A 51287-nucleotide genomic window follows, 5' to 3' on the forward strand; every position below is an offset into this window, starting at 1 on the left:
GGTGGCCCTGGCGGTGGTGGCCCTGGCGGTGGTGGCCCTGGCGGTGGTGGCCCTGGCGGTGGTGGCCCTGGCGGTGGTGGCCCTGGCGGTGGTGGCCCTGGCGGTGGTGGCCCTGGCGGTGGTGGCCCTGGCGGTGGTGGCCCTGGCGGTGGCGGCGGTGGCCCCGGTGGTGGCGGCCCCGGTGGCGGTGGCGGTGGCGGCGGTGGGCCCGGTGGCGGTGGCCCCGGTGGCGGTGGCGGGGGCGGCGGTGGGCCCGGTGGCGGTGGCGGCCCCGGTGGCGGCGGCGGCCCTGGAAGGTGACGTTCTTCACCGGGCCGGGCCACCTACCCTGGCTAGACTTCGCCGATGCGCGGCCGGATCGCCTTGGGTGGGCAGCGAGCCAGCACAGAGAGGACATCATGAAATTGCACATGGCGCTTGGCGCTGCCAGCATTGCCGCTCTTTTTCTCGGCGCAACGTCGGTTCAAGCGGACCCGCACAAGGACGAGTCCAGAGGCAAGGAAAGAGCCGAGGGTCGAGGCTTCGAATCTCGTGGCGAGCACAAATACGAACACAAGGAGGGTGGCCGCAAGTTCGAATACAAGGAAGACAAGCACGAGTACAAGGACCGCAGGGGCAAGTACGAATACAAGGAAGACAAGGACAGGCGCTCGCGCCATGAAGGCCGCGGCAACTGGTTCCATGAGCACGGCTACTCCAGTCTGCGCATCCCGGATGGACATCTGCCGCCTCCCGGCGAATGCCGGATCTGGTATCCGGGGCGCCCTCCAGGCCACCAGCCGCCACCCGGTCGCTGCGGCTCTCTCAGCCGCAAAGTACCTACGGGCGCGTGGCTCGTGCGTCGACCCGATGCGCAGCCCGAGTATGTCGACGTCTCGGTTTACGACCAGCGCCGTCCCGGCGTCGTCCTGGACGTCGGCATATTCGATGCGCACACGGGGGCCTTTATCCGCATCGACGGCTCGAGGTAGTTGCTGCGCTCATTCCTCGAGCATCACGACCCCGCGTATTCAGAACATTGTCGAACGGTGCGCGGCGACTCCGGCCATGGCGCCGTCCGCGACAGCCATTGCCACATTGCCGGCCGCCCTCGCGGCATCGCCACAGGCGAAGACATTGGGCACCGAGGTCTGCTGCATCGCATCCACTTGAATGAGAGTCCCCATCGGACCCTCGACCAGCGCACAACCCAGCTGGGCCGCGACGGGGCTGCCGAGGTGCGTGCGCGGCTGGGTCAAAAGGCCGTTCATCGAAAGCGTCCGGCCGTCGGCCAGCACCACATCGGCCTCGCCTTCGATCCGCACTATGCGTGCCGCCTCCACCCGCGTGCCGCGCCGCGCGAAAGCGGCGAGGTCCTCATCGGACGGACGGTAGGCATCGTTGAGGAACAGGGTAGTCGTTCCCCAGTCGGGCAGCATGATCGCGTGGTGTTGTGCCATCTCCGAGGCCGCAACGATGCCGATGGGGCCCGCCTCCAACTCGTAGCCATGGCAGTAGGGGCAGTGGAAGACGCTGCGGCCCCAGCGCTCGGCCAGGCCCTGGACTGCCGGCAGCTCGTCCCGCACACCGGTGGCCAACACCAGCCGTGCCGCCTCCACCGTGCGTTCGCCGACGCGGAAGGCGAAGCGTCCGCCGTCGATCTGCCGGGCGTCCTCCGCCGTGCCTTCCAGCCATCGCACGGTGGGATAGCGCAGCAGCTGCCGCCGGGCTTCCGCCGCGATGGCACCGGGTGCCACTCCGTCGCGAGACAGGAAGCCGTGCGATGTGCCGCCGGCCTCGTCGACGAAGCGGTTGCGGCGCAGCCCGGCGTCTACCACCGTGACGTCCCGGCGCGCCCGGGCCAGTTGCAAGGCGGCGGACAGGCCTGCATAGCTGCCCCCGATGACGGCGAATTCAGTTTTGATCATGGTGATCCTCCAGGCGATGGGTAAAGGACGCAGCCGCGGAGCGGTGCGTCTTGAGGCGGCGATCGAAACCCTTCAGCAGCTCGGCCAGGGTGATGCCTTCCAGGCGCGTCAGCAGCAAGGCCTCGGCCTGCTGCATGGCGGCCTGCAGCGACTCGTTGACCACCTGCGCAACCAGGCACTCCGGCCGGTCCTCCCGGAACCCGAGCGACACCAGCGCGGGTGCGCCAAGCGCCATGTGCACATCGCGCAACGTGACGCTTTGCACCGGCGCGGACATCACCCAGCCGCCGCCATGCCCTTTCCCGGAAGAGACAAGACCCGCCTCACGCAGCCCGACCATCAGCCGGCGAAGCACGACAGGGTTGGTGCTCATCGCGGAGGCGAGCACTTCGGAGGTGACTGGAGCGTCAGCCTGCGCCAGGTGCAGGAGGACGTGCAGGACGTCGGAGAGCTGGCTGCTTGATTTCATGAAACTATTCTAGTTGCATGAAATCATCCCGGTGTGATTGAAGGGTCAATATGCCGGGTCGCCGCGTTCAAGGTCGCACAGCGGGAGCGGCTTGGGCGCAACTATTGGTGACTGGTCATTCTTGCTTTAGGCTCCGGACGTCCTTCGTTGAAATGCAAACGTCAACCATCCGGTGGCTCGACTGGGGAGCATGCAACGTGATCGCTGATCGTGTTCGGCAGGCAGCTGCAGCCGCTGCACTGATGGGCTGCCTGCCCGTTACCCACGGCACGGCAGCCGCCGATGCTGCAGCCGGCGCGCGGCTCTCCGCGGCACGCTGCGTCTCCTGCCACTCGTCCACCGAAACGATCCACTCGACGGTACCGCTGCTCGAAGGCCAGCCGAAGGCCTACTTCATTGCGCAGTGGCGTGCCTTTCGCGAGCGCAAACGTACTGCCCCGGTGATGGTGAACCTCGCCGCGGAGTTGAGCGAGCGGGAGGTCGCCGACCTCGCCGAACACTTCGCGGCACTGGCGCCCCCACCATCGGCGCAAGCGCCCGGCAGCGATGCCGGCCGCGCATTGGCCGATCGCTTGCGGTGCGCCAGCTGCCACGGTCCGGCGTTGAAGGGCACGGACGCCGGCGCGGCACGGCTCGCCGGGCAAAAGGAGCGTTACACCACCTGGTCGTTGCAGTTGATGCGCACCGGCACGCGGTCGCACGGAAGCTCCGCGAAGCCTGATCCGCTGCTTGCCGAGCTCAGCAACGCCGACATCGAGTCGCTGGCAGCGCATTTCGCTTCGCTGCGGTAGCCGCTCGCATCCCGAGCGCCGCTCGGGCCGAGGTGACTAGAATCGTCCGTTGGGTGGCATGCCAGATCGGGCGTTCCAGGTCGTTGCGAAGGTCGGGCCGCCTCGCAGCTTCGTCACGACCGCAAACCCATGCCTCCTAGTTCGATCCAATGGATCGCTGCAGCGATCTTTGCCGCTGCGCTGCTGCACACCTTCACCGCCAAGCAGTTCGAGCGTCTTTCCCACCGCTACCCTCGCCACGCCGGCTTGTTCCATCTGTTGGGTGAAGTCGAGGTGGTCTTCGGCTTCTGGGCCATCGTGCTCGTGCTGGTGATGGCATTTTTGTCGGGAGGGACGAACGCCCTGGAATACGCGGAGTCGCGCAACTACACCGAGCCGCTCTTCGTGTTCGTCGTGATGGTGATTGCCGCGTCCAGGCCCGTCTTGCATACGGTGATCGCGTCCGTGAACGCCGGCGCACGCCTTGCCCCCTTTCCGACGCCGCTCGCCACCGCCTGGCTCGGCCTGGCCGTCGTGCCGCTGGCGGGCTCGCTCCTCACGGAGCCGGCTGCCATGACCATCGCGGCGCTGATGCTTGCACCGCAGATCTTTCGGCCGGAGATGCCCGAGCGCATCAAGTATCTCGCGCTGGGCGTGCTGTTCGTGAATATCTCGATCGGCGGCACGCTCACTTCCTACGCCGCGCCTCCGGTGCTCATGGTCGCGGCTACCTGGCAGTGGGACAGCGCCTTCATGTTCGCCCACTTCGGCTGGAAGGCGGCACTCGCGGTTCTATTGAACGCCACCATTGCCGCGTTCCTGCTTCGCAAGCATCTTCTGCCTGCGTCGTCCGCCGAGGCCGACACGCCGCCCGAAGACCCAGTCCCGTTGATCGTCGTGGCCGTCCACCTGGGCCTGCTCGCCGGTGTCGTGCTGTTCGCGCACCATCCGGTCGTCTTTCTCGGCCTGTTCCTCATGTTCCTCGGGTTCACGCAGGCGTACGAACGCCACCAGAGCCCGTTGATCCTCAAGGAGGCACTGCTGGTCGGCTTCTTTCTGGCCGGCCTGGTGGTGCTGGGGGGAATGCAGCAATGGTGGCTTCAGCCCATCGTCTCGAGCCTGGCGCCCGTTGCATTGTTCCTGGGCGCGCTCGGCCTCACGGCCATCACGGACAACGCGGCGCTGACATACCTCGGCTCGCTGATCGTCGGCATCTCCGACGAGTCGAAGTACATGCTGGTCGCCGGCGCGGTGGCGGGCGGCGGCCTGACGGTGATCGCCAATGCCCCCAACCCCGCCGGCGTCGCGTTGCTGAAGCGCGGCTTCGCGGACGAAACGATCGGGGCGGGCGGCCTGTTGCTCGGAGCGCTGGGGCCTACGGCAATTGCCGCAACGGCGTTGCTGTTCCTGTGACGAGCTGACGATGGGTCCGCACCTTCGCTCAGGCCTTGCCGAGCTGGCTCAACCTGTTGTCAGCCATGAGGTGCGCTTGCGGCGCCCCTTCAAAGGTAGTTGAACAACGAAATCCCATGCAGCCGGGCAAAGGTCTGCTGCGTCGCCTGCAGCGAGGTCTGCCGCTGCAGGAACTCCGAGATGGCTGCCGCCGGGTCCAGGTCCTGGAGATCGGACAGATAGCTCTTGTCGATCAGGTCGCGCGAGCCGCCCGCGCTGTCCAGGGCGTCGATCTCGTTCAGGCGCGAGCCGACCGAGGAGCGGATGGTCAGCACGTTGTCGTGCGCGTTGGTGATCTTCACGTTGGCGGTGGAGAGCGCATTCTGCAGATGGGCCTGCGCCGCGGGGCCGCCGGTGGCCAGCGGCTGGCGCAGCGCGCTGATCATGTCGCCGATGGCCGCGAAGACATCCGTGCCCGCGTTCTTCGCGGTGGCGACCTGGAAGCTGTCGCCATCCGCCGGCGTGCCGCTCATGCTCACTTGAACGCCACCGAAGGCGATCGGCGTGCCGGACGTGTAGACGCCGGTGGCCGCCACCACGGGAGGCGTGTCGGTGGTCGTCACCGTGTAGTTGCCGCCGGCGAAGCTGATGTTGAAGTCCTTGCCGTAGAGCGCAGCCGTGCCTTCGGTCACGCCGACGCCGCCGAACACGCCCGAGCCGGTGTTGGCCGCGCTCGCGCTGGCGACGTAGCCCGCGCTGCCCTGCACCGACTGGAACACGCTGCGGCCATCGTCGGCGGCCGACATCTGCCGCGCAACGTCGACCTGGATCAGGCGCTGCCCCTGGTCGCCCATGTACTGCACGCCGCCGCCGGCCTGCGCCACGAAGGGCGGGTTGGCGCTCTTGTAGCCTGCGAACAGGAACTGCCCGTTGCCGTCGTCGGCATTCGCCACGTTCACCAGCTGGTCGAGGTTGCTCTGCATCGCGGTGGCCAGCGAGGCGCGGTCGGCATCGGACAGGGTGCCGTTGCCGGCCTGCACCACCAGGGTCTTGACGTTCTGCAGGATCTCGGTGGCGGACTTGAGCGCGTCCTCCTCCCGCGACAGCGACAGGGTCGCGCGGTCGCGGCTGGTCGCGTACTGCGAAGACTGCGCGAGCGTGTCGGAGACGCCGAGCGCACGCGCCGACGCCACCGGATCGTCGGCCGGCGTCAGGAACTTGCTCCCGGAGGCGAGCTGCTGCTGGATCCGGAACAGCTGCTGCTGCTGCGAACCGATGTCGTTCATGCTCCGTGCGTAGAAGGATTGGGTGCTGATGCGCATCGCGACTCCTGGAAGATGGTTTGGGGCCCGCGCCGCTATCAGCTGCGGATGCCGAGGATGGCGTCGAACATGGTCGAGGCGGTCTGGATCACCTTGGCGTTCGCCTGGTACATCTGCTGGTACATCAGCAGGTTGGCAGTTTCCTCGTCCTGGTTCACGCCCGAGATCGAATCGCGGCTGGCGCGGATCTGCTCCGTCACGCTGGTCTGCGTCTTCTCGGCCGTGCGGATCTCCATGGTCCGGTTGCCCACCGCGCTCACCAGCTGCGCGAAGGCGCTGCCGAAGGTCGAGGTGCCGCCATCCATGACGGCCTTCTTCTGCAGCGCGCCGAGCAGCAGCGCATTGCTGCCGTCGGAGACGCCGCCGCTGTTGTTCTTGATGGTGAAGGTGTCGCCGTCGGCGGGCGCGCCCGTCATCTTGACGGTGATGCCGCCGAAGCTCATCGACGCGCCGGCCGTGTAGGGCACGGGGTCGCCTGCGGCGTAGACGGTCGAAGTGCCGTCGGCCAGGGTCACCGTCACCGCGGAAGCCGCCGGGAAGCCCGACAGCTCTCCCGTGGCGGCGTCGAAGCTCAAGGTCACCGGCGCCGTCAGCGGCGCGGCCAGATAGCCGGCATCGACCCTGGGCGCGCCCAGCGCGCCGGTGCCCTGGTTGCCGGCAGTGTTGCCCGCGATCAGCGGCGAGGCCGCGGCCACCTTGGCGGTGTCGAGCACCAGCACGTCCACGTCGCGCGCGCCGGTGCGCGTGGGCTGCACCAGGAAGCGGTCGCCGGCCTGGGCCGTGCCGCTGGCCACGCTCAGGCTGACTCCGTCGAAGCTGATCGGGAAGGCGGTGAAGGTGCCGATCACCTGCTTGTCGGTCAGGCGCGTCACCGAGTAGTTGAGCACGCCCGCGACGTCCTTCACCTCCACCGAGTAGTCGCTGATGCTGAGCTGCGCGGTGTCGGTGATGCTGGCGCCGAGCACCATGTCGCCGTTGTTGTGGGCGTTGGTGAACACGCCGGGCGCGGCCTGCGAGAAGAAGTCGGTGCCCAGCACGCCGTTGAGGTCGACCCCGAGCTTGTGCTGGTCGTTGAAGGTGTCGGTGAGCGACATGGCCAGGCGGCCGATGGCGTTCTGCGAGGTGCTGAGCGTCTCGTTGCGGAAGGCCATCAGCCCGCCGATGGAGCCGCCGCCGAACACGCTGTCGGCGAGCTCCGTGGCCGTGCCGTTGATGCCCACCAGCGACAGCGCCGTGCGCGTCGGGTCGGCCGCCGAGGGGCCGGCCTTGAGCGACATCGCCTGGTCGCCCAGCACCAGCGACTGGCCGTTGCCGATGAAGACGTTGTACTTGCCGCCGTCCTGTTCCAGCACCTTCACGTTCACCAGCTTGCCAAGCTGGTTGACCAGCTGGTCGCGCTGGTCCAGCAGGTCGTTGGGCGGCTGGCCGCCGGCCACGGCGCTCATCTGGCCGATCCGGTGGTTGAGCGAGGCGATCTGCTTGGCGTAGGTGTTGATCTCGCCCACGCTGCCCTGGATCTGTTCGTTGACCGAGGTGTTGAGATCGCTCAGGTACTGGTCGGTGGCGCGGAACTTGTTCGCGAGCGCGTGCGCGGCGCTGATGAGCTGCTGGCGCGCCGCCGGGTCGGCCGGCGTGTTGGCCACGCCCTGCACGCCGGCGAAGAAGCTTTGCATCAGCGGCGAGAGGCCGGAGGTCTTGTCGGCCAGCAGCGAGTCGATGCGGCTGATCTGCGCGTTGTAGCTGGCGAGCGCGGCGCCCGAGGCCTCGGCGCCGTTGAGCTGCGAGGTGAGGTAGGCGTCGTAGCTGCGTGCCACGGTGGTGACGCGGGCGCCCGTGCCGACGAAGCCCGAGGCCAGGCCGATGGCGCCGTTGGTGGCGATCATCGAGGTCTGGCGGCTGTAGCCCGCGGTGTAGACGTTGGCCGTGTTGTGGGCCGTGGTCATGAGCGCGCTGCGGGCCACGCTCAGGCCCGTCAGGCCGGTATAGAACATCGACATTTGGCTTACCTGTAGGGATATCTGTTCTGGAGGTGGGCGCGGCGCGGCGGCCGGCCCGTTTCCTGTTTATCGGCAGCGGCGGCCGAAGCTGAAGGCGCAGCCGGGCAGCCTCATGTCAGGCAGCGAGCCTGAACACGCTGACGGTCTGCACCAGGCTGCCGGCCTGCTCCTGCATCGATTGCGCGGCGGCAGCGGCCTCTTCCACCAGCGCCGCGTTCTGCTGCGTCACCTGGTCCATCTGGGTGATCGCCTGGTTGATCTGCTCGATGCCCTGGGTCTGCTCGTGGCTCGCCGCGCTGATCTCGCCCACGATGTCGGTCACGCGGCGGATGCTGCCCACGATCTCTTCCATCGTCTTGCCCGCTTCGCCCACCAGCGCCGTGCCGGCGTCGACCTTGCCCACCGAGTCGTCGATCAGGCCCTTGATTTCTTTCGCTGCGGCAGCGGAGCGCTGCGCGAGGTTGCGCACTTCGGAGGCCACCACCGCGAAGCCGCGGCCCTGCTCGCCGGCGCGTGCCGCTTCCACCGCGGCATTGAGCGCGAGAATGTTGGTCTGGAAGGCGATGCCGTCGATGACGCCGATGATGTCGACGATCTTCTTCGACGAGGCGTGGATCGAGGCCATGGTGTCCACCACCTGGTTGACCACGCTGCCGCCCTTGACCGCCACCTCGGAAGCAGACAGCGCGAGCTGATTCGCCTGCCGCGCGTTGTCCGCGTTCTGCTTGACGGTGGAGGTCAGCTCTTCCATCGATGCCGCGGTCTGCTGCAGCGAACTCGCCTGTTCCTCGGTACGCGATGAAAGATCCTGGTTGCCCGAAGCGATCTCGCCGGATGCCGTGGCGATGGCGTCGCTCGAATGCTTGATCCTGACCACCACGTCGGTCAGCTGGTCCTGCATCTGCTTGATCGAGTGCAGCACGCTGCCCTGGCCGGCCGTGTCCGCCTCCACGCCCACCGTGAGATCGCCATCCGCGATGCGGCCCACCACGTCGGCCGCATAGGCCGGCTCGCCGCCGAGCTGGCGCGACAGCAGGCGGGCCACCACCACGCCCAGCCCCACGCTCGCAACCAGGCCCACCAGCGCCATGGCCAGCATCAGCAGGCGCGAGGTCTTGAAGGTGCCCTCGGCACTCTCCATGCTCGCCTTGGCCATGCCGTCGGCATGCTTCACCATCTGGTCGAGCACTTCCTCGACCGCGCGCGAATCCTTCAGCAGCTGCGTGCTCTCCTCGGCCACGCGGCCGTCGAACTGCGAGCTGTCCAGCGACTGCTTGGAGATCAGCTCGATGAACTCGCCCATGCGCTTGCGCAGCGGCTGCACCAGTGCCTCGTAGCGCTCGTGGAGCTTGGTGCCCGCCTCGCTCTCGAGCAGCACCGGCTTGATCTGGGCCATGCGCTCGCCCAGGTCGGCGGCGGCCTTCTTGAGCTCGGCGATGGCTGCATTGCGCTCGCCCTTGGTGGAGGCCGACAGCAGGCTCATCTGCGCGCGGCTGGCATACAGCAGGTGGATGTTGGCCGCCTGCGCCGCCTCGAGCGTGCGCATCTCATGGTTGTAGAGCGTTCCGGTCGATGCGTTGATCCGGCTCATGTGAAAGATGCCGAGCACGCTGACCACGGCGCCCAGCGCCGCGACCACCAGGAAGGCGAGGATCAGCTTGACGCTGACACGAAGCTCTTGGAACCACTGCATTTTCTTTTCCTTCGTGGGCCCATGAATGCGGGCCGGACCCAGGGTTTATCGGCGGGCCGGGCCCGAAATTGAGTGCCGCCGACTCGTCACGCTAGAACTCCGTCCAGTCGCCGGCCGGTGCCGCGCTCGCGGGCTGCGGGAGCGCCTTGGCTGGGGCGGCTGCCGGGCCCTTGATGGCCGGCGCGGCGCGCTTCGCCAGGACCGTGCGGCTCACCGGCGTACCTTCGCCTGCGGCTACGGTGCTGTTCGCCTTGGGAGCGGCCGTGCGGCTCCTGGCCTGGACCTGGGCCAGCACCACGGCCGCCGTCTCGTCGTGGCCGAGCTTGAACACGCGCACTGCCTCGACCAGGCTGGAGGCCTGCTCCTGCATGGACTGCGCCGCGGCCGAGGCTTCCTCCACCAGCGCCGCGTTCTGCTGCGTCACCTGGTCCATCTGGCTGATGGCCTGGTTGACCTGCTCGATGCCCTGGGTCTGCTCCTGGCTGGCGGAGGTGATCTCGCCCATGATGTCGGTCACGCGCTTGACGCTGTCGACGATCTCTTCCATGGTGCGGCCCGCTTCGGCCACCTGCCTGCTGCCCTCCTCGACCTTGTCCACCGAGTCGTCGATCAGGGCCTTGATCTCCTTCGCCGCAGCCGCCGAGCGCTGCGCCAGGTTGCGCACCTCCGAGGCCACCACCGCGAAGCCGCGGCCCTGCTCGCCGGCGCGCGCGGCTTCCACCGCCGCATTGAGCGCGAGGATGTTGGTCTGGAACGCGATGCCGTCGATCACGCCGATGATGTCGACGATCTTCCTGGACGAGGCATTGATCGACCCCATGGTGCCCACCACCTGCGAGACCACGCTGCCGCCCTTGACCGCCACTTCCGAGGCCGAGAGCGCGAGCTGATTGGCCTGCCGCGCGTTGTCGGCGTTCTGCTTGACGGTGGAAGTCAGCTCCTCCATCGACGCCGCGGTCTCTTCAAGCGAGCTGGCCTGCTCTTCCGTGCGCGAGGACAGATCGTGGTTGCCCGCAGCGATCTGGCCCGAGGCGGTCGCGATGGTGTCGGTGCCGGCGCGCACCTGGCCCACCACGCGCGCCAGGCTTTCGTTCATGTTCTTGAGCGCATGCATGAGCTGCCCGGTCTCGTCGCGCGACTGCACTTCGATGCGGGCGCTGAGGTCACCGCCGGCCACGGTCTCCGCCACCTGGATGGCGTGGCCCAGCGGCCTGGTGATGCTGCGCGCGATCAGGAAGGAACAGGCGCCCCCGACCAGCAGCGTGAGCGCGGCCATGATGAATCGCAGGTTGAAGCCGCTCGCGTTCGCCGCGTCGATGGCGCGGCTCATGTCGTCGATGGCCTGGCGCTCCAACGCCAGCAGCGACAGCACCCGGCTCTCGTAGGCCTTGGCGGCGGGCTGGAAGACGTCCCTGAACACCGTCTCGGTCTCTTCCGCGTTGCCGCTGGCCTTGGCCTTCTGAACCGCGTCCTTGGCCGCCTGGTACTTGGCGCGCAGCTCGACGATGGACTTGAAGGTGGCCTTCTCCTCGTCGGTCACCAGCAGGGCCTCGACCTTGGCCATGGTCTCGCCGCCCTTCTTCACGCTGTCGGAGATGACATCGGCGAAGGTGACGGGTAGCGAGGCGTCCGTCGTCTTGGCGATCATCGCGGTGCGCGCGATGGCCGAGTAGGTCAGCACGTACCAGTCGGAGATCAGCCGCTCCTTGGCCAGAGGACTCTCCATCATCTGGCGGGTGGCCTCGGCGTTCTTCTTGGCGCTGACCAGCGCGACCGTGGAGGCGATCACCGTCAGCGCCAGCACCAGGCCGAAGCCCAGCGCCAGCCGCGTACCGATGCGGAGGTTGGAAAGAAACTTCATCATGCTAATCCGGTAATGAAAAAAGTCAGGCAAGGCTGGGCTCTGCGGCCTTCAGCCTGAACACGCTCACGGCCTGCACCAGGCTGCCGGCCTGTTCCTGCATCGACTGCGCCGCGGCGGCGGCCTCTTCCACCAGCGCCGCGTTCTGCTGCGTCACCTGGTCCATCTGCGTGATCGCCTGGTTGATCTGCTCGATGCCCTGGGTCTGCTCGTGGCTCGCCGCGCTGATCTCGCCCACGATGTCGGTCACGCGGCGGATGCTGCCCACGATCTCTTCCATCGTCTTGCCCGCTTCGCCCACCAGCGCCGTGCCGGCGTCGACCTTGCCCACCGAGTCGTCGATCAGGCCCTTGATTTCTTTCGCTGCGGCAGCGGAGCGCTGCGCGAGGTTGCGCACTTCGGAGGCCACCACCGCGAAGCCGCGGCCCTGCTCGCCGGCGCGTGCCGCTTCCACCGCGGCATTCAAGGCCAGGATGTTGGTCTGGAAGGCGATGCCGTCGATGACGCCGATGATGTCGACGATCTTCTTCGACGAGGCGTGGATCGAGGCCATGGTGCTCACCACCTGGCCGACCACATCGCCACCCTTGACCGCCACTTCGGAAGCAGACAGCGCGAGTTGATTGGCCTGCCGCGCGTTGTCGGCGTTCTGCTTGACGGTGGAGGTCAGCTCTTCCATCGACGCCGCGGTCTGCTGCAGCGAGCTCGCCTGTTCCTCGGTGCGCGAGGACAGGTCGTGGTTGCCCGAAGCGATCTGCCCCGACGCGGTGGCAATGGTGTCGGTTCCATTGCGCACTTCCCCCACCACCCGCGCCAGGCTCGCGTTCATGTTGCGCAATGCGTTCATGAGCTGGCCGGTCTCGTCGCGCGATTCCACCTTGATGCGGGCGCTGAGGTCGCCGCTTGCCACGGTCTCGGCAACCTTGACGGCTTCGCCGAGCGGGCGCGTGATGCTGCGCGCGGTCAGCCATGCGCACAGGACGCCGAGCGCCAGGGCCGCCGCCGACAGCACCACCATCAGCACCCGGCCGCTCTGGTTGTCCTTCGCGATACCTGCAGCGACCGCATCGATCTGCTCGCGCTCGTGCGCCGCGATCCTGTCCACGGCCTCCTCGTAGACCTTGAGCGCGGCGGCGAAACGGGTGTCGGCCAGCTGGTTCGCGCCCGCGGCATCGCCGGCAGTCTTGAGCTTGACGATCTCGGCCAGCGTGTCGAGCACGACCTTGCGCGCATCGGCCACCTGGGCATAGAGCTTCTTCTCCTGCGGCATGCTCAGCAGCGCCTCGAGCTGCTTCTGCACCGGGTTGATGCGCTGCGAGGTCTCGAGCCGCGCCTTGGCGAAATACGCCTCGGTCGCGGGCTCGGTGGCCTTCACCATCGCGAAGGTCTGCACGATCGCGGGCCCGAGCAGCTTGGCCCATTCGCTCGCCAACCGCTCCTTGACCAGCGCGCCGCGCACCATGTCGTCGGCAGCATTGCCCACGCTCTGCAGGCGCAGGGTGCCGATGGCCGAGATGACGGCCAGCAACAGCAGCATCGCCGCGAAGCCGAAGCCCAGGCGGGTACCAATCTTCCAGTTCTTCATCTCAATTCTTCCCTTTCCACCAGGCCCATCTCTTCGCTGGACATCAGGCGGTCGATGTCCACCAGGATCAGCATCCGCTCTTCCAGCGTGCCCAGCCCGATCAGGTAGTCCGTGTCCAGCGCCGAACCCATCTCCGGCGCTGGCTTGATCTGCTCCGCGCTCAGCGTGATCACATCCGACACGCTGTCCACCACCATCCCCACCACGCGCCCGCCGATGTTCAGCACGATCACCACCGTGAACTGGTCGTACGTCGGCGTGCCCAGCGCGAACTTGATGCGCATGTCGATGATCGGAACGATGATCCCGCGCAGATTCACCACCCCCTTGATGAATTCCGGCGCGTTGGCGATGCGCGTCACCGCGTCGTAGCCGCGCAGCTCCTGCACCTTCTGGATGTCGATGCCGTATTCCTCTTCGCCCAGCGTGAAGGCCAGGAACTCCAGCGGGCGGGTGCCGGCTGCGGCGGAGGAGGATGCGCCGTGGGCGGCGTGCCTGGGGGATTCGATGCTTGTGCTCGACATGTCTGGGTCTCTCTCTTGGAAATTTCGTTTCGTCAATGGGAAGGCCGGGCCAGCGGGGCGCCGCTGTCGAGCTTGAAGACGCGCACCGCCTCGACAAGGCTGCCGGCCTGCTCCTGCATGGACTGCGCCGCGGCCGACGCCTGTTCCACCAGTGCCGCGTTCTGCTGCGTCACCTGGTCCATCTGCGCGATGGCCTGGTTGACCTGCTCGATGCCGGAGGCCTGCTCACGGCTGGCGGCGGTGATCTCGCCGACGATGTCGGTCACGCGACGGATGCTCTCGACGATCTCCTCCATGGTTCGGCCGGCCTCGCCGACCAGCGCCGTGCCCGCATCCACCTTGGACACCGAGTCGTCGATCAGGCCCTTGATCTCCTTGGCCGCCGCGGCCGAGCGCTGTGCCAGGCTGCGCACTTCGGCAGCCACCACCGCGAAGCCACGGCCCTGCTCGCCGGCCCGCGCTGCTTCCACCGCGGCATTGAGCGCCAGGATGTTGGTCTGGAACGCGATGCCGTCGATCACGCCGATGATGTCCACGATCTTCCTGGACGAGGCATTGATCGAGCCCATGGTGCCCACCACCTGCCCGACCACGCCGCCGCCCTTCTTCGCGACTTCCGAGGCGGCCAGCGCGAGCTGGTTGGCCTGGTTGGCGTTGTCTGCGTTCTGCTTGACGGTGGAGGTCAGCTCCTCCATCGAGGCCGCGGTCTCTTCCAGCGAGCTGGCCTGCTCTTCGGTGCGCGCCGACAGGTCGTGGTTGCCGGCGGCGATCTGGCCCGAGGCGGTGGCGATGGTGTCGGTGCCGCTGCGCACCTGGCCGACGATGGTCGCGATGCTGTTGCGCATGCCGGCGATCGCATGCAGCAGGCTGGCCTCGTCGCCCCGCTTCAGCTCGATGGCCACGGCCAGGTCGCCCTCGGCGATGCGGCGGGTGATGCCCGCCGCATGCGCCGGCTCGCCGCCCAGTTGCCGCAGCAGCCCGCGCGACAGCATCCAGCCGAAGGCGAACAGCAGCGCGGCCAGGCCCAGCGCATAGACCGAGAACTCCGCCAGGCGGCCGAGGATCGCGGCCTCGACCTGGTCCATGTACACGCCCGAGCCGATGATCCAGCCCCAGGGCGCGAAGCCCTTGACGTAGGAGACCTTCGCCACCGGGTCCTTGCTGCCCGGCTTGGGCCACATGTAGGGGACGAAGCCCGCCTCATGCGCCTTCACCATGTTCACGAACTCGACGAACAGGCGCTTGCCATTGGGGTCCTTGTTGTCCGAGAGGTCCTTGTTCTCCAGCGCGGGGTTGATCGGATGCATCAGCATCCGGGGCGTCATGTCGTTGAGCCAGAGATATTCGTTGCCGCTGTAGCGCAGGCCGCGGATCGCCTGCATCGCCTGCTGCTGGGCCTGCGCCTCGCTCAGCTCGCCCTTAGCCGCCAGCGCGTGGTAGTGGACCAGCAGGCCATGCGCGGCCTCGACGACCTGGCGCACGCCGGCCTGGCGGTCCTCGAGGATCAGCTTGCGCTCGGACACCAGAAAGAGCGCGGTCAACAGCAGGATGCCGGCGACGGCGCTGCAGGTGAAAAGACCGAGCTTCTTCGCAATGCTCATCGAGCGCAGGTTCGGCAGGTAGGACATGTTGGCTGTCTTTCGGAACGGGTGTTGGTGCGGTGCTCGATCAGTTATCGGCAGTTGCGCGCCAGTCTTGAGTCCCGCGTTCGAGAAGAAGGGTGGGCTCGGGGGCTTCCAGCTTGAACACGCTCACTGCCTCGACCAGCCTGCCGGCCTGTTCCTGCATCGACTGCGCCGCGGCAGCGGCTTCTTCCACCAGCGCCGCGTTCTGCTGCGTCACTTGGTCCATCTGGGTGATCGCCTGGTTGATCTGCTCGATGCCCTGGGTCTGCTCGTGGCTCGCCGCGCTGATCTCGCCCACGATGTCGGTCACGCGGCGGATGCTGCCCACGATCTCTTCCATCGTCTTGCCCGCTTCGCCCACCAGCGCCGTGCCGGCGTCGACCTTGCCCACCGAGTCGTCGATCAGGCCCTTGATTTCTTTCGCTGCGGCAGCGGAGCGCTGCGCGAGGTTGCGCACTTCGGAGGCCACCACCGCGAAGCCGCGGCCCTGCTCGCCGGCGCGTGCCGCTTCCACCGCGGCATTGAGCGCGAGGATGTTGGTCTGGAAGGCGATGCCGTCGATGACGCCGATGATGTCGACGATCTTCTTCGACGAGGCGTGGATCGAGGCCATGGTGCTCACCACCTGGTTGACCACGCTGCCGCCCTTCACCGCCACCTCGGAAGCCGAGAGCGCGAGCAGATTCGCCTGCCGCGCGTTGTCGGCGTTCTGCTTGACGGTGGAGGTCAGCTCTTCCATCGAAGCCGCGGTCTGCTGCAGCGAACTCGCCTGTTCCTCGGTGCGCGAGGACAGGTTCTGATTGCCGGCCGAGATCTGGCCGGAGGCGGTGGCAATGGCATCGGTGCCCTGCCGCACGCCGCCCACCACGCCGGCCAGGCCCTGGCGCATGGCCTCCACGGCGCGGGTGATCACGCCCATCTCGTCGCGCCGATCGGACTCCAGCTGCCGCGACAGGTCGCCCCGCCCGAGCGCCTGCACATGCACGCTCAGAAGCCCCAGTGGCCGCACGGTACGGCGGATGAAGACGATCAGCGCCGCCCCCAGCAGCACGGTGGCCAGCGTGATGCAGCCGCCCAGCCACGCCATCTGGTGGTAGAGCGCCGCCAGCACTTCGGAGGTGGGCACTTCCGCCACCACCAGCCAGCCCGTCGTCTCGCTCCTCGCCACGGAGGCCTGGCGCTGCCGCCCGTCCGCCGGTGCGAGCACGGCCCGAGCGTCGTCGATCCACAGGGCCTCCTTGGCCGAGATCCGCTCCAGCCATGCGGCCGATTCGTCGCCCGGCAGGAGCTCGGCCAGCTTCTTGCCGGCCGCCGTCGGATGAAAGACCAGCGTCGCCGCGGCGGCTCCGCCCGCAGGATTCACGATGTAGAGCCCGCCGGTGTCGAAGATCCGCGTCTTCTTCACGGCTTCGCCGAGGGCAGCCTGCTGCTGCGAGATGTCCAGGCCGATGTAGAGCACGGCGATCACGCGGCCCGCCGCGTCGCGCACCGGCTCGTAGACCGTCATGAAGGGGCGCCCGAACAGCATGACGCGACCCACGAAGCGCTTGCCCTCGCGCAGAACGGGATACGCGCCGCTCTTGCGGTCGAGCAGCGTGCCGACGGCCCGGTCTCCGTTCTCCTTCTTGACCGAGGTGGTGATGCGGCGGAAGTCCTCGCCCTGCGCCACGAACACGGTGGCGTTGGCACCGGGAAAGTCGCGCGCGAAGGCATCCACCTCGGCGATGCGCGCGGCGTCGATCGGCGTGCCGCCGATGTTCAGCCCGCCCCCTGCGCCCGCATCGAGCGCAAAGCTGCCCGAGAACTGGCGCTGGAAGATGCCGAAGGCGTTCTCCGCGCCGAGGCGCATGGTCTGGTCGAAGATGTCCAGCGAGCGGGCGACGGCCTCGGCCTTGGCATTGGCGTACTGCGCGGCGCTGCGTTGCTGCTGCGAGGAGGCCAGCGCGTAGAAGACAGCCAGCACGAGCGCCGCCACCAGGAGCATGCCCGCGGCGGCGCCGAGGGTCATGGTGCGGGTCAGGGAGACGAAGGAAGGGTCGCGCTTGGAGGGGTTCACGGTGTTCATCACGGCCTTCTCCAGCTCAGAACTCGGTCCAGTCGCCGCCGGCGGCAACGCGCCCGCTCGTGGGCGGGGGCCCGGAAAGCAGGCGTTCCTTCTTCTCCGGCGGACTCGAAGGCGAAGGCGAAGCCTCGATGCGAATGGCCTGCGCGCCGGCATCGAGCCTGAACACGCTCACCGCCCGCACCAGGCTGCCGGCCTGCTCCTGCATCGATTGCGCCGCGGCAGCGGCCTCTTCCACCAGCGCCGCGTTCTGCTGCGTCACCTGGTCCATCTGCGTGATCGCCTGGTTGATCTGCTCGATGCCCTGGGTCTGCTCGTGGCTCGCCGCGCTGATCTCGCCCACGATGTCGGTCACGCGGCGGATGCTGCCCACGATCTCTTCCATCGTCTTGCCCGCTTCGCCCACCAGCGCCGTGCCGGCGTCGACCTTGCCCACCGAGTCGTCGATCAGGCCCTTGATTTCTTTCGCTGCGGCAGCGGAGCGCTGCGCGAGGTTGCGCACTTCGGAGGCCACCACCGCGAAACCGCGGCCCTGCTCACCGGCGCGCGCGGCTTCCACCGCGGCGTTGAGCGCCAGGATGTTGGTCTGGAAGGCGATGCCGTCGATGACGCCGATGATGTCGACGACCTTCCTCGAGGAGGCGTGGATGGACGCCATCGTGTCCACCACCTGGTTGACCATGTGGCCGCCCTTGACCGCCACCTCGGAGGCCGAGAGCGCGAGTTGATTCGCCTGCCGCGCGTTGTCGGCGTTCTGCTTGACGGTGGAGGTCAGCTCTTCCATCGAGGCGGCCGTCTCTTGCAGCGAGCTGGCCTGCTCCTCGGTACGCGACGAGAGATCCTGGTTGCCTGACGCGATCTCGCCGGATGCCGTGGCGATGGCGTCGGTGCCGTTGCGCACCTGGCCCACCACGCGCGCCAGGTTGGCATTCATGCCCTGGAGCGCCTGCATGAGCAGGCCGGTCTCGTCGCGCGTCTTCACCAGCACCTCGCTACGCAGGTCGCCGGCGGCCACGGTCTGCGCGACCTGCACCGCCTCGTTGAGCGGGCGGGTGATGCTGCGCGTCAGCAGCCAGGCCAGCACCGCGCCCAGCGCCAGCGCGACCAGGGCCAGTGCGATCACGTTCATGCGGCCGGAGCGGTAGAGCGCGTCGACGGAACCTGCGGCGTGATCGATGCGCGCGGCCTGGTGCGTCAGCATGCTGCGGATGCTGGCGTCGTAGGCGTCGAGCATCGGGATCAGCTTCTCGTTGGTGAGCCGCGCCGCTTCATCCGGGCGGCCTTCGGCCTTGAGCTTGAGGATGGAGTTGCGCAGGCCGATGTATTCGCCGCGCCGGGTCTTGATGTCGGCGCTGATCGCCTGCTCCTCGGGCGTGTCCAGCAGCTCCTCGAGCTTCTTCTGCGTCTCGGAGATGAGCGCGCTGGTCTTGGTGATGTTCTTCTGCAGGTAGTCCTGCACCTCGGCGTCGTTGCTCTTGAGCAGCGCGAAGGTGCGCACGCTGTTGTTGCTGGTGTTCTGCAGCCAGGTCGCGGCCAGGCGCTCCTTCACCAGCGAGCGCTTCACCATCTCCTCCGTGGCCTCGCCCACGTTCTGCAGGCGGAACACGCCGATGCCCGCGACGATGGCCAGCAATGCCAGCACCAGCGCGAATCCGACGCCCAGGCGGGTGCCGATCTTCCAGTTCTTCATTTCAATATCCTCCTTGTCTTGCAAAAAACCCGGCCGGCGAAGCCAGGCCCGTTGGTGGAACACCGCGGAACCGGCTTTGCCGGGCCGCTGGTGTTGCCCCCGGTGAGGGGGTGGGCGGCTACACGAAGTGAGCCAACCTGGGGGAGAGCCATGTCAGGCTGCGATCTTTTCGATCAAGCCCATCTCTTCGCTGGACATCAGGCGGTCGATGTCCACCAGGATCAGCATCCGCTCTTCCAGCGTGCCCAGCCCGATCAGGTAGTCCGTGTCCAGCGCCGAACCCATCTCCGGCGCTGGCTTGATCTGCTCCGCGCTCAGCGTGATCACATCCGACACGCTGTCCACCACCATCCCCACCACGCGCCCGCCGATGTTCAGCACGATCACCACCGTGAACTGGTCGTACGTCGGCGTGCCCAGCGCGAACTTGATGCGCATGTCGATGATCGGAACGATGATCCCGCGCAGATTCACCACCCCCTTGATGAATTCCGGCGCGTTGGCGATGCGCGTCACCGCGTCGTAGCCGCGCAGCTCCTGCACCTTCTGGATGTCGATGCCGTATTCCTCCTCGCCCAGCGTGAAGGTGACCACCTCCAGCCGGTTGCCGTGGGATACCGGGACGTCGGCCTGCGGGCGCAGGCTTGCGATTTCAGCCATGGAGGTCTTCCTTTGTGGATGGCGTTCAGGTGAACTTCTGCATGATGCGAACGAGCTTGTGCCCGTACTGCGGATCGGTGGCGTAGCCCGCCTTCTGCAGGCCGTGCGCGGCAGCGGCAGGGTCGTCGGTGGCCAGCACGTTGGCGTAGCGCGGGTTGCGCGTGATGAACTTCGCGTAGTCGGTGAAGGCCTCCTCGTAGGAGCCGTAGGCGCGGAACTTCGCGCGCACCTTCTGCGGCTCGCCGTCCACGTACTCGGTGGTGGTGGTCTCGACCGTCGGGCCCTTCCAGCTGCGATCGGCCTTGATGCCGAACAGGTTGTGGCTCTGGGTGCCGTCGTCGGCGCGGATCTCGCGCTTGCCCCAGCCCGATTCGAGCGCGGCCTGCGCCAGGATCAGCGGCGCGGGCACGCCGCTGGCTTCGCTCGCCGCCTGTGCCGACGCGCCCATCCGGTCGACGAAGGCGTCGACCTTGCCCTGCAGCGAATCCACGGTGGCGGGCGCGCGCTCGACGTTGCTCTGGTAGATGCTCAGGTCCGCGGAACGCCGCGCCGCAGGCACCGCCGCCGGCATCGGCGAAGAGCCCAGCGGAACGCCTGCCTGCGGCTTGAGCGCGAAGCCAGCCGGCGGCGCCAGCGACATGCCCTCGGCATCGCCATCGCCCTCCGGCACGGCCGATGGAAGGCCGCGGCTCAGCTGCGCGAGCATCGCTTCGGCCAGCCCCACGCCGCGCCCCGAGAGGTTCTGCGTGAGCTGCTGATCGAACATCGACAGGTACAGCTTCTCGTTCTGGCTGTCGAGCAGCCCGCTCTGGGGCACCGCCTGGCGCATGCTCTTGAGCACCATGTTCATGAACAGCGCCTCGAACTGCCGCGACACCTGCTTCAGCCCTTCTTCGGGCGAGCTGCGCACGGTGCGCCGCAGCGCGTCGACGCCCTGCACGTCGAGCGCGAAGCGCTGGTCGAGCGCGGCGCTGCGGTTGTCGGTGGTCATCGCCATGCCGCGGCCTCAGATGATCTCGAGTTCGGCGCGCAGCGCGCCCGCGCTCTTCATCGCCTGCAGGATGGAGACCAGGTCCTGTGGATTGGCGCCCAGGCTGTTCAGGCCCTTGATCACGTCCGAGAGCGAGGCTCCGCCACGCACCATCTGCAGCGCGCCGCCGCCCTGCGAGACCGAGATCTGCGAGGTCTGCGCGACCACCGTCGAGCCGCCCGAGAAGGGTCCGGGCTGGCTGATCACCGGCTCGGTGTTGATGACCACCGACAGGTTGCCGTGGGCCACTGCGCAGTCGTTGACGCGCACCGCCTGGTTCATCACCACCGAGCCGGTGCGCGCGTTGATCACCACGCGCGCGACCGCCTGCATCGGCGTCACCTCGATGTTCTCCAGCCGGGCGAGGAAGCTGACGCGCTCCTGCGCTTCCGGCGCGCGCACGCGGATCATGCGGGCGTCGGCCGCATCGGCGGTGCCGGGGCCGAGCTGGCGGTTGATGGCTTCCACCACGCGCTGCGCGGTGCCGAAGTCGGAGCGGTTGAGCTCCAGCGAGAAGGTGCCCTCGCCGCCCACCGGTGCTTCCACCGTGCGCTCCACCAGCGCACCGCCGGGGATGCGGCCCGAGCTCAGCTGGTTGATCTGCACCTTGCTGCCGCTGGCCGAGGCGCCGGCGCCGCCGACCACCATGTTGCCCTGCGCGATCGCGTAGGTCGCGCCGTCCACGCCCTTGAGCGGCGTCATCAGCAGCGTGCCGCCGCGCAGGCTCTTGGCGTTGCCCATGGAGGAGACCGTGACGTCGATGTTCTGGCCCGGCCGCGCGAAGGACGGCAGCGTGGCCGTGACCATCACCGCCGCCACGTTCTTGAGCTGCATGTTCACGCCGGCCGGGATGCTGATGCCCAGCTGCTGCAGCATGTTGTTGAGGCTCTGCGTGGTGAAGGGCGTCTGCATGGTCTGGTCGCCCGTGCCGTCGAGGCCCACCATCAGGCCGTAGCCGATCAGCGGGTTGTCGCGCACGCCCTGGATGCTGGCCAGTTCCTTGATGCGCTCGGCATGGACGGGCATGCAGAGGGCGGCCATGCACAGGGCCGCAAGAGCGAAGGTCGATCGAATGGATTTCATGTGGATCAGAACGGCATGACGTTCAAGAAGAAGCGTTGCATCCAGCCCATGTGCTGCGCCTCGTCGATGTAGCCCTTGGCCGTGTATTCGATGCGCGCATCGGCCACCAGCGTGGAAGGCACGGTGTTGCTGCCCGAGACGGTGCGCGGGTTCACCACGCCCGAGAAGCGGATGAACTCGGTGCCCTGGTTGATGCCCATCTGCTTCTCGCCGGATACCAGCAGGTTGCCGTTGGGCATCACGTCCACCACGGTGACCGTGATCACGCCGTTGAAGGTGTTGTTGGCGTTGGCGCCGCCCTTGGCGGTAAGGACGTTGTTGCCCGAGAGCTTGGCGTCCTGGTCGTCCAGCAGCCCGCCGAGCAGCTTGGGAATGGTCGGAAACGCGGCGGTGAGGCTGCCGTTGCGGCTGGCGTTGGCGCCAGAGTTCTTGCTGGCGTTGACCTTCTCGCTGATGACGATGGTCAGGATGTCGCCGATGTTGCGCGGGCGGCGGTCCTCGAACAGCGCGTTGGCGCCCGGCCCGTCGCGGAAGATGGCGCCGGTGGCGCGCGGCGCCGGCAGGGGCGCGTAGGGGTTGGAGCGCGCCGTCATCGGCTGGTGCACCAGCGGCTCGCGCGGGATCTGCGCGCAACCGGTGGCCAGCACGAGACCCAGTAACACCGCCACACTCCTTCCAGGGACACCGCGGAACCGGCTTTGCCGGGCCGCTGGTGTCGCCCCCGGTGAGGGGGTGGGCGGCCACACGAAGTGGGCCAACCTGGGGGAGGTCATAGCTGGGCCAACCGCTGCAGCATCTGGTCGGAGGTCTGCACTGCCTTGCTGTTGATCTCGTACGCGCGCTGCGTCGCGATCATGTTGACCAGCTCCTCCACCACGTTGACGTTGGAAGCCTCCACGTAGCCCTGGCTCAGGATGCCGGCGCCCTCGAGGCCCGGGTTCAGCTGGTTGGGCGCGCCGGAGGAATCGGTCTCGGCATAGAGGTTCTCCCCCAGGCTCTGCAGGCCCGCGGGGTTGAGGAAGGTGGCGAGCTGCAGCTGCCCGACCTGCACGGTCGCAGTGCTGCCGGCCTGCGTGACCGAGACCATGCCGTCGCGGCCGATGGTGATGCTGGTGGCGTTCTGCGGGATGGTGATGGCCGGCTGCACCGGGAAGCCGCTGGCGGTCACCAGCTGGCCGTCGCGGTCGGTCTGGAAGGAGCCGTCGCGGGTGTACGAGGTGGTGCCGTCGGGCATCAGCACCTGGAAGAAGCCGGCGCCGTTGATCGCCACGTCCTTCGGGTTGTCGGTCTTGGTCATGTTGCCTTGCGCGTGGATGCGCTCGGTCGCGACCACGTGCACGCCGGTGCCGACCTGCAGGCCCGAGGGCAGGCGCGTCTGGTCGGAGGTCTGGCCGCCGACCTGGCGCAGGTTCTGGTACATCAGGTCCTCGAACACCGCGCGGCTGCGCTTGAAGCCGGAGGTGCCGACGTTGGCCAGGTTGTTGGAGACCACGTCCAGCTGGGTCTGCTGGGCCTCGAGGCCGGTCTGGGCGATATAGAGCGAGCGCATCATGGCGGGGATCCTTTGAATGGGTGGATTGCGTCGGCGGCTTAGCCGTACGCGAGCAGCTTGTTGGCCGACTGCGCGTTCTCGTTCGCGGTCTGCATCGACTTCATCTGCATCTCGAAGCTGCGGGCCTGAGCGATCATGGAAACCATGGCCTCGACCGGATTGACGTTGCTGCCCTCGACCGCGCCGCTGGCAACGGTCACGGCCGCGTCGGCCTCGGCCGGCGGCAGGCCCTCGCGCATGCGGAACAGGCCGTCGTCGCCGCGCACCAGGTCGGCGGTTGGCGGGTTGACGAGCTTGAGGCGGCCGACCTCGGCCACGCCCACCAGCGGATCGCCGGCGCCGCGCGCGGTGATGGCGCCGTTGGCGGCGATCTGCACCTTGGAGCCGGGCGGCACCACCAGTGCGCCGCCTTCGCCCACCACCGGGCGCGCGCCCATGGTCAGCAGCTGGCCGTCGGCCCCGACCTGCAGGTTGCCCACGCGGGTGTAGGCCTCGCCGCCGTCGGGGGTCTGCACCACCAGCCAGCCGTCGCCATGCACCGCGACATCGAGGTCGCGGCCGGTCTGCGTCAGCGGGCCGTGGCTGAAGTCGGCGCCCGGCGTGGTGGTGACCACGAAGGCGCGCGTGGTCGGCTCCTCGCCCACCACCGGCACCGCGCGGAAGCTGTTGACCTGCGCCCGAAAGCCCGGCGTCGAGACGTTCGCCATGTTGTTGGCGACAGAGGCCTGCTGTTCCATGGCCTGCTTGGCGCCGCTCATGGCGACATAGAGCATGCGGTCCACTGGGTGCTACTCCTGGGGCCGCTCAGCGGATGTTGATGAGCGTCTGGACCACCTGGTCCTGCGTCTTCACCGTCTGCGCATTGGCCTGGTAGCTGCGCTGGGCGACGATCAGGTTCACCAGCTCGGAGGTGAGGTCCACGTTGGAAGCCTCGAGCGCGCCCGATTCGAGCGAGCCCTGCTTGGTGCCCTCGCCCGGCGTGCCGGTGAGCGCCGGGCCCGAGGCCTGGGTCTCGGCCCAGGCGTTGCCGCCCTTGGGCTCCAGGCCGTTGGGGTTGGCGAAGCTGGACAGCACCACCTGGCCCATCAGCTTGGTCTGCTCGTTCGAGAACTTGCCGGTGATGGTGCCGTCGGGATTGATCGAGAAGGCGGTCAGCGTGCCGGAGGTGTAGCCGTCCTGGCTCAGCTTGTTCATGCCGTTGGCATTGCCGAACTGGGTGGTGCCCGAGAGGTCCACGGCCATGTTCACTGCGGCGGAGCCGTTGCCGAAGTTCAGGCCGGCGATGTTGAAGGTGCCGCCGACGGGAGCCGTGAGGTTGCCGTTGGTGTCGAAGGTGAGGCTGGTGATGGCGCCGGCGCCGATCGCCGCGCCGTCGGCCTGCGCATAGACGTCCCAGGCATTGGCGCCGGTCTTCACGAAGTAGGCGGTGAGCTCGTGCGGGTTGCCCAGCGAGTCGTACACCGGGCCGATGGAGTTGGAGTAATTGAAGGTGCCGGAATCGGTCGCGTCGAAGGGCGTCTTGCTGGGGACGGCCAGGCGCGAGTCGAGGTTGAACTCGGCCTGGACGCCGGTGGTGGCGTTGGGGTTCATCGATGCCGTCTGCACCTGCAGCGCGGTGGGCGTGCCGCCGGAGAGGCCGCCGGCCGCCGTCACGCCATAGCCGGTGAGGCGCAGGCCCTGGCTGTTGACGATGTAGCCTTCCTTGTCGCGGGTGAACTGGCCGTTGCGCGAGTACATCACCTCGCCGCTGGGGCTGGAGAGGCGGAAGAAGCCGTCGCCGTTGAGGATGGCCACGTCGAGCGGGCGGCTGCTGGTCTGCGTGACGCCCTGGGTGAAGTTCTGCACCACGCCCGACACCGAGGCGCCCAGCCCGATGCGCGAACCGGCGTAGATGTCCTGGAAGGTGGCGGCCGCCGACTTGTAGCCCACGGTGCCCGAATTGGCGATGTTGTTGCCGATGACGTCGAGGTTGGCGGCGGCCACGTTCAGGCCGCTGATGCCCTGGGAGAAACTCATGATCGATCCTTGTTGCTGTGCGTGGATGAAGCGGCCCCTGCGTCCACGCAAGAGGCCCGGAGAGAAGGGTTCAGAGATACATCCGCACGTCGTCGAGGCCGATGCTTCGGCCGTTGGCCAGCTCCAGCGTGACGCCGTTCGTGCCCTGCTTGACGGCCGCGACCTGCGCGAAGGTGAGCGCGGTGGCCTCGACGTTGGTGCCGTCGTTGGTGGCGACCACCGAGAAGCTGTAGTTGCCGGCCGGCACTGCCGAGCCGTCGTCGGCCTTGCCGTCCCAGGTCACCGCGTTGACGCCCTCCGTCATGGAGCCCAGCTCGAGGGTGCGCACGGTGCGGCCCGCGGCGTCGACGATCTTGACCTGCACGTCGCCGGCCGTGCCCGGCAGTTGCACCGCGAAGGGCACGGGCGCAGGCTCCTCGCCGTCCTTGGGCGCGGAGGTGCCGAGCTGGTTGCCCGGCGACAGCACGTTGTAGCCAATCAGCGAGGCGGCCTGCAGCACCTGGTTGGAGCCGGTCTGGTTGACCAGGCCCGACAGCGTGCTGTTGAGCTTCTCGATGCCGCTGACCGTGCTCATCTGCGCGAGCTGCGAGGTGAGCTCGGCGTTCTCCATGGGGTTGAGCGGGTCCTGGTTGTTGAGCTGCGTCACCAGCAGCTTGAGAAAGCGCTGTTCGCTGTCGGAACCGCTCACGGTGTTGCCGTTCTGGGGGGTCGAACTGGTTCCGTTGAGGGAAGAGAGGGCGTCGTTGATGGCCATGGCTTGTTGTCGATGGGTTATTGGCCGACCGTCAGCGTCTTCAGCATCAGCGTCTTGGCGGTGTTGAGCACCTCGACGTTGGCCTGGTAGCTGCGCGAGGCGGAGATCATGTTGGTCATCTCCTCGACCACGTTCACGTTGGGCATGCTCACGTAGCCCTGTGCGTTGGCATGCGGGCTCTTGGGGTCGTAGACCAACTTGGCGGGCGAGCTGTCCTCGACCACGCCGGCGACCTTCACGCCGCCGATGTCCTGCTGGCCCGAGGCCGCGACTTCGAACATGACCTGCTTGGCGCGGTAGGGCTGGCCGTCGGGGCCGGCCACGCTTTCGGCGTTGGCCAGGTTGCTCGCGGTCACGTTCATGCGCTGCGACTGCGCGGCCATCGCGGAGCCCGCGACGTCGAAGATGTTCATGGAGGCGCTGGAAAAGGGCATCGCGGCTCCTTATTGCTGCGCCGCCGCCAACAGCGACTTGATCTTGGCGCTGGTGACGGTGAGGTTGGCCTCGTAGCGCAGCGCGTTGTCGGCGAAGGCGATGCGCTCGGCATCCATCTCGACGGTGTTGCCGTCGATGCTGGATTGCGACGGCACGCGGTAGAGCAGGTCGGCATCGGGCATCGCCGAGGCCTCGCCCTGCAGGTGGCGCGACGAGGTGGTGGCCATGCTCACCGAGGCGCCGCCGCGGCCCTGCTCCACCGCCTGGCTGAGCCGGCTCGCGAAGTCGAAGTCCCGCGCCTTGTAGTTGGGCGTGTCGGCGTGCGCGATGTTGGCGGCCAGCACTTCCTGGCGCTGGGCCCGGAGGTTCAGGGCTTCGCGGCTGAACCGAAGCGCTGCATCCAGCTTGTCGATCATGGGGACTCCATCGTTGGCGTCGCGGCCAGGGGAAGGCGTGGCGACAGATGGAAAGCGAGTCTATGCACGACCTGCTTTTGCAATGGGTCGAACAAAGGGGCATTTGGCGTGCACTTCGCACCTTGGCGCGCGGCTCGCCCTTCCTAGAATCTGGCCACCGATGATGGACAAGACCCGCCTATTCCTTCGCTTTCTCCCGGTGGTTTTGGCCACCGGCCTGGGCGCTGGCGCCTGCATGGCCGCGGCGCCGGAAGGCAACGATGCACGCGGCGTGGTCGAGCAGTTTTTGAAGACGCAGACCGCCGGCCTGCCGGGCCAGGCCCGCATCCGTGTGACGCTGCCGGGCTCGGCCCTTCCGGCCTGCGACGCGCTCGAAGCCTTCCTGCCGAACGGCGCCTCCGCCCGGGGCCGCGTCTCGGTCGGCCTGCGCTGCCCGGGCGAGCGGCCGTGGACACGCTATGTGCAGGCGCACGTCGCGCTGGAAGGGCGCTACCTGGTGGCCGCGCGCGCCATCGAGGCCGGCCGGCCGCTGGGTGCCGGCGACGTCGCGGCGCGCACCGGCGACCTGACGGCGCTGCCGAAGTCGATCGTGGTCGACCCGGCCGAGCTCAAGGGCATGGTGGCCACCAACCGCATCGCCCCCGGCGCGCCGCTGCGGCGCGAGCAGCTGCGCGGCACGGTCGTGATCCAGCAGGGCCAGACGGTGCAGGTGGTCGCGGAGGGAGCGGGCTTCACCGTCAGCACCGAGGCGCGCGCCCTGAGCCGCGCGGAGATCGGCGCCACCGTCCAGGCCAAGACGCGCGACGGCCGCCTGGTCAGCGGGGTGGCCGACGAGGAAGGCCAGATCCGGCTGGCGCAATGAGGGAGCCTGTTACAGCCCGTCCCATGGATCGACCCTAAAGTTCGAGCCCGGCCTGCCGATAAAGCGATCAGCCCTTTGAGGAACCATCTTGAAAATCGACCAACCCGCCTCCCCGGCCACCTCCATCACCCGTGCGGCCCAGGGCGCCAAGGCCCAGCCGGCCGCCGGCGCCGACGCCGCCGAACAGGCCAAGGGGGCGGTGCAGCTGTCCTCGGCCCAGGTTCATTCGCTGCCCAGCGGCCCCAACACCGAGTTCGATGCGGCGCGCGTCGCCGAGATCCGCAAGGCCATCCTTGCCGGCGAGTACACCGTGCATCCCGAGCGCATCGCCGACGGCCTCCTGAAGAACGTGCGCGACCTGCTCGGCGGAAAGAACGAGGGCTGAGACAGATGAGCGCCATGCTGCTGCCCCATCTGCTGGCCGAGAAGGCCTGCGTCGAAGAGTTCCTCGGCGTGCTGGCGCAGGAGGAGCGGGCCATGCAGGAAGGCCTCTTCGCCGACCTGGCGCCGCTGACCGAACGCAAGGCGGCCCTGCTCGACCGCATGACGGCGCTGGACCGGGCCCGCGAATCGGCCCAGGTGGCAATGGGCTTCGAGCCCGGCCGCGCGGGTGCCGACGCGGCTGCGGCGGCTGCCGGGACCACCGCGCAGGAGGCCTGGGCCTCCCTGCTGCAACTCGCCGAGCGCGCCAAGGCCGGCAACCGCCGCAACGGCGCGATGGTCCATGGCCACCTCGACTTCACCCGCAACGCGCTGCATTACCTGCAGGCGGCGGCCCTGCCCTTCTACGGGCCGGATGGAATCCGCAAGGCCGTGGGCGGAACGGGGACGCGGCTGGCGCTGGGGTAGGCACGAGCCTCGCCCTTTTCGTGGAGAAGGGTCTTGCAGCGATTGCATGCGCCTCGCTTTGCTCCTTGCTGTCACGGCACAGCACGGGCAACTGCAGCTCCTTCAGTCGCCCGGCACGTGGGGCGGATTCAAGGTCACGCGCTTGGCCGCCTTGGTGCGCATCCGGATGTTGAGCATCTCCACGCCCAGCGAGAAGGCCATCGCGAAGTACACGTAGCCCTTGGGCACGTGGTGGTCAAAGCCCTCCGCGACGAGCACGACGCCCACCACCACCAGGAAGGATAGCGCCAGCATCTTGATGGTGGGATGGTTGGAGACGAAGCGGCCGATCGGAGGGGCGAACAGCATCATCAGCAGCACGGAGGCGACCACCGCAGCAATCATGACCCGGACGTCGTCCACCATGCCCACTGCCGTGATGATCGAGTCCAGCGAGAACACCAGGTCGATGATCATGATCTGGAGGATGACGGAGGTGAAGGTGGCGCCGGCCCCGCTGGATTTCTGCTCGTGCCCGCCTTCCAGCGACTGGTGCACCTCGGTCGTGCTCTTCCAGATCAGGAACAGTCCGCCGAGGATCAGGATCAGGTCGCGGCCCGAGATGTCCTCGCCGGCCACCGAGAAGAGCGGGGCCACCAGGCCGACGATCCAGGCGAGCACCAGCAGCAGCCCGACGCGCATGAACATCGCCATGAAGAGCCCGAGCCGTCGCGCGAGATCGCGCTTCGCGGCAGGCAGCTTGTCCACCAGGATGGAAATGAAGATGATGTTGTCGATACCCAGCACGAGCTCGAGCGCGGTGAGGGTGGCGAAGGCGATCCAGGCTTGTGGATCCGTCAGGAGTTCCAGCATCGAAGTCCTTTGTGTCGGTAGAGGCGCGAGGGCAGCCCTAAGCATTTTTGCGAGGAGCGCCGATCCTACCGGCAGGCCGGCAGGTGATGCCGGGACACCTAGACGACCGAGGCCGATCCCGGACCCGACCCGCGGCCACCGCTCTGCGCGTCGGGCGCGGCCGTGACGATGGATCGGAGTGGCGGCTGCGGCCGCGACTTCACCAGCGCCTGCAGGTCCGGGCGCGGGCGGCGCAGCTCGGCGCTGGACGAGAACGCTTGCTCCATCGCGTGCGCGGCGCCCAGGACCTGGTGGTCCGACCTGAAGCCCCCGACGATCTGCAGCCCGAAGGGCATGCCCGCGTGATCGACACCGCACGGCAACGTGATCGCGGGATGGGTGAGCAGCGTGACCACGTAGGTCAGCGCCAGCCAGCGGTAGTAGTTCTCCTGCCGTTCGCCGTTGATCGTGTCCGCGTAGAGCTGCGTCCACGGAAAGGGCGAGACGGGCGTGGTGGGAGACAGGATCAGGTCGACGTCCGCGAAGACGTCCTGGAACTTCCGGATCAGGCGGGTCTGCTCGGCCTGCGCCCAGGCACTGTCCAGCAGGCTCATCCGCGCGCCCATCTCGTAGTTGGCGCGCGGGTTGGGACCCAGGCTGTCCGGATCCTTCTCGTACGCAGCCTGCATGCCCGCGACGAAGGCCTCGGCGCGCAGCACGTCGAAGCACCTGTGAACCTCGCCGAGGTCGAGCCGGATCTCGTCGCAGCGCCGGAAGAGATGCCGCATGCCTTCGATCTTGCGGCGGAAGGTGGCGCGGATGTTCTCGTCCACCGCACAGGCGCCGAAGTCCTCTGTCCATGCGACGCGCAGGCGGCTCAGGTCGACGTCGGCGGGCTTCCGGAAGGACAGCGCGTCGAGCGGATAGCTCAGCGGGTCGCCGGGGTGCATGCCGGCCGATGCGGCCAGTTGCAGGCAGGCATCCTCGACCGTTCGCCCCATCGGGCCTACGACCGAGATCGGCGTCCAGCCCAGCAGCTTGCGCACGCTGGGAACGATCCCGGGAGAAGGCCTGAAGCCCACCACGCCGCATTTGGCGGCAGGGATGCGGAGCGACCCGCCGGTGTCTGAGCCGGTGCACACCGGCAGCATGTCGCAGGCCAGGGCGGCGGCGGACCCGCCGGAGGATCCTCCCGCATTGAGATCAGGATTGAAGGGGTTGCCGGTCGCGCCCCAGACCACGTTGCGAGAGTTCGCGCCCGCGCCCATCTCGGGGACGTTCGTCTTGCCGGTCACGATGGCCCCGGCCCGGCGCAGACGCGCCACCAGCTCGATGTCCTCGGCCGGCACATGGTTGCGGAACAGGGGCGAACCCCAGGTGGTGAGCAGGCCCGCCGTCGGCTCGAGATCCTTCACGCCCAGCGGCAAGCCGTGCAGAAGCCCGAGCGGATCGCCGGCCATCACGGCCGCCTCGGCGGCGCGTGCCTCGGCGCGCGCGCGCTCGAAGCAGGTGGCCGTGATCGCATTCACGAACGGGTTCAGCTTCTCGATCTGCGCGATGCAGGCCTCCAGCAGCTCCACCGGCGAGAGTGCCTTGGTACCGATGAGGCGGCGCAGCTCGACCGCGGAGGTCTCGACGAGCTCGCCAGCCGTGTGTGCGGACATGGCCATGCTCAGTCCGCGGTGATGTTGGACCGCGCGGCCACGGCGCGCATCAGCGGCAGTTCCTTGTTGATCAGCTCGCTCGCTGCGGCCGCGTTGCTGTAGGCCGGCTCCAGGCCCGCCGCGACCAGCTTCGCGCGGGTGTCCGGATCGGCCATGGTCGCGGCCAGGGCTTTCTCGAGCCGCGCCCTGACGGAGGGCGGCAGGCCCTTGGGACCGGCGAAGATCAGCCAGGTGTCCATGTCGATGCCGGGGTAGCCGCTCTCGGCCATCGCGGGCACGTTGGGCAGCAGCGCCGAGCGCTTCGCGGTGGTCACCACGATCGCCTTGACCTTGCCGCCGGCAAGCTGCGGAATGGCGGCGCTCACCGTGTCGACGCTGAACGGGATCTGCCCGCCGATGAGATCGGTCATGGCCGGCGCGCTGCCCTTGTAGGGCACGTGCGTCATCTTCAGCCCGGCAGCATTCAGGAGCGTCTCGCCGGCGAAGTGCGCGGTGGTGCCGCTGCCGAACGAGCCGTAGGCGTACTTGCCCGGCGAGGCCTTCACGTAGTCGACGAACTGCTTGAAGGTCTGCACCGGGACATCCTTGTTCGCCAGCAGGATGAGGCCGGTGCGGCCCGCGATGCCGATCGGGTCGAAGCCCTTGACCGGGTCGTAGGGCAGGTTGCTGCGGATTGCCGGGTTGACCGTGAAGGTGGTGCCGGAGCTCACCAGCAGCGTGTAGCCGTCCGGCGCGGCCTTGGAGACGTAGGTCGCGCCGATGATGGTCCCGGCGCCGGCGCGGTTGTCGATCACCACCGGCTGGCCCAGCTCCTTGCCCAGCCGGGCGCCGATCACGCGGCCCAGCACGTCGGTGGCCCCGCCGGGCGGGAAGGGAATCACCAGCGAGACGGGCCGCGATGGGAAGTCGCCTTCGGCAGCGACGGCTTTCGGGCCGACCAAGACCAGGGAGGACGCCAGCGCGCAGCCGGCCAGGACAGAGAAGATCTTCATCGGGGCTCTTGCAGATGGGAAGGCAGGAGGTTGAGGGAGGCGCCGCGCAGCAGCTGTCATTCATCGTAAGAGTGGGCATGCGTTGCATCAAGCACCATGTTTAGAATCTTTCGTTGCCGAAATCGCAATCCACATCCATGGCCGGCCATTTGCTGCAGGAGACCGCCGTGCGCTACTTCCTCGAAGTGGTGCGGACCGGCTCGATCAAGGAAGCTGCGGCGAAGCTGAACGTGGCCCCCTCGGCGGTGAGCCGCCAGGTGGCGCGCTTGGAGCGCGAGATGGACAGCCTGCTGTTCGAGCGCCATGCCCGCGGCATGGTGCCCAATGCCGCAGGGGAACTGCTGGCGGCGCACGCCAAGCGGGCGCAGCAGGACAACGAGCGGGTGCTGAACGACATCTCCGCGCTGCGCGGCCTGCGCAGCGGCTTCGTGCGCGTGGTCAGCGCCGAGGGGTTCGCCTTCGATTTCATTCCGACGCTCATCGCGCGCTTCCAGGAAAAGTACGAAGGCATCCGCTTTCACCTGGAAGTCTGCGGCCGCGGCGACATCCCGCGCCGCATCCGCGACGGAGAGGCTGACGTCGGCGTCACCCTGGGCTCGGTCCCGGAGGCTGGCATCCAGGTGGAGCTGCGCCATCCCAGCCCCATCCTCGCCGTCATGTCGCGCGAGCACCCGCTGGCCCGGCAGCGCCAGCTGTCCCTGAGCCAGGTGGCCGCGTACCCGCTGGCATTGCCGCTGCCCAACAGCTCGGTCCGGCAACTGCTCGACATCAGCTGCAGCAGGCAGGGCCTGCAGTACCGGATTGCCATGTCGAGCAACCACGCCGATGCGCTGGTGAGTTTCGCCGGCGCGGCACGCGAGTGCATCGCGTTCTATGGCGAGCTGTCGATCCGGACCCGGCTTCTTGCCAGGACACTGGTGGCGGTTCCGCTGCGCGACCGGGAGATGAACGAACGCTACCTCGAGGTCGAGACGCTGGCCGGGCGCGCGCTATCCGACGCAGCCAAGGGCTTCGTGCGTTTTCTGATCGACGCGATCCGCGCTGAAACGCTGCTGCCCGGTGCTGCCGCGAATCCCGAGCTCACGGGGGGCAGTCCGGCGGCGTGAGGGTGTTGCTGTGCGGGCTTGGGTCGTCACCCGCCGCGCGTCAGCTCGCGAAGCTCCTCCTCGGCTCGCTCGAGCTCGAGCCGCAGCCCCCTGATTTCCCGCTCGAGCCGCTCGATGCGTGCTGCCCGGCTCTGCGCCGGCGAGAGCGTCTTGCAGCGGGCTTGCAGTGCGACGAGTGCCTCGGCAAGTTCCCGCCGGCGCAGCATCTGGCCCCGGGAGCGGGCAACGGCCATGTCCTGCTCGAGCGCCTCCTCCTCGGCTTTGCAGGCAGCGGCGTCGACCTGGCCTGCCGGCTGCGCCATTGCGGGCGTGGCGACCACCAGCGCGATGGCCAGGAAAGAGGATTTCACGCGCATGCCGGTACCGGTGATGAAAGGGAGGGGCCGAGTGTGCCAGCTTCCCTGCTCTCGGCCTGCATGCCGGATTCTCCCCCGCAGGGGCTGCCCCTGCGCTCAGCGGCGATACGGATTGTGTGGATTGCGGTCGTAGCGATTGGGCACGCCATCGCGGTCGCTGTCGCGGCGCGCATGGCGGTAGCTGTCACGGCGGTCATGGCGGTAGTAGCCGTCACGACGGTCATGCCGGTAGTAGTCGGCGCGATGGTCATGGCGCGGGTGGTAGCCATGCCGGACGATGGGGCGCGGGGGCGCCGGCGGGACGACGATCACGTGAGGGCGATAGCCGCGGTCCCCATGGTGGGGCTGCGCCTGTGCGGGAGCGCTCAATGCGGCCAATGCGACCACGGCTGCGGTGCCCAGTGCGAAAAACATCTTCTTCATCGAGGCTCCTTCGAGGAGTTGGTTCAGGAGCCCCGATACTGCAGGCGCCAAGTGAAGCACGTGTAAGGCTGCGGCGAAGTTCGATGAACTCTTGTGCTGGGCTCGTCGTATCGAAGGGCGCAGCAGCGCCGCACGGCTGTGCTCAGTCGTCGTCCCAGTCGTAGCCGCTTGCCCGATGGTCGCGATCGCGGCCGTTGCCCTCGCCGTGGCCGTGGTGACCGCGACCATCGCCGTCGTTCGCCAGCGAGAACGGCAGGCGGATCTTCAGGAACTCGGTGTTGTCCGAGGCCAGTTCGCGTCCGCCGCCATACGGGAAGTTGTTGTCGTTGACGACGAGCAGCGTGCGGGGGTCGAGCACCAGCACGTCCTCGATCGTCGTGTACGGGAAGGTGAAGACCCGCTGGCCGTCCGCGTCGAGGTCGAAGGGGTCGGCAAGGTTCATCAGGTCGACGAGCTCGGTCTTGCGCACGATTGCCCCGTCGGCCACGCCCTGCAGGTCGATCAGGAACACCTTCTTGAACGGGGCCGGGTTCGGCGATGTGGCCGTGCTGCCGTTGCGCTCGAGCACGATGAAGCGGCGATCGTCCACAGCGACCATGTCCCCGATGTTGGTGCCGTTCGGATCGAGCGGATAGACATAGCTGCGGCCGGTGTAGCGCTCTCGCGCGAGATCGAATTCGTTGATGCGGCGCGTCTTGTCGGGGTCGCCGGCCACCTGGCCTTCGAGCAGCGTGTAGAGCCGGGTCTCGCTCTTGTTGATCGCCATGCCTTCGAAGCCGCCCGAGCCCGGCAGGTTGGCCTTCACCTTGCCGGCGACGACGTCCTTGTGCTGCGGCGCGTACACGCCCGGCAGCGGGATCTCGCTGCGCAGCACGGTGCCGTTCGCGTCGGTCTTGATCAGGTATGGGCCGAACTCGTCGCCGAACCAGTAGTTGCCCTGGCGATCGCGTCGGAAAGACTCGACATCGAAGTCGGCGCCGGTAAGCAGGCGGCCGGCACGGATGCTGCGGTCGACGGGCGCGTTGGCCGGATTGTCGTAGTAGTTCGCGTAGTCGGCCTGGATCGGGATCGTCAGCTTGCGGTGCGCGTCGTTCAACTGCAGTCGCGTGCGCGCGTCGAACCCCGGGCGGAGCTTGCCGCTGTCCAGGTCGGCCGGCGCGACGGTGCCGCTGCCGCCCTTGGGCGTGCGCCAGAGGATTTGCAGCGCATAGCTGCGCAGCAGCGCGTCGGCCGAGCTCGCCTGCGAGCCGAAGCCGTTGTCCACCAAGAACTGGAACACGTTCCTGCGTGGCCCGTCGAGCACGCCCGAGAAACCCTGGACGGGCTGCTTGCCGAGGTAAGGCGGCACGTTCGTGCCGTAGGCATTGGGCCCGGTGAACTGCCCCGATGTCGGACCATCGGCGAAGGTGGCGGCCGGCATCCGGGCCCAGCCGATCAGCATCTGCGCATGCGCAGCGCCGGCGGTCAGCAGCAAGGATGCGGTGAACGGCACGAAGGCGTGCCGCAGGACGGATGGGATCGAACGCATGTCATTCCTCGGTCGAGTGGAGATGGGTTGGGCGCGATGCTGGCCATGTGTCGTGTCAGGCGGTTGACATGCACCTGGCGGTTGCGAAATCGATCCGCCGCAGGCACGATGCTGCCGTACTGCGGAGAATTCCTGCGCGCCCGCATGCCGTCGCTGGATTCCGGCTGCACCATGTTCTTCCTCTGGCCCGAGTACCTGTGGTTCCTGCTGGCGCTTGCATTGCTGCCTGCGGTCTACGTCTGGCTGCTCAAGCGGCGCGGCCGTGCGGCCCTGCGCTACAGCAGCGTGGGAATCGTGCGCGAGGCGGCGGCCGGCCGCCAGTGGCGGCGGCACCTGCCGCCTGCGCTGCTCCTGCTGGCGTGCTCGGGGTTGCTGATCGCGGCGGCGCGGCCCGTGGCGCGGGTGCCGCTGCCCTGGGCGCGCTCATCGATCCTGCTGGCGATGGACGTGTCGCTGAGCATGCGGGTGACCGACGTCAAGCCCAACCGGATGGTGGCCGCGCAGGAAGCGGCCAAGCTGTTCCTGCGCGACCTGCCCAAGGACATCGAGGTCGGGCTCGTCACCTTCGCCGGCAGCAGCCAGGTCGCCCAGCGAGCCACGTTGGACCGCGCCTCGGTGATCGCGGCCATCGACGGCTTCCAGATGCAGATGGGCACGGCGGTGGGCAACGCCATCATGCTGTGCCTGATGGAGCTGTTTCCCGAACAAGGCATCGAACTCGGCGACTTCGGCAGCAAGCCGCAGGGCCGCAGCCTGGACGACAAGGCGAAGCCGCCGCCCCCGGCTTTCACGCCGGTGGCGCCGGGCTCGTACAACTCGGCTGCGATCATCCTGCTGAGCGACGGCCGCCGGACCACCGGCGTCGATACGCTGGCCGCAGCGAAGATGGCCGCGGACCGCGGCGTGCGCATCTATGTGGTCGGGCTGGGCACGGTCGAAGGCGACGCCTCCACGCCGGATGGCACGGCCATCTACATGAGGTTGGACGAGCCGACCCTTCGCGAAGTGGCGCGGATGACCGGCGGTGAATACCACCACGCCGGCACGGCCGAGAAGCTGCGCAGCGTCTATGAGAACCTCGGCTCCCGCGTGCAGGTGCAGACGCGTGAAACCGAACTGGCCGGCGTGCTGGCGCTGATTTCTGCTTTGGTGGCGATGACGGCGGCGACGCTGTCGCTGCTCTGGTTCGGGCGAATCGCCTGAGCGCGTTTCCTTCAGCCGGCGGGCTCGAGGCCGGGTGCCTGGTCGATCTCGGCGGGCTTGTAGAGCTTGTGCTGCACCGCGGGGCCGAGTGCATCGGTGACCACCGCGAGGCGCCAGGGGTCGCCCTGCTTCGCGCACGCGCGCTCCTCGGGGGTGAGCTGGAAGCCGGCCATCCCGGCCGCGGTGCCCTTCACCGCGAGCTTGAGCAGGGTGGCGCCCTTCTTGTCCGAGACCTCGATGTCGTAACCGAGCGCCTGGCCGGCCACGTTCTCGGTCTTGTACCCGTAGCCGGAGAAGTGGCGCGTGAGGTGGTCCATGGCGGCGGCCTGCAACTGGTCCCGCGATACCGGGCCGGCGGGGGCCGGCGGGGCCGGAACGCCGCTGCGCGCGCGAGCGGCCTGCATGTCTTCCTCGGTCGGCAGCCACTCGCCCGGACCGCGGACCAGCACCGCCAGCTTCCGATCGGCATCCCATGTCGCGACGTGCCACTCCTGGTCGTCCGGCACGCGTATCGACACCTTGGCTGACCTGTCGGTCTCCAGCTCGAGAATGGGGACGCGGTTCGTCTGCAGCACGGCCCTGAACCCCTGGCCCGTATCCAGCGAGCGCTTGAGCAGGTCCAGCCGGTTGCCGGCGCGCTGGGCCTGCGTGGCGCTTCGCTCGCCGCCTCCGATGCGGCGCTCCGCATCGAGGGACTCGAGACAGAACCATCGTCCGCCCGACCCGATCTGCACGAGCTCCGCCCAGATCGTCGCGATGACCTTGTCGCCCGTCGCCAGCCAGGCCTGGTCCGACGCCTTCTGGCGCGCGTCGGGCACGCCCATCCTGGCAATGATGTCGACGGGAGTGCGCTTCTCCCCTGTAAGGCGCTTTTCGTTGATGACCGCGAGTACGTCGGGGTCGACTTCCTTGTCCATTCGAAGTGATTCAGGCGAGTTGTGAACTTTTCGAGTATGCCCCCGCGTCGCATGCACGTCACCGCCCCTTCACGGCGCTGACATCGGCGCTGCCTAGTCTTGCCTCCCACACAGACAAGCAAGCGGCGCGCCCCGCGCTGCGCCATACACCCCATCGACGAGGAGAAGAACCCCATGAGCTCGCGCCGCCAATTCATCCAGGGCACCGCCACCACCGGCATCGCCGCCGCCACGCTGGCCGCCTTCCCGCCCAGCATCCGCAAGGCACTCGCGATCCCCGCGCACCACGAGACCGGCACCATCCAGGATGTCAAGCACGTGGTGATCCTGATGCAGGAGAACCGGTCGTTCGACCAGTACTTCGGCACGCTGCGCGGCGTGCGCGGCTTCGGCGACCGCTTCACCATCCCGCTGCCCGGCGGGCGCAAGGTCTGGCAGCAGAACAACGCCGCCGGCCAGCCGGTGCTGCCCTACCACCTCGATTTCACCAAGGGCAACGCGCAGCGCGTCAGCGGCACGCCGCACAGCTGGAACGACGGCCAGAACGCCTGGGACGGCGGCCGCCTCGAGCAATGGGTGCGCCACAAGACGCCGGCCTCGATGGGCTACTACAAGGAAGCCGAGCTGCCCTTCCAGTTCGCGCTGGCCAATGCCTTCACGCTGTGCGACGCGTACCACTGCTCGATGCACACCGGCACCAACTCCAACCGCATGTTCATGTGGGCCGGCACCAACGGCCCGACGGGCGCGGGCGTGGCCACGGTGAACAACGAATGGGACTCGATCGATTCCTCGGCGCTGGGCTACGACTGGAAGACCTACCCCGAGCGCTTGCAGGAAGCCAAGGTCAGCTGGATCGTCTACCAGAACATGCCCGACAACTTCGGCGACAACCCGCTGGCCGGCTTCAGGCAGTACCGCAAGGCCAACGAGGCCTCGGGCAAGCCGGTGAGCAACGAGGCGCTCTCGCCCGCCTACGACCCGGCCAGCGACGACGCCGGCAACCCGCTGTACAAGGGGATCGCCAACACCATGCCCGGGCCGCTCGGCGACGCGAACGCCTATTTCGAGTCTTTCCGCAACGACATCAGGAACGGCAAGCTGCCGCAGGTGTCCTTCGTGGTTGCGCCGGCCACCTACTCCGAGCACCCCGGCCCCTCGAGCCCGGTGCAGGGCGCCTGGTACATCCAGGAAACGCTGGACGCGCTGACTGCGGTGCCCGAGGTCTGGAGCAAGACCGTGCTGCTGGTCAACTTCGACGAGAACGACGGCTACTTCGACCACGTGCCCTCGCCCTCGGCCCCCTCGCTCAACGCCGACGGCACGCCGGCCGGCAAGACCACGCTGCGCGAGTCGGACATCGCCTTCGAGCGCTTCATCCACCCCAACCCGCCCGGCACCACGAGCCAGCCGCAGCCCGACGGACGGGTCTACGGCCCCGGCGTGCGCGTGCCGATGTATGTGATCTCGCCCTGGAGCCGCGGCGGCTGGGTCAACTCGCAGGTGTTCGACCACACTTCGATCATCCGCTTCCTGGAGAAGCGCTTCGGCGTCAAGGAGCCGAACATCAGCCGCTATCGCCGTGCGGTGTGCGGCGACCTCACGAGCTGCTTCAACTTCGAGCGGCCCAACAACGAACCGTTGCCGACGCTGCAGGGCCGCAAGACCCTGGGCCAGGCCGACGCGCTGCGCGCCGCCCAGCAGCAATTGCCCCAGATCGTCCCGCCCGCGAACCCGCTGCTGCCGGTGCAGGCGACCGGCACGCGGCCTTCGCGCGCCCTGCCCTACGAGCTGCATGTGACTGCGCGCAGCAACTCGCGGCAGGGCACGATCAAGCTGGTGTTCGCCAACAGCGGCGAGCAAGGGGCCGTGTTCCACGTCTACGACAAGCTGCACCTGGAGCGGCTGCCGCGCCGCTACATGGTGGAGCCCAACGAGCGCCTGGATGACGACTGGGCCGCGATGTCCGACAACGCCGGCCTCTACGACCTGTGGGTGCTCGGGCCGAACGGCTTCCACCGCCACTTCAAGGGCGACCTGAACCGCCTGCGCGCAGGAAATGCGCCCGAACCCGAGATCCGCGTGGGCTACCACCGGCGCCGCGGCGACCTGCACCTGAAGCTGCGCAACGACGGCGAGCGCGGCTGCGTCTTCACGATCAAGTCGCGCGCCTATCGCAACGACGGCCCCTGGACCGTGCGCGTGAGAGGCGGCGGCGAGGAGGAGCAGCACTGGGACATCGCGGCGAGCGGCTACTGGTACGACTTCGAGGTGACTTGCGATGCCGACCCGGCCTACTACCGCCGCATCGCCGGCCGCGTCGAGACCGGTCGGCATTCGGTGAGCGATCCGGCGATGGGACATCCCGATCTCTGAGGGCGGAGGCCAGCCTGATGGCGGAGGATGAGTGACATCTCGAAACTCGCGGGAAGAAGGCAAAGGGCCACAATAAAAAGGCCACCGGTGCCGGCTGTGGCCAGATTCACCCCGCTGCCCCTGCGGGTGCAACCTTCCCGAGGACGCCATGTCAAGAGTGACGGATGCGATCAAGCAACATCTTCCGGACCCGATCGTCAACGCCGTGCGTGCCTATCGCGGCCGAGCCAGGCTGAAAGCGTTTTCGGATCTCTCGACGAAAGACGTTTTCACCAAGATCTACGAGGAAGGCTTCTGGGGCCGTGCCGACGACCCCGAACAAGAATTCTTCTCCGGAAGCGGATCGCGCGCCGCCCCGGTCGACACCTACATCGCGGCGGTGGAGAAGTTTGTTCGAACGCTCGACCACAAGCCCGACGTCGTGGACCTCGGATGTGGCGACTTCCACGTGGGGTCGAAGGTGCGCCCCTTGTGCAACCGCTATGTGGCCTGCGACATCGTGGACGCCCTGATCGCGTCCAACAAAGAGAGGTACAAGGCGATGAACGTCGAGTTCAGGACGCTGGACCTTGCGCAGGACGACCTGCCGGCCGGTGAGGTGGTCTTTGTTCGACAGGTTCTTCAGCATTTGTCGAACGCCGTCATCGCCCGCGCAGTCGCCAGGATTCCCGCGCAATACCGCTATCTCGTCTTGACCGAGCACGTGCCGCACGAGCCGTTTACGCACAACCTCGACAAGTCATCGGGGCCTGACAACCGCCTGGCGATCAAAAGCGGCATCGTCCTGACGAGCCCGCCTTTCAACATGAAAGCGATCGAGGAATCCACCCTGTGCGAGGTGGAGGAATGGGGCGGGGTCATCCGGACCGTTCTCTACAGATTCACGTAGGTCGATCCACCACCTCGATCGCCGCACGCGCGCGCAAGTCCACGGCCTGGTGCGTTCCGGCGCGGGGTCGCTGGAGCGGCCGACACTCTCTGCTTCCACAGAGGCCGCATCACCGCTTCGCTTGACATGCAGGCAATTGCCTGCATATCATTCGCTCACGCACAAACACGACGGATGGACGCTGACAAGGTTTTCAAGGCGCTGGCCGACCCGACGCGCAGAAGGCTGCTCGACCTGCTTTGCGAGCGGAACGGGCAGACGCTGAGCGAGCTCTGCGAGCACCTCGACATGGCGCGGCAATCGGTCACGCAGCACATCGGGCTTCTCGAGGCGGCAAGCCTGGTGAGCACGGTCTGGCGTGGCCGGGAGAAGCTGCACTTCATCAATCCGGTGCCGCTGCACGAGGTCTACGAGCGGTGGGTGCGCAAATTCGAACGCCAGCGGCTCAGCCTGCTGCACGACCTGAAGAAGCAACTCGAAGGAGAGCGATGATGAGCAAGACCAGTTTCGTTTACGTGACCTACATCCGCTCGACGCCGCAAAAGGTGTTCGAAGCCATCACCAGGCCGGAGATCGCGCGGCGCTACTGGGGCCACGAGAACGTCTCCGACTGGAAGCCCGGGTCGACCTGGGAGCACGTGCGCGCCGACGAGCAGCGCGCGGTGCAGGTGGTCGGCAAGGTGGTCGAAGTCGTGCCGCCCACGCGCCTGGTCATCACGTGGGCGAGCCCCTCGCAAGCGGCCGATCCGGCCAGCTACAGCCGCGTGAGCTTCGACGTCGCGCCCTACGAAGACATGGTGCGGCTGACCGTCACCCACGACGAACTCGAGGCCGGCAGCGGCATGGCCAAGGGCATCCAGCAAGGCTGGCCGATCGTTCTTTCCAGCCTGAAGTCCCTGCTGGAAACGGGCCAGGGCATCGATGTCTTCGCCAAGCCCAAAACGGCCTGATTCGTCGGCCCGAAACCAGGAGTTGTTCCTATGACCCAGCCCTACACCGGCGGATGCGCGTGCGGCGCGATTCGCTACGCGACGAAGCACGCGCCCATCTTCCAGAATCACTGCCAGTGCCTCGACTGCCAGCGACGCAGCGGCACCGGGCATGGTTCCTACCTGACCTTTCCCGCGCGCGCCGAGATGACGATCACTGGCGAGGCGACGCATTGGAAAGTCTCCGCCGACAGCGGCAACGTGAAGAATCACGCCTTCTGCCCGGTCTGCGGCACGCCGGTGTACCTGAGCTTCTCCGAGACGCCGGAGCTGATCGCGGTCCACGCCGGCAGCCTGGACGAGCCGGAACGCTTCGCGCCGCAGGTGCTCACCTACAGCGTGCGCGGGCTGGCGTGGGACCCCGTCGATCCTTCGCTGCAGGCATTCGAGCGCATGCCGGTCCGGGAATAGGCTCCTGAGTCCAGCGGCATGCCAGCGCACCTGCTCCTGATGTTCGGCGTGCTGCCGCTGTGGCTGGCCGCAGGGGCCCTCGACTGGGCGTTGCATCGGAACTCGTCCATCGAGACGACTTCCGGGACGCGCGAATCCGTCCTGCACCTGCTGATGCTGGCCGAGCTCGGGCTTCCCGTGCTGGCCGTGTTGTGGCTCGAGGTCGATGCCGCCGTGCTGGCGCTGTGCGCGGCGGGCTTCGTGCTGCACGAGCTGACGGTCTACACGGATCTCAAGTGGTCCGTCGCGCGGCGAAACATCTCGCCGCTGGAGCAGATGGTGCACAGCGCACAGGAGATGCTGCCGCTGGTGGGCCTGGCGCTTCTCGCCGTGGCGCACTGGGACGAGGTGCTGGCGCTCGTGGGCGTTGGCACATCCCCGGCTGCGTACGCACTCAAGCCGAAGGCAGTGCCACTGCCGGCGCCCTATGTGGCGGCCGCAATGGCAGGCTCCGCCGTGGTGGCCTTGCTTTATGTGGAGGAATTGATCCGATGCCTGCGCGCCAGGCGCTGATGCTCGCGCGAGGCGCTCAGCGTTGGTCGCGCCGGCTCAGGGCCAGATGCATGGCGGCGCTGGCGATCGCCGCCGTACCGGCCGCGACGGTGATCTGGTTGAGCCCGAGCACCACGTCGCCCGCGGCATACAGGCCGGGAGCGTCGGTCTCCTGGTGCCGGTCCGTCAGCACATAGCCGCTCTCGTCGGTTCGGGCGCCGACGCGCTCGGCAAGCGTCGAATGCACCTCGAGGCCGAGGGCGCTGTAGAGCGATTCACAGGCGGTGTCCAGGCCGCCATGGCGCACGCTGATTCGCCCGTCCCACTCCCGGATGCTTTCGACAGCCCCTTCGGCAAGCCGAATGCCGGCCTGTGCCAGCCGCTCGTGCTCGGCGGGCGCAAGCGCCTGCGCATCGGACGTCATGAAGAGGGTGAGGTCCGGCGTGAAATGCCGCAGGTAAAGCGCCTCCTGCACCCCGGCCGGCCCGTTTGCGACGACGCCGACCTTGCGGTCGATGACCTCGTAGCCGTCGCACACCGGGCAGTAGCGCAGCAGCCCCTTGCCCAGCGCCTGCGACAGGTGCGGCATCGCAGGCACGACGTCGCTGGTGCCGGACGCGAGCAGCACCAGGCGCGCCGTCAGATCGCCGCCTTCCCAGGAGAGCCGAAAGCCGTCCTCGATACGCTCCAGCGCGTCGACCTGGCCGGCGTGGTGCGCAATCGGGTAGCGATGGGCCTGCTCGCGCAGTGCCCCCAGCAGCGCGGGGCCGGCGATGCCGTCCGGAAAGCCGGGGTAATTGCGGGTGCGCGGGATGGTGGCCAGCCGGCTCTGGCTCGCATCCACGATCGCCACCGATCGCCGAAGCCGGGCGAGATAAATGGCGGCAACAAGACCGGCGGGGCCGCCGCCGATGATCGCGGCGTCCACCGCCGGCAGGGAATTTGGCGTGGCCATCGGAGCTCCTGGAATGACAACAAGGATGCCCCATGGCACGGCACGCGGCGTGCCTGGATTCCGGCGCTGGTCCGCTAGCAGTTGGCGCGGATGCCGCGTATCACCGCCGCATCGCGGACCCGCTCCGTCTCCACGATGGCAGTCGCCTCGCAGCGGGCGGCCGTGGCCCTGTAGCTGTAGCGGGCCTCGATGCGGCTGCCATCGAGGCGGCGGACGGACCGGAGGACGAGCGGCTGCCGCAGCGAGCCGTAGAACCTGGACATGTTGACCGGGTCGAAGGCGCCGACGCCTCGCTTGGCGGGCGTCACGAGGGCCGCCGCGGCATGGCCGTCGCCGACGGACAGCGCGCGGTAGAACTGCGCGACGGTCTCCAGGGGAACATCGCTCGCACGCTTTGCGGGCTCTGCGGCAATGGTGATCGGGGTGGGGGTGGGGGTGGGGGTAGCATCCCGGCGAGGCGGTGCCTGGATCGCTGGGGCCGGAACCAGTGGCTCGGCCGGCGGTTGCACGACGGCGACTGCGGTCGGGTGCACGACGGCGACCGCCGCCGGTCGCGCCGGCACAGGGCGTTGCGCATGTGTCCGGCTCACATGCCACAGCACGAAAGCAGCGGACCACAGGATCAGCAGGAGCGACACCCACAGCGCGGGTGGATCCAGCCTTTTCGCCAGTGCAACGAGGCCCATGGCTGCGCGCGGCAGGGGACGCTGCGGCGCCGGCGACGACTGGCGCGGCAGCGGCGGCGCATTGCGCACACCCGGATCAGCCCGATCACCCGAAATGGCCGAGAGCTTTCTGGCACAGCGGCGACAGTAGATCGCTGCATCCCTGTTGAGGGTCTGGCATGCGCCACAGGTCTGCGCCATGGGTTACTCCCGTCCGAAGCCTCGATCGAAAGACGATCAAAGAACCTCGGCGGCCAGCGGCTGATCGGAGTGCGTGGACAGGCCGTGTAGGAACGTGCTGACATTCATGCACCGCGGAGCGGCGCGTCGAATGGGCAGAGCAATGCCGCCCCGGCCAGCCCCATGTCTCCAATCTCAGGGCCTGAGCGGCAGCGCGGCCAGGAACTCCAGCAGCGCGCCATTGACGAGCGCCGCTTCTTCGTGATGCACCCAGTGGCTCGCATCCGGCACATGGAGTACCTGCGCATGGTCGCACCGGGCGGCACCCGCCTCGGCAAGGTCTTTTTCGAGGGCGGTATCGCGGTCACCCCAGATGATCTGCACCGGCTGCCGAACCCGCTCGGTGCTGGGCCTCGCGAGCGGCATGGCGCGATACCAGTCGAGCATGCAGCTCAGTGCGCCGTCGACCGACCAGGCGGCGCGGTACTGCTGGAGTTCGGCCCCGCTGAAGGTGCCGGGGCGGCTGGTGCTCGTCAGCGCCAGCGCCAGCGCGGCAGATTCGCGCGCACTCAGCAAGGTCTCGGGCACCCACGGCAGCTGGAACAGCGCGACGTAGGCGCTTCTCATCGCCTGCAGCGGATGCGTCAGCGCGAAGGAGGCGAAGGTCGCCGGATGCGGTGCATTCAGGATGGCGACGCCTGTCAGGCTTGCAGCATTCCGGCCTGCCAGCTGCCACGCGACCATGCCGCCCCAGTCGTGCCCGACCACCGCAAAGCGCTCGGCCCCGAGCGCGATGGCCATTGCAGCAACATCGTCCGCCAGGATGTCCAGCGCATAGTGGCGCACGCCTCGCGGCTTGTCGCTGTCGCCGTAGCCGCGCTGATCCGGCATCGCGACGCGATAGCCGGCCCCTGCCAGCGCGTCGGCCTGGTGGCGCCAGCCGTACCAGAACTCCGGGAATCCGTGCAGCAGCAGCACCAGCGGCCCTTGCTCCGGGCCGGCAAGGGCCACGTGAAAGCTCAGCCCGTTCGCCCTGATGCGCGTGTGTTCGAGGGACATGCCGCACATGCTGCGCCGCCACCTGCGGACCCGCTGTAGGACGCGGCGATGGCGCGACGGGTGCGCACGCCACCCGATCGAAACGCCCCTACCCTCGCGTCAGCACCGTCCGGACCGCATAGCCGTTGCGGTACACGCCCTCGATCGTCCCGGCGACCGGGTCCTTGGGCGAAGCCGTCACGTACCGCTCGTCCGAAGTTCGGTACACGATGACGGTGCGGTCTTGCGCACTGAGCGTGCGGGCGACGCCGGTGGCCTGGTTGAGCGTGCGGTAGGTATTCATGAGGTCCCCTCTTTGGCGGGCACATGCTAAACCGAAGGTACTCAATTCAGACGAATCCTGGCCCTCGCATCGGCGCCGGATGCCGGTAAAAGGCCACACTTTGGACGGCTATCTGTCGGCGTCCTGGCACAGGGCCACTCGCAGGCGCGGGCTCGGGGAAGGAAACGGATGTATTGCCTGCGCGCCATCAGGAATGTCGCGGGGGATGCCGATCTCCTGAGTTTCCTGGATCACATGCTGAGCCGAGGCCTGCGCTGAGCGTCCCCCCTGGTTCACGGCCCTTACCTCAAACCTAGAGCAGTTCCTCCGCCACGAACAGCGACATCAGCCCGAGCCGCAGCCGATCAGCCCAGCCCACGCCGGGTTCGCGCGGGTGCACCACCTCGCGCCCGGCCTCCTGCGCCACCCACTCGAGGCTGCCGGGGCGTCGAGCGGCCGGCCGCAGGCGATAACTGCCGATGTCGCGGTCGCGCTGCAGGGTCTGCGTCACTTCGACCGCCAGCGCCGGACTGTCGATCAGCACGCCCAGCTCGGTGTTGGCGCGCATCGAGCGCCGGTCCATGTTCATCGAGCCGATCAGCAGGCGCCGCCCGTCGATCACCGCCAGCTTGGCGTGCAGACGGCCGAGCGATGAGGCGGATTCGCCGGCCGCCGCGTCGGCGCGGCGGCCCAGCGCCGGGCTGAGCTCGTGGAGCTCCACGCCCAGGCGCACCATCTCGGCCCGGTAGCGGGCATAGCCCCAGTGCACCAGCGGCTCGTCGGTGGCGGCCTGCGCGTTGGTCATGACGATCACGCGCAGGCCCTTGTCGCGCGCCCGCCGCATCAGCGCCAGGCCGCGCTCGCCCGGCACCAGGTAGGGCGTCGCGACCAGCACCTGCGAGCGCGCCTCGCGCATCGCCTGCAGCGCACCTTCGAGGGCGAAAGCCTCCGGCGCCGGCCGGCCTTCGGTGCCGGCCTTTTCCGGCCCGTCGGCGTAGAGCCGTGCCGGCGCGAAGTGCTGGGTCAGCCGCCCCTCGTCGAGCTCGGCAGAGACCGGGCGGTAGCCGAAGCGGTCGAGCGGGGCCACCGGCGGCTCGCCGTCCACATCGCGCATCGCCTGCGCAGAGGCTTGCGCACCATCGGCCTCGGGCAGCAGCGCCCGCACCGGCCAGGCCTGCTCGCTGTTCCAGAAGCGGTCGAACACGGTCTCGAAGCCATCCACCACCGGCCCGGAGCACAGCACGTCCATGTCGATGAAGTTCGAGGGCTCGCCGCGCTTGAAGTAGTCGTCGGCGATGTTGCGCCCGCCGATCACGGCCAGCGAGCCGTCGGCGATGAAGAGCTTGTTGTGCATGCGCCGGTTGATGCGCTCGAACTCGTGCAGCGACAACGCCACGCGCGTGCCCACCTTGCCGCCGCGCTGGGGCAGCGGGTTGAACAGGCGCACCTCCACGTTCGCCTGGGCCGCCAGGCCGGCCAGCAGCAGGCCGCTTTCGCTGGCGTACAGGTCGTCGACCAGCAGGCGCACGCGCACGCCGCGCGCGGCGGCGTCGCCGAGCTCGCGCAGGAAGCGCCGGCCGGTCGCGTCGGCCGCCACCAGGTAGTACTGGATGTCGAGCGAGACCTGGGCGCGGCGGGCCAGCGCGATGCGCGCGTCCAGCGCCTGGTCGCCGTCGGCCAGCAGGCGAAAGCCGGACAGCGCCGGGTCGACGCCCGTCGCCGAGGCGCGTGCCACCTGGGCCAGGCGGGTGTGCGCCACTTCCTCCAGCGCGGTCGAGCGTGCACGCGCGGCATCGGGCGGCGGCAGGCTGGCGCAGCCCGAGCTCAGCAGGGCCGCCAGCGCGTGGCCCAGCAGCGAGGCCGGGCCGGGCCGCAGGCGCCGCAGCTCGCGCGCGATCGGTGCGCGCATCTGCCAGTGCAGCAGCACCAGCAGCGCCTGCAGCCGCTCGTGCAGGCGGACCAGGAAAGCGACGAATCGGGCGGCGGGCGGGGCGAACGGGGGATCGGACATCACAGCTCTCCTCGGGGTATTCGAACAAGCGGCCTCATCTCAGCCGATGCCCAAGGATGGCCGCCGCCGGTATTTGCCTGATATCCCACGCCTGCGCATCGGTAGCCGTTTCGCTGCGCGCCGGAGCCACTGCAACCGCCATGTATCCGGCGTGTATCGACCAGGCAATGAGGGCCACGGCGCGGCCAAGCAGGCCTAGACTGGCGCGATGCAAGCCACCGCACTGACAACCAGCGACGGCCCCACGCTCGCCGGCCTTTCGGCGCAACTCCAATCGCTGCGCCGGGTGGCGCTGGCGGTCGCACACCCCGGCGGGCCCGGGCTGTTCGACGCGCTGGTGCGCGAGCTGGCAGAGGCGCTGGCCGTGCCCACCGTCTTCATCGCAGTGTTCTCCGACGATGTGTGCAGCCTGATGCAGACCGTGGCCGTGCGGCTGGATGGCCGGCCCTTGAAGAACTTCGACTATGTCCTCCAGGGTACGCCCTGTGCGCACGTGGTCGGGCGCGAGTTCCGCTACGTGGCGAGCGGCGTGGCCGCGGAGTTCCCGCGGGGCTCGCTGTTCGCGGCCAAGGGCATGGATTCCTATGCCGCCTTCCCGATGCGCGACAGCCAGGGCGAGGCGCTGGGCCTGCTGGTGGCGATGGACCGCGTGCCGATCGCCGACGGCGATGCCGAGCATGCCGAGGCGATGCTGAAGATCGTCGCAGGCCGCGCGGCCGCCGAGATCGAGCGTACCCGCACCGACGAGGCGCTGCGCTCGGCGGCGCTGGCGGTGTCGGGCGCGCGCAGCGGCACGGTGTTCGACGAGCTGGTGCGGCTGCTGGCGACCATCCTGCGCGTGGAGGTGGCCTTCATCGCCCGCCGCACCGAGGACGGGTCGAATCAGCTGACCATGCTTGCCATGCAGTGCGACGGCCAGGTGCTGCACGACATCCGCTACGCCATTGCCGGCACGCCTTGCGAGACTGTGCTGGGGCAGCAGTTCCGCGCGTACCCGAACGATCTGCAGACGCTGTTTCCCGACGACGAGGATGCGAAGACGCAAGGTGCCGTCAGCTATGCCGGCTATCCGCTCACCGCGCTGGACGGCACGCCGCTGGGCGTGGTTTCGGTCGCCTCGCGCCGCCCGCTGAACCAGGTCGACCGGGTGGAGTCGATGCTGAAGATCTTCGCCATGCGCGCCGCGGCCGAGGTCGAGCGGCTGGCCGCCAGCGAGGCCCTGGAGCATTCCGAAGCGAGCTATCGCACCATCTTCGAGACCGCGGAGGACGCGATCTTCGTCCACGACTGGGACTCCGACCGCTTCATCGACGTCAACAGCCGGGCCTGCGAGACCTACGGCTACACCCACGAGGAACTGATCCGCCTGTCGGTGGGCGACGTCAGTTCCGGCGTGCCGCCCTACACCGCCGAAGACGCGCAGCGCTGGATCGAGCTGGCCAAGCAGGGCCACTGCCCTTCCTTCGAATGGCAGCGCCGCAACAAGGACGGCAGCCTGCACTGGGACGAGGTGCGGCTGAAGCCGGCGACCTTCAACGGCCGGCGCCACATCCTGGCCTTCACCCGCGACATCACCGAGCGCCGCGAGCGCGAGCGTGCCCTGCAGCGCAGCGAGGCGCGGCTGCGCGCAACTGTGGAAGCGGCTTTCGACTGCGTGATCGGCATGGACGCGGAGGGCCGCATCGTCGAGTTCAACGCCGCTGCCGAGCGGGTGTTCGGCTACCGCCGCGAAGCCGTGATGGGCCGGCCCGTGGCCGAGGTGATCGTGCCCGAGCGCCGCCGCGAGGCGCACCTGCGCTGGCTGCGCGAGTTCCCGATCACCGGCAGCAGCCCGATGCTCGGCCGGCTGGTCGAATCGACCGCGCTGACCGCCAGCGGCGACGAGATCCCGGTCGAGCTCGCAGTGAGCGTGGCCGAGGCGCCCGAGGGCAACATCTTCGTCGCCCACGTGCGCGACATCAGCGCGCGGCGCGAGGCCGAGGCGGCCCGCCTTGCGCTCGAGGCGCAGCTGCGCCAGGCGCAGAAGATGGAAGCCATCGGCCAGCTCACCGGCGGCATCGCCCACGACTTCAACAACATCCTGACCAGCGTCATCGGCTACCTGGTGCTGGGCGAGGAGCGTGCCGAAGCCACGGGCGACGCGGTGCTGCTGCGCCAGCTGGGCCAGGCGCACCTGGCGGCCCAGCGTGCGCGCGACCTGATCGCGCAAATGCTGGCCTTCGCGCGGCGCCAGCGCGGAGAGGCGCGCGTGCTCGACGTGGCGCCGCTGGTGCGCCAGACCCTGCGCCTGCTGCGCGCGACCCTGCCCTCCTCGGTCACGCTGGACGGCAACGCAGGCGTCGACGACATGGCTGCCTCGCCGCTGTGCGTGGCCATCGATCCGGTGCAGCTCGAACAGGTGCTCTTCAATCTGTGCATCAATGCGCGCGACGCCCTGGACGGCGCCGGCCGCATCAGCGTGCACCTGCTGTCCCATGCGCAGGAGCGCTGGCAGTGCGCCTCCTGCCGCGCGCCGGTGGATGGCGGCCCCTGGGTCGAGCTGAGCGTGGCCGACACCGGCAGCGGCATCGCGCCGGAGCTGCAGGAGCGCATCTTCGACCCCTTCTTCTCCACCAAGGCGCCGGGCAGCGGCTCGGGCATGGGCCTGGCGATGGTGCATGGCATCGTGCACGGCCACGGCGGGCACCTGCGCTTGCGCACCGCGCGCGGCGTCGGCTCGGTGTTCTCGGTGATGCTGCCGCGGGCAGCGACCGCGACCACCGCGGCCCCCGAGCAGGAGCCGCGCCGCGCGGCCGGCGCGCCCGCCCTGCGCGGCAGCGTGCTCGTGGTGGAGGACGATCCGATGGTGGGCGACTTCCTGGTCGAGCGCCTGGCCAGCTGGGGCCTGCGCGTGCGGCTGCAGCGCGAGCCGCAGACCGCAGCCGCCTGGCTGGCGGAGCCGGCGCACGAGACCGACCTGCTGGTCACCGACCAGACCATGCCGCACATGACCGGCCTGCAGCTGGCCGCCCACGCCCGCGCGCTGCGCCCCAACCTTCCGGTGCTGCTGGTCAGCGGCAACGCTGGAGGCTTCGACCCGCAGGAGCTGGCGCGCTGCGGCGTGCACGCGCTGCTGCGCAAGCCGATCGACGCCGAGCGCCTGCGCGCGGTGCTGCGAGAGGTGCTGGGGTCTACGGTTTGAAGCTGGGGCACCCCCCGAAAACTTGAAGGCGCTGGTGCGCTCGGGCGATGTTGACGGTCAGTCCTGCGCGCTGCAAAGGCGCCTGCGGGTGTGCGGGGCGGCGTGCCACTGTGGCGGTCGGCGCTTTGCGCCGACTTCCCTGCGATGCTCGCGCAGCCGGCCTGCCGCGGAACTCGCGACGTTCACTTCGTTCACTCTGCTCAG

49 protein-coding genes are annotated in these 51287 nt (G+C 68.3%); 15 read left to right on the forward strand and 34 right to left on the reverse strand.

Features of this window, described 5'->3' with window-relative positions; all coding sequences use genetic code 11:
- On the reverse strand, positions 1 to 310 hold a 310-nt coding region (locus tag ACMGEZ_RS28530; protein ID WP_436825646.1), incomplete at its 3' end, for a hypothetical protein.
- Between the two features lie 88 nt (positions 311 to 398).
- Here ACMGEZ_RS28530 and ACMGEZ_RS28535 point away from each other — a divergent pair.
- Positions 399 to 971: a hypothetical protein gene (locus ACMGEZ_RS28535; protein WP_436825647.1), complete on the forward strand. Its 573-nt coding sequence runs from the start codon at positions 399 to 401 to the stop codon at positions 969 to 971.
- Between the two features lie 39 nt (positions 972 to 1010).
- Here the strand turns inward: ACMGEZ_RS28535 and ACMGEZ_RS28540 are convergent, their stop codons facing one another.
- Both ACMGEZ_RS28540 and ACMGEZ_RS28545 read right to left on the reverse strand, forming a co-directional pair.
- Entirely contained in the window at positions 1011 to 1907 is an 897-nt protein-coding gene (locus ACMGEZ_RS28540; protein ID WP_436825648.1) for an NAD(P)/FAD-dependent oxidoreductase, read from the reverse strand.
- On the reverse strand, positions 1894 to 2376 hold the full coding sequence (locus tag ACMGEZ_RS28545; RefSeq protein WP_436825649.1) for an Rrf2 family transcriptional regulator: 483 nt from the start codon (positions 2374 to 2376) through the stop codon (positions 1894 to 1896). The genes ACMGEZ_RS28540 and ACMGEZ_RS28545 overlap by 14 nt, the downstream gene beginning before the upstream one ends.
- Before the next feature lie 197 nt (positions 2377 to 2573).
- Between ACMGEZ_RS28545 and ACMGEZ_RS28550 the strand changes: the two genes are divergently transcribed.
- Both ACMGEZ_RS28550 and ACMGEZ_RS28555 read left to right on the forward strand, forming a co-directional pair.
- Complete coding sequence (locus ACMGEZ_RS28550; RefSeq protein WP_436825650.1) at positions 2574 to 3167, forward strand: c-type cytochrome; 594 nt, start codon at positions 2574 to 2576, stop codon at positions 3165 to 3167.
- Between the two features lie 129 nt (positions 3168 to 3296).
- On the forward strand, positions 3297 to 4559 hold the full coding sequence (locus ACMGEZ_RS28555; protein WP_436825651.1) for a putative Na+/H+ antiporter: 1263 nt from the start codon (positions 3297 to 3299) through the stop codon (positions 4557 to 4559).
- Positions 4560 to 4648: 89 nt separating this feature from the next.
- Here the strand turns inward: ACMGEZ_RS28555 and flgL are convergent, their stop codons facing one another.
- The 19 genes from flgL to flgB all read right to left on the reverse strand — a co-directional run bounded on the left by flgL (position 4649) and on the right by flgB (position 26843).
- Positions 4649 to 5860 (reverse strand): flagellar hook-associated protein FlgL, encoded by a 1212-nt coding sequence (flgL, locus tag ACMGEZ_RS28560; RefSeq protein WP_436825652.1) that lies wholly within the window; start codon positions 5858 to 5860, stop codon positions 4649 to 4651.
- Positions 5861 to 5898: 38 nt separating this feature from the next.
- The gene (gene flgK / locus ACMGEZ_RS28565) at positions 5899 to 7857 is read right to left on the reverse strand and encodes a flagellar hook-associated protein FlgK (RefSeq protein WP_436825653.1); all 1959 of its coding nucleotides are present in this window, start codon (positions 7855 to 7857) and stop codon (positions 5899 to 5901) included.
- Positions 7858 to 7972: 115 nt separating this feature from the next.
- A complete protein-coding gene (locus tag ACMGEZ_RS28570; protein WP_436825654.1) occupies positions 7973 to 9550 on the reverse strand; it encodes a methyl-accepting chemotaxis protein in 1578 nt (525 codons plus the stop codon).
- A gap of 91 nt (positions 9551 to 9641) precedes the next feature.
- The gene (locus ACMGEZ_RS28575; RefSeq protein WP_436825655.1) at positions 9642 to 11411 is read right to left on the reverse strand and encodes a methyl-accepting chemotaxis protein; all 1770 of its coding nucleotides are present in this window, start codon (positions 11409 to 11411) and stop codon (positions 9642 to 9644) included.
- A gap of 25 nt (positions 11412 to 11436) precedes the next feature.
- Positions 11437 to 12996, reverse strand: a complete 1560-nt coding sequence (locus ACMGEZ_RS28580; protein WP_436825656.1) for a methyl-accepting chemotaxis protein — start codon at positions 12994 to 12996, stop codon at positions 11437 to 11439.
- Positions 12993 to 13520: a chemotaxis protein CheW gene (locus ACMGEZ_RS28585; RefSeq protein WP_436825657.1), complete on the reverse strand. Its 528-nt coding sequence runs from the start codon at positions 13518 to 13520 to the stop codon at positions 12993 to 12995. The genes ACMGEZ_RS28580 and ACMGEZ_RS28585 overlap by 4 nt, the downstream gene beginning before the upstream one ends.
- 32 nt (positions 13521 to 13552) lie before the next feature.
- Positions 13553 to 15148, reverse strand: a complete 1596-nt coding sequence (locus tag ACMGEZ_RS28590; RefSeq protein ID WP_436825658.1) for a methyl-accepting chemotaxis protein — start codon at positions 15146 to 15148, stop codon at positions 13553 to 13555.
- 40 nt (positions 15149 to 15188) lie between these two features.
- Positions 15189 to 17210: a methyl-accepting chemotaxis protein gene (locus tag ACMGEZ_RS28595; RefSeq protein ID WP_436825659.1), complete on the reverse strand. Its 2022-nt coding sequence runs from the start codon at positions 17208 to 17210 to the stop codon at positions 15189 to 15191.
- A gap of 16 nt (positions 17211 to 17226) precedes the next feature.
- Positions 17227 to 18897: a methyl-accepting chemotaxis protein gene (locus tag ACMGEZ_RS28600; RefSeq protein ID WP_436825660.1), complete on the reverse strand. Its 1671-nt coding sequence runs from the start codon at positions 18895 to 18897 to the stop codon at positions 17227 to 17229.
- Positions 18898 to 19050: 153 nt separating this feature from the next.
- On the reverse strand, positions 19051 to 19557 hold the full coding sequence (locus tag ACMGEZ_RS28605) for a chemotaxis protein CheW (RefSeq protein WP_436825661.1): 507 nt from the start codon (positions 19555 to 19557) through the stop codon (positions 19051 to 19053).
- 25 nt (positions 19558 to 19582) lie between these two features.
- Complete coding sequence (flgJ, locus tag ACMGEZ_RS28610; RefSeq protein WP_436825662.1) at positions 19583 to 20554, reverse strand: flagellar assembly peptidoglycan hydrolase FlgJ; 972 nt, start codon at positions 20552 to 20554, stop codon at positions 19583 to 19585.
- Positions 20555 to 20563: 9 nt separating this feature from the next.
- A complete protein-coding gene (locus ACMGEZ_RS28615; RefSeq protein WP_436825663.1) occupies positions 20564 to 21670 on the reverse strand; it encodes a flagellar basal body P-ring protein FlgI in 1107 nt (368 codons plus the stop codon).
- A 5-nt stretch (positions 21671 to 21675) separates the two neighbouring features.
- Entirely contained in the window at positions 21676 to 22332 is a 657-nt protein-coding gene (locus ACMGEZ_RS28620) for a flagellar basal body L-ring protein FlgH (RefSeq protein WP_436825664.1), read from the reverse strand.
- A 107-nt stretch (positions 22333 to 22439) separates the two neighbouring features.
- Complete coding sequence (gene flgG, locus ACMGEZ_RS28625; RefSeq protein ID WP_436825665.1) at positions 22440 to 23222, reverse strand: flagellar basal-body rod protein FlgG; 783 nt, start codon at positions 23220 to 23222, stop codon at positions 22440 to 22442.
- A 38-nt stretch (positions 23223 to 23260) separates the two neighbouring features.
- Positions 23261 to 24004: a flagellar basal-body rod protein FlgF gene (gene flgF, locus ACMGEZ_RS28630; RefSeq protein WP_436825666.1), complete on the reverse strand. Its 744-nt coding sequence runs from the start codon at positions 24002 to 24004 to the stop codon at positions 23261 to 23263.
- Between the two features lie 22 nt (positions 24005 to 24026).
- Positions 24027 to 25238: a flagellar hook protein FlgE gene (flgE, locus tag ACMGEZ_RS28635; RefSeq protein WP_436825667.1), complete on the reverse strand. Its 1212-nt coding sequence runs from the start codon at positions 25236 to 25238 to the stop codon at positions 24027 to 24029.
- Positions 25239 to 25308: 70 nt separating this feature from the next.
- The gene (locus ACMGEZ_RS28640) at positions 25309 to 25992 is read right to left on the reverse strand and encodes a flagellar hook assembly protein FlgD (RefSeq protein WP_436825668.1); all 684 of its coding nucleotides are present in this window, start codon (positions 25990 to 25992) and stop codon (positions 25309 to 25311) included.
- A gap of 17 nt (positions 25993 to 26009) precedes the next feature.
- Positions 26010 to 26426 (reverse strand): flagellar basal body rod protein FlgC, encoded by a 417-nt coding sequence (gene flgC, locus ACMGEZ_RS28645; RefSeq protein WP_436825669.1) that lies wholly within the window; start codon positions 26424 to 26426, stop codon positions 26010 to 26012.
- A gap of 9 nt (positions 26427 to 26435) precedes the next feature.
- The gene (gene flgB, locus ACMGEZ_RS28650) at positions 26436 to 26843 is read right to left on the reverse strand and encodes a flagellar basal body rod protein FlgB (protein WP_436825670.1); all 408 of its coding nucleotides are present in this window, start codon (positions 26841 to 26843) and stop codon (positions 26436 to 26438) included.
- Positions 26844 to 27003: 160 nt separating this feature from the next.
- Here flgB and flgA point away from each other — a divergent pair, with 160 nt between their 5' ends.
- From flgA to ACMGEZ_RS28665, 3 genes are all read left to right on the forward strand, one after another.
- Positions 27004 to 27705 carry a flagellar basal body P-ring formation chaperone FlgA gene (gene flgA, locus ACMGEZ_RS28655; protein ID WP_436825671.1) on the forward strand — a complete coding sequence of 234 codons (702 nt, stop codon included), beginning with the start codon at positions 27004 to 27006 and terminating at the stop codon, positions 27703 to 27705.
- A gap of 88 nt (positions 27706 to 27793) precedes the next feature.
- The gene (gene flgM, locus ACMGEZ_RS28660) at positions 27794 to 28090 is read left to right on the forward strand and encodes a flagellar biosynthesis anti-sigma factor FlgM (protein WP_436825672.1); all 297 of its coding nucleotides are present in this window, start codon (positions 27794 to 27796) and stop codon (positions 28088 to 28090) included.
- Positions 28091 to 28095: 5 nt separating this feature from the next.
- Positions 28096 to 28554, forward strand: a complete 459-nt coding sequence (locus tag ACMGEZ_RS28665; RefSeq protein ID WP_436825673.1) for a flagella synthesis protein FlgN — start codon at positions 28096 to 28098, stop codon at positions 28552 to 28554.
- Between the two features lie 102 nt (positions 28555 to 28656).
- On the opposite strand, the gene ACMGEZ_RS28670 is transcribed toward ACMGEZ_RS28665, so the two are convergent.
- The 3 genes from ACMGEZ_RS28670 to ACMGEZ_RS28680 all read right to left on the reverse strand — a co-directional run bounded on the left by ACMGEZ_RS28670 (position 28657) and on the right by ACMGEZ_RS28680 (position 32041).
- Positions 28657 to 29406, reverse strand: coding sequence for a TerC family protein (locus ACMGEZ_RS28670; RefSeq protein WP_436825674.1), 750 nt, complete (start codon positions 29404 to 29406; stop codon positions 28657 to 28659).
- 98 nt (positions 29407 to 29504) lie between these two features.
- Positions 29505 to 31049 (reverse strand): amidase, encoded by a 1545-nt coding sequence (locus tag ACMGEZ_RS28675; protein ID WP_436825693.1) that lies wholly within the window; start codon positions 31047 to 31049, stop codon positions 29505 to 29507.
- A gap of 8 nt (positions 31050 to 31057) precedes the next feature.
- Entirely contained in the window at positions 31058 to 32041 is a 984-nt protein-coding gene (locus ACMGEZ_RS28680; protein WP_436825675.1) for a Bug family tripartite tricarboxylate transporter substrate binding protein, read from the reverse strand.
- 137 nt (positions 32042 to 32178) lie between these two features.
- Here ACMGEZ_RS28680 and ACMGEZ_RS28685 point away from each other — a divergent pair, with 137 nt between their 5' ends.
- On the forward strand, positions 32179 to 33147 hold the full coding sequence (locus tag ACMGEZ_RS28685) for a LysR family transcriptional regulator (protein ID WP_436825676.1): 969 nt from the start codon (positions 32179 to 32181) through the stop codon (positions 33145 to 33147).
- A gap of 26 nt (positions 33148 to 33173) precedes the next feature.
- On the opposite strand, the gene ACMGEZ_RS28690 is transcribed toward ACMGEZ_RS28685, so the two are convergent.
- From ACMGEZ_RS28690 to ACMGEZ_RS28700, 3 genes are all read right to left on the reverse strand, one after another.
- Positions 33174 to 33503 (reverse strand): DUF1090 family protein, encoded by a 330-nt coding sequence (locus ACMGEZ_RS28690; protein WP_436825677.1) that lies wholly within the window; start codon positions 33501 to 33503, stop codon positions 33174 to 33176.
- 96 nt (positions 33504 to 33599) lie between these two features.
- A complete protein-coding gene (locus ACMGEZ_RS28695) occupies positions 33600 to 33926 on the reverse strand; it encodes a hypothetical protein (RefSeq protein ID WP_436825678.1) in 327 nt (108 codons plus the stop codon).
- Positions 33927 to 34068: 142 nt separating this feature from the next.
- Positions 34069 to 35454: an esterase-like activity of phytase family protein gene (locus ACMGEZ_RS28700; protein WP_436825679.1), complete on the reverse strand. Its 1386-nt coding sequence runs from the start codon at positions 35452 to 35454 to the stop codon at positions 34069 to 34071.
- A 171-nt stretch (positions 35455 to 35625) separates the two neighbouring features.
- Between ACMGEZ_RS28700 and ACMGEZ_RS28705 the strand changes: the two genes are divergently transcribed.
- Entirely contained in the window at positions 35626 to 36657 is a 1032-nt protein-coding gene (locus ACMGEZ_RS28705; protein WP_436825680.1) for a VWA domain-containing protein, read from the forward strand.
- 11 nt (positions 36658 to 36668) lie between these two features.
- Here the strand turns inward: ACMGEZ_RS28705 and ACMGEZ_RS28710 are convergent, their stop codons facing one another.
- A complete protein-coding gene (locus tag ACMGEZ_RS28710) occupies positions 36669 to 37574 on the reverse strand; it encodes a protein NO VEIN domain-containing protein (protein ID WP_436825681.1) in 906 nt (301 codons plus the stop codon).
- Positions 37575 to 37748: 174 nt separating this feature from the next.
- Here ACMGEZ_RS28710 and ACMGEZ_RS28715 point away from each other — a divergent pair, with 174 nt between their 5' ends.
- From ACMGEZ_RS28715 to ACMGEZ_RS28740, 6 genes are all read left to right on the forward strand, one after another.
- The gene (locus tag ACMGEZ_RS28715; protein ID WP_436825682.1) at positions 37749 to 39950 is read left to right on the forward strand and encodes a phosphocholine-specific phospholipase C; all 2202 of its coding nucleotides are present in this window, start codon (positions 37749 to 37751) and stop codon (positions 39948 to 39950) included.
- A gap of 148 nt (positions 39951 to 40098) precedes the next feature.
- Positions 40099 to 40839, forward strand: coding sequence for a class I SAM-dependent methyltransferase (locus ACMGEZ_RS28720; RefSeq protein WP_436825683.1), 741 nt, complete (start codon positions 40099 to 40101; stop codon positions 40837 to 40839).
- A gap of 174 nt (positions 40840 to 41013) precedes the next feature.
- Complete coding sequence (locus tag ACMGEZ_RS28725; protein ID WP_436825684.1) at positions 41014 to 41331, forward strand: ArsR/SmtB family transcription factor; 318 nt, start codon at positions 41014 to 41016, stop codon at positions 41329 to 41331.
- The gene (locus tag ACMGEZ_RS28730; protein WP_436825685.1) at positions 41331 to 41789 is read left to right on the forward strand and encodes an SRPBCC family protein; all 459 of its coding nucleotides are present in this window, start codon (positions 41331 to 41333) and stop codon (positions 41787 to 41789) included. The genes ACMGEZ_RS28725 and ACMGEZ_RS28730 overlap by 1 nt, the downstream gene beginning before the upstream one ends.
- 30 nt (positions 41790 to 41819) lie before the next feature.
- Positions 41820 to 42239 (forward strand): GFA family protein, encoded by a 420-nt coding sequence (locus ACMGEZ_RS28735; protein ID WP_436825686.1) that lies wholly within the window; start codon positions 41820 to 41822, stop codon positions 42237 to 42239.
- Positions 42240 to 42257: 18 nt separating this feature from the next.
- Positions 42258 to 42791: a diguanylate cyclase gene (locus tag ACMGEZ_RS28740; protein ID WP_436825687.1), complete on the forward strand. Its 534-nt coding sequence runs from the start codon at positions 42258 to 42260 to the stop codon at positions 42789 to 42791.
- Positions 42792 to 42807: 16 nt separating this feature from the next.
- Here the strand turns inward: ACMGEZ_RS28740 and ACMGEZ_RS28745 are convergent, their stop codons facing one another.
- The 5 genes from ACMGEZ_RS28745 to ACMGEZ_RS28765 all read right to left on the reverse strand — a co-directional run bounded on the left by ACMGEZ_RS28745 (position 42808) and on the right by ACMGEZ_RS28765 (position 47902).
- Positions 42808 to 43725 carry an NAD(P)/FAD-dependent oxidoreductase gene (locus tag ACMGEZ_RS28745; RefSeq protein WP_436825688.1) on the reverse strand — a complete coding sequence of 306 codons (918 nt, stop codon included), beginning with the start codon at positions 43723 to 43725 and terminating at the stop codon, positions 42808 to 42810.
- A gap of 74 nt (positions 43726 to 43799) precedes the next feature.
- Positions 43800 to 44591, reverse strand: coding sequence for a hypothetical protein (locus tag ACMGEZ_RS28750; protein WP_436825689.1), 792 nt, complete (start codon positions 44589 to 44591; stop codon positions 43800 to 43802).
- Positions 44592 to 44765: 174 nt separating this feature from the next.
- Positions 44766 to 45629, reverse strand: a complete 864-nt coding sequence (locus ACMGEZ_RS28755; protein WP_436825690.1) for an alpha/beta fold hydrolase — start codon at positions 45627 to 45629, stop codon at positions 44766 to 44768.
- A gap of 88 nt (positions 45630 to 45717) precedes the next feature.
- A complete protein-coding gene (locus ACMGEZ_RS28760; protein ID WP_162585874.1) occupies positions 45718 to 45912 on the reverse strand; it encodes a hypothetical protein in 195 nt (64 codons plus the stop codon).
- Positions 45913 to 46204: 292 nt separating this feature from the next.
- Entirely contained in the window at positions 46205 to 47902 is a 1698-nt protein-coding gene (locus tag ACMGEZ_RS28765; protein ID WP_436825691.1) for a phospholipase D-like domain-containing protein, read from the reverse strand.
- Between the two features lie 208 nt (positions 47903 to 48110).
- On the opposite strand from ACMGEZ_RS28765, the gene ACMGEZ_RS28770 reads away from it, so the two are divergent.
- A complete protein-coding gene (locus ACMGEZ_RS28770; RefSeq protein WP_436825692.1) occupies positions 48111 to 51083 on the forward strand; it encodes a PAS domain S-box protein in 2973 nt (990 codons plus the stop codon).
- Positions 51084 to 51287 lie beyond the last annotated feature (204 nt).

This window comes from Variovorax stachyos, assembly GCF_051400855.1.
Taxonomy (GTDB): domain Bacteria; phylum Pseudomonadota; class Gammaproteobacteria; order Burkholderiales; family Burkholderiaceae_C; genus Variovorax.

Excerpts from the sequence above, each read along its gene's own strand:
- flgL (WP_436825652.1), bottom strand. The coding sequence starts at position 5,860 with ATGCGCATCAGCACCCAATCCTTCTACGCACGGAGCATGAACGACATC.
- ACMGEZ_RS28685 (WP_436825676.1), top strand. The coding sequence starts at position 32,179 with ATGGCCGGCCATTTGCTGCAGGAGACCGCCGTGCGCTACTTCCTCGAA.
- flgK (WP_436825653.1), bottom strand. The coding sequence starts at position 7,857 with ATGTCGATGTTCTATACCGGCCTGACGGGCCTGAGCGTGGCCCGCAGC.
- ACMGEZ_RS28585 (WP_436825657.1), bottom strand. The coding sequence starts at position 13,520 with ATGTCGAGCACAAGCATCGAATCCCCCAGGCACGCCGCCCACGGCGCA.
- ACMGEZ_RS28680 (WP_436825675.1), bottom strand. The coding sequence starts at position 32,041 with ATGAAGATCTTCTCTGTCCTGGCCGGCTGCGCGCTGGCGTCCTCCCTG.
- ACMGEZ_RS28710 (WP_436825681.1), bottom strand. The coding sequence starts at position 37,574 with ATGGACAAGGAAGTCGACCCCGACGTACTCGCGGTCATCAACGAAAAG.
- ACMGEZ_RS28540 (WP_436825648.1), bottom strand. The coding sequence starts at position 1,907 with ATGATCAAAACTGAATTCGCCGTCATCGGGGGCAGCTATGCAGGCCTG.
- ACMGEZ_RS28570 (WP_436825654.1), bottom strand. The coding sequence starts at position 9,550 with ATGCAGTGGTTCCAAGAGCTTCGTGTCAGCGTCAAGCTGATCCTCGCC.
- ACMGEZ_RS28595 (WP_436825659.1), bottom strand. The coding sequence starts at position 17,210 with ATGAACACCGTGAACCCCTCCAAGCGCGACCCTTCCTTCGTCTCCCTG.
- ACMGEZ_RS28665 (WP_436825673.1), top strand. The coding sequence starts at position 28,096 with ATGAGCGCCATGCTGCTGCCCCATCTGCTGGCCGAGAAGGCCTGCGTC.
- flgB (WP_436825670.1), bottom strand. The coding sequence starts at position 26,843 with ATGATCGACAAGCTGGATGCAGCGCTTCGGTTCAGCCGCGAAGCCCTG.
- ACMGEZ_RS28730 (WP_436825685.1), top strand. The coding sequence starts at position 41,331 with ATGAGCAAGACCAGTTTCGTTTACGTGACCTACATCCGCTCGACGCCG.
- ACMGEZ_RS28690 (WP_436825677.1), bottom strand. The coding sequence starts at position 33,503 with ATGCGCGTGAAATCCTCTTTCCTGGCCATCGCGCTGGTGGTCGCCACG.
- ACMGEZ_RS28725 (WP_436825684.1), top strand. The coding sequence starts at position 41,014 with ATGGACGCTGACAAGGTTTTCAAGGCGCTGGCCGACCCGACGCGCAGA.
- flgE (WP_436825667.1), bottom strand. The coding sequence starts at position 25,238 with ATGAGTTTCTCCCAGGGCATCAGCGGCCTGAACGTGGCCGCCGCCAAC.
- flgA (WP_436825671.1), top strand. The coding sequence starts at position 27,004 with ATGATGGACAAGACCCGCCTATTCCTTCGCTTTCTCCCGGTGGTTTTG.
- ACMGEZ_RS28675 (WP_436825693.1), bottom strand. The coding sequence starts at position 31,049 with ATGTCCGCACACACGGCTGGCGAGCTCGTCGAGACCTCCGCGGTCGAG.
- ACMGEZ_RS28545 (WP_436825649.1), bottom strand. The coding sequence starts at position 2,376 with ATGAAATCAAGCAGCCAGCTCTCCGACGTCCTGCACGTCCTCCTGCAC.
- ACMGEZ_RS28580 (WP_436825656.1), bottom strand. The coding sequence starts at position 12,996 with ATGAAGAACTGGAAGATTGGTACCCGCCTGGGCTTCGGCTTCGCGGCG.
- ACMGEZ_RS28755 (WP_436825690.1), bottom strand. The coding sequence starts at position 45,629 with ATGTCCCTCGAACACACGCGCATCAGGGCGAACGGGCTGAGCTTTCAC.
- ACMGEZ_RS28605 (WP_436825661.1), bottom strand. The coding sequence starts at position 19,557 with ATGGCTGAAATCGCAAGCCTGCGCCCGCAGGCCGACGTCCCGGTATCC.
- ACMGEZ_RS28735 (WP_436825686.1), top strand. The coding sequence starts at position 41,820 with ATGACCCAGCCCTACACCGGCGGATGCGCGTGCGGCGCGATTCGCTAC.
- ACMGEZ_RS28720 (WP_436825683.1), top strand. The coding sequence starts at position 40,099 with ATGTCAAGAGTGACGGATGCGATCAAGCAACATCTTCCGGACCCGATC.
- ACMGEZ_RS28765 (WP_436825691.1), bottom strand. The coding sequence starts at position 47,902 with ATGTCCGATCCCCCGTTCGCCCCGCCCGCCGCCCGATTCGTCGCTTTC.
- ACMGEZ_RS28575 (WP_436825655.1), bottom strand. The coding sequence starts at position 11,411 with ATGAAGTTTCTTTCCAACCTCCGCATCGGTACGCGGCTGGCGCTGGGC.
- ACMGEZ_RS28640 (WP_436825668.1), bottom strand. The coding sequence starts at position 25,992 with ATGGCCATCAACGACGCCCTCTCTTCCCTCAACGGAACCAGTTCGACC.
- ACMGEZ_RS28760 (WP_162585874.1), bottom strand. The coding sequence starts at position 45,912 with ATGAATACCTACCGCACGCTCAACCAGGCCACCGGCGTCGCCCGCACG.
- ACMGEZ_RS28770 (WP_436825692.1), top strand. The coding sequence starts at position 48,111 with ATGCAAGCCACCGCACTGACAACCAGCGACGGCCCCACGCTCGCCGGC.
- ACMGEZ_RS28615 (WP_436825663.1), bottom strand. The coding sequence starts at position 21,670 with ATGAAATCCATTCGATCGACCTTCGCTCTTGCGGCCCTGTGCATGGCC.
- ACMGEZ_RS28705 (WP_436825680.1), top strand. The coding sequence starts at position 35,626 with ATGTTCTTCCTCTGGCCCGAGTACCTGTGGTTCCTGCTGGCGCTTGCA.
- flgC (WP_436825669.1), bottom strand. The coding sequence starts at position 26,426 with ATGCCCTTTTCCAGCGCCTCCATGAACATCTTCGACGTCGCGGGCTCC.
- ACMGEZ_RS28750 (WP_436825689.1), bottom strand. The coding sequence starts at position 44,591 with ATGGCGCAGACCTGTGGCGCATGCCAGACCCTCAACAGGGATGCAGCG.
- ACMGEZ_RS28695 (WP_436825678.1), bottom strand. The coding sequence starts at position 33,926 with ATGAAGAAGATGTTTTTCGCACTGGGCACCGCAGCCGTGGTCGCATTG.
- ACMGEZ_RS28590 (WP_436825658.1), bottom strand. The coding sequence starts at position 15,148 with ATGTCCTACCTGCCGAACCTGCGCTCGATGAGCATTGCGAAGAAGCTC.
- flgG (WP_436825665.1), bottom strand. The coding sequence starts at position 23,222 with ATGATGCGCTCGCTCTATATCGCCCAGACCGGCCTCGAGGCCCAGCAG.
- ACMGEZ_RS28555 (WP_436825651.1), top strand. The coding sequence starts at position 3,297 with ATGCCTCCTAGTTCGATCCAATGGATCGCTGCAGCGATCTTTGCCGCT.
- ACMGEZ_RS28600 (WP_436825660.1), bottom strand. The coding sequence starts at position 18,897 with ATGAAGAACTGGAAGATCGGCACCCGCCTGGGCGTCGGATTCGCGCTG.
- ACMGEZ_RS28535 (WP_436825647.1), top strand. The coding sequence starts at position 399 with ATGAAATTGCACATGGCGCTTGGCGCTGCCAGCATTGCCGCTCTTTTT.
- ACMGEZ_RS28670 (WP_436825674.1), bottom strand. The coding sequence starts at position 29,406 with ATGCTGGAACTCCTGACGGATCCACAAGCCTGGATCGCCTTCGCCACC.
- ACMGEZ_RS28740 (WP_436825687.1), top strand. The coding sequence starts at position 42,258 with ATGCCAGCGCACCTGCTCCTGATGTTCGGCGTGCTGCCGCTGTGGCTG.
- flgJ (WP_436825662.1), bottom strand. The coding sequence starts at position 20,554 with ATGGCGATGACCACCGACAACCGCAGCGCCGCGCTCGACCAGCGCTTC.
- ACMGEZ_RS28700 (WP_436825679.1), bottom strand. The coding sequence starts at position 35,454 with ATGCGTTCGATCCCATCCGTCCTGCGGCACGCCTTCGTGCCGTTCACC.
- ACMGEZ_RS28745 (WP_436825688.1), bottom strand. The coding sequence starts at position 43,725 with ATGGCCACGCCAAATTCCCTGCCGGCGGTGGACGCCGCGATCATCGGC.
- ACMGEZ_RS28715 (WP_436825682.1), top strand. The coding sequence starts at position 37,749 with ATGAGCTCGCGCCGCCAATTCATCCAGGGCACCGCCACCACCGGCATC.